The 57,671-nt window shown below is 36.8% G+C and carries 47 protein-coding genes, 6 tRNA genes and 1 pseudogene (1 of these 54 running past the window's edge); 35 read left to right on the top strand and 19 right to left on the bottom strand.

The window, feature by feature from the left end:
* Positions 1-239: 239 nt before the first annotated feature.
* The 13 genes from VJJ03_RS08610 to VJJ03_RS08670 all read left to right on the top strand — a co-directional run bounded on the left by VJJ03_RS08610 (position 240) and on the right by VJJ03_RS08670 (position 13,080).
* Positions 240-665 (top strand): hypothetical protein, encoded by a 426-nt coding sequence (locus VJJ03_RS08610; RefSeq protein ID WP_323975028.1) that lies wholly within the window; start codon positions 240-242, stop codon positions 663-665.
* 69 nt (positions 666-734) lie between these two features.
* Positions 735-1,424 carry an SMI1/KNR4 family protein gene (locus tag VJJ03_RS08615; protein WP_323975030.1) on the top strand — a complete coding sequence of 230 codons (690 nt, stop codon included), beginning with the start codon at positions 735-737 and terminating at the stop codon, positions 1,422-1,424.
* Positions 1,425-1,445: 21 nt separating this feature from the next.
* Positions 1,446-2,378: a hypothetical protein gene (locus VJJ03_RS08620; protein WP_323975032.1), complete on the top strand. Its 933-nt coding sequence runs from the start codon at positions 1,446-1,448 to the stop codon at positions 2,376-2,378.
* 11 nt (positions 2,379-2,389) lie between these two features.
* Positions 2,390-3,832 (top strand): lipopolysaccharide biosynthesis protein, encoded by a 1,443-nt coding sequence (locus VJJ03_RS08625; RefSeq protein ID WP_323975034.1) that lies wholly within the window; start codon positions 2,390-2,392, stop codon positions 3,830-3,832.
* A gap of 2 nt (positions 3,833-3,834) precedes the next feature.
* Positions 3,835-4,278, top strand: a complete 444-nt coding sequence (locus VJJ03_RS08630) for a hypothetical protein (protein WP_323975036.1) — start codon at positions 3,835-3,837, stop codon at positions 4,276-4,278.
* On the top strand, positions 4,275-4,796 hold the full coding sequence (locus tag VJJ03_RS08635) for a hypothetical protein (protein ID WP_323975038.1): 522 nt from the start codon (positions 4,275-4,277) through the stop codon (positions 4,794-4,796). The genes VJJ03_RS08630 and VJJ03_RS08635 overlap by 4 nt, the downstream gene beginning before the upstream one ends.
* 33 nt (positions 4,797-4,829) lie before the next feature.
* The gene (locus tag VJJ03_RS08640) at positions 4,830-5,303 is read left to right on the top strand and encodes a hypothetical protein (protein WP_009746129.1); all 474 of its coding nucleotides are present in this window, start codon (positions 4,830-4,832) and stop codon (positions 5,301-5,303) included.
* Between the two features lie 7 nt (positions 5,304-5,310).
* Entirely contained in the window at positions 5,311-5,748 is a 438-nt protein-coding gene (locus tag VJJ03_RS08645; protein ID WP_009746128.1) for a hypothetical protein, read from the top strand.
* Between the two features lie 212 nt (positions 5,749-5,960).
* Positions 5,961-6,245, top strand: a complete 285-nt coding sequence (locus VJJ03_RS08650; RefSeq protein WP_323975040.1) for a YciI family protein — start codon at positions 5,961-5,963, stop codon at positions 6,243-6,245.
* 42 nt (positions 6,246-6,287) lie between these two features.
* A complete protein-coding gene (dgt, locus tag VJJ03_RS08655; RefSeq protein ID WP_173301504.1) occupies positions 6,288-7,640 on the top strand; it encodes a dGTP triphosphohydrolase in 1,353 nt (450 codons plus the stop codon).
* A 135-nt stretch (positions 7,641-7,775) separates the two neighbouring features.
* A complete protein-coding gene (gltX, locus tag VJJ03_RS08660; RefSeq protein ID WP_323975042.1) occupies positions 7,776-9,302 on the top strand; it encodes a glutamate--tRNA ligase in 1,527 nt (508 codons plus the stop codon).
* Positions 9,303-9,305: 3 nt separating this feature from the next.
* Positions 9,306-9,872: an aminoacyl-tRNA hydrolase gene (gene pth / locus VJJ03_RS08665; RefSeq protein ID WP_009746124.1), complete on the top strand. Its 567-nt coding sequence runs from the start codon at positions 9,306-9,308 to the stop codon at positions 9,870-9,872.
* Positions 9,873-9,879: 7 nt separating this feature from the next.
* A complete protein-coding gene (locus VJJ03_RS08670) occupies positions 9,880-13,080 on the top strand; it encodes a UvrD-helicase domain-containing protein (RefSeq protein WP_323975044.1) in 3,201 nt (1,066 codons plus the stop codon).
* Between the two features lie 54 nt (positions 13,081-13,134).
* On the opposite strand, the gene VJJ03_RS08675 is transcribed toward VJJ03_RS08670, so the two are convergent.
* Positions 13,135-13,207, bottom strand: a tRNA-Gly gene (locus VJJ03_RS08675).
* Positions 13,208-13,238: 31 nt separating this feature from the next.
* A tRNA-Gly gene (locus VJJ03_RS08680) sits at positions 13,239-13,311 on the bottom strand.
* A gap of 225 nt (positions 13,312-13,536) precedes the next feature.
* Here VJJ03_RS08680 and metK point away from each other — a divergent pair.
* From metK to VJJ03_RS08735, 11 genes and pseudogenes are all read left to right on the top strand, one after another.
* Positions 13,537-14,787, top strand: a complete 1,251-nt coding sequence (gene metK / locus VJJ03_RS08685) for a methionine adenosyltransferase (RefSeq protein ID WP_323975046.1) — start codon at positions 13,537-13,539, stop codon at positions 14,785-14,787.
* A 383-nt stretch (positions 14,788-15,170) separates the two neighbouring features.
* The gene (locus tag VJJ03_RS08690; protein WP_323975048.1) at positions 15,171-15,695 is read left to right on the top strand and encodes a TetR/AcrR family transcriptional regulator; all 525 of its coding nucleotides are present in this window, start codon (positions 15,171-15,173) and stop codon (positions 15,693-15,695) included.
* 12 nt (positions 15,696-15,707) lie between these two features.
* Positions 15,708-16,547 (top strand): type II CAAX prenyl endopeptidase Rce1 family protein, encoded by an 840-nt coding sequence (locus VJJ03_RS08695; RefSeq protein WP_323975050.1) that lies wholly within the window; start codon positions 15,708-15,710, stop codon positions 16,545-16,547.
* A 34-nt stretch (positions 16,548-16,581) separates the two neighbouring features.
* On the top strand, positions 16,582-17,565 hold the full coding sequence (locus tag VJJ03_RS08700) for an alpha/beta hydrolase (protein ID WP_323975051.1): 984 nt from the start codon (positions 16,582-16,584) through the stop codon (positions 17,563-17,565).
* A 129-nt stretch (positions 17,566-17,694) separates the two neighbouring features.
* On the top strand, positions 17,695-18,402 hold the full coding sequence (locus VJJ03_RS08705) for a YARHG domain-containing protein (protein WP_323975053.1): 708 nt from the start codon (positions 17,695-17,697) through the stop codon (positions 18,400-18,402).
* Between the two features lie 100 nt (positions 18,403-18,502).
* The gene (locus VJJ03_RS08710) at positions 18,503-19,279 is read left to right on the top strand and encodes an alpha/beta fold hydrolase (protein WP_009746117.1); all 777 of its coding nucleotides are present in this window, start codon (positions 18,503-18,505) and stop codon (positions 19,277-19,279) included.
* A 64-nt stretch (positions 19,280-19,343) separates the two neighbouring features.
* On the top strand, positions 19,344-20,207 hold the full coding sequence (locus VJJ03_RS08715) for a hypothetical protein (protein ID WP_323975055.1): 864 nt from the start codon (positions 19,344-19,346) through the stop codon (positions 20,205-20,207).
* A gap of 90 nt (positions 20,208-20,297) precedes the next feature.
* Positions 20,298-21,012: pseudogene (locus VJJ03_RS08720) on the top strand (SH3 domain-containing protein).
* Positions 21,013-21,034: 22 nt separating this feature from the next.
* Positions 21,035-21,256 carry a succinylglutamate-semialdehyde dehydrogenase gene (locus VJJ03_RS08725; RefSeq protein ID WP_323975057.1) on the top strand — a complete coding sequence of 74 codons (222 nt, stop codon included), beginning with the start codon at positions 21,035-21,037 and terminating at the stop codon, positions 21,254-21,256.
* The gene (locus VJJ03_RS08730; RefSeq protein ID WP_323975059.1) at positions 21,253-21,474 is read left to right on the top strand and encodes a hypothetical protein; all 222 of its coding nucleotides are present in this window, start codon (positions 21,253-21,255) and stop codon (positions 21,472-21,474) included. The genes VJJ03_RS08725 and VJJ03_RS08730 overlap by 4 nt, the downstream gene beginning before the upstream one ends.
* A gap of 53 nt (positions 21,475-21,527) precedes the next feature.
* Positions 21,528-22,619 carry a DUF3810 domain-containing protein gene (locus VJJ03_RS08735; RefSeq protein WP_323975061.1) on the top strand — a complete coding sequence of 364 codons (1,092 nt, stop codon included), beginning with the start codon at positions 21,528-21,530 and terminating at the stop codon, positions 22,617-22,619.
* Between the two features lie 16 nt (positions 22,620-22,635).
* Here the strand turns inward: VJJ03_RS08735 and VJJ03_RS08740 are convergent, their stop codons facing one another.
* The 5 genes from VJJ03_RS08740 to VJJ03_RS08760 form a co-directional block, all read right to left on the bottom strand.
* Complete coding sequence (locus VJJ03_RS08740; RefSeq protein WP_009746103.1) at positions 22,636-23,250, bottom strand: deoxynucleoside kinase; 615 nt, start codon at positions 23,248-23,250, stop codon at positions 22,636-22,638.
* A 1-nt stretch (position 23,251) separates the two neighbouring features.
* Positions 23,252-23,743: an Lrp/AsnC family transcriptional regulator gene (locus VJJ03_RS08745; RefSeq protein WP_323975063.1), complete on the bottom strand. Its 492-nt coding sequence runs from the start codon at positions 23,741-23,743 to the stop codon at positions 23,252-23,254.
* A gap of 61 nt (positions 23,744-23,804) precedes the next feature.
* Positions 23,805-29,255, bottom strand: coding sequence for an alpha-2-macroglobulin family protein (locus VJJ03_RS08750; protein WP_323975065.1), 5,451 nt, complete (start codon positions 29,253-29,255; stop codon positions 23,805-23,807).
* Positions 29,256-29,528: 273 nt separating this feature from the next.
* Positions 29,529-32,891 carry a preprotein translocase subunit SecA gene (gene secA, locus VJJ03_RS08755; protein ID WP_009746100.1) on the bottom strand — a complete coding sequence of 1,121 codons (3,363 nt, stop codon included), beginning with the start codon at positions 32,889-32,891 and terminating at the stop codon, positions 29,529-29,531.
* A gap of 152 nt (positions 32,892-33,043) precedes the next feature.
* Positions 33,044-34,951, bottom strand: a complete 1,908-nt coding sequence (locus tag VJJ03_RS08760) for a RecQ family ATP-dependent DNA helicase (protein WP_323975067.1) — start codon at positions 34,949-34,951, stop codon at positions 33,044-33,046.
* A gap of 116 nt (positions 34,952-35,067) precedes the next feature.
* Here VJJ03_RS08760 and hemC point away from each other — a divergent pair, with 116 nt between their 5' ends.
* The 7 genes from hemC to VJJ03_RS08795 all read left to right on the top strand — a co-directional run bounded on the left by hemC (position 35,068) and on the right by VJJ03_RS08795 (position 44,179).
* On the top strand, positions 35,068-35,994 hold the full coding sequence (gene hemC / locus VJJ03_RS08765; RefSeq protein ID WP_009746098.1) for a hydroxymethylbilane synthase: 927 nt from the start codon (positions 35,068-35,070) through the stop codon (positions 35,992-35,994).
* The gene (locus VJJ03_RS08770; RefSeq protein WP_323975069.1) at positions 35,994-39,539 is read left to right on the top strand and encodes an efflux RND transporter permease subunit; all 3,546 of its coding nucleotides are present in this window, start codon (positions 35,994-35,996) and stop codon (positions 39,537-39,539) included. Before hemC ends, VJJ03_RS08770 begins: the two co-directional genes overlap by 1 nt.
* A gap of 127 nt (positions 39,540-39,666) precedes the next feature.
* On the top strand, positions 39,667-40,854 hold the full coding sequence (locus VJJ03_RS08775) for a phosphoglycerate kinase (RefSeq protein WP_009746096.1): 1,188 nt from the start codon (positions 39,667-39,669) through the stop codon (positions 40,852-40,854).
* A 228-nt stretch (positions 40,855-41,082) separates the two neighbouring features.
* The gene (locus VJJ03_RS08780; RefSeq protein ID WP_009746095.1) at positions 41,083-41,949 is read left to right on the top strand and encodes a DUF58 domain-containing protein; all 867 of its coding nucleotides are present in this window, start codon (positions 41,083-41,085) and stop codon (positions 41,947-41,949) included.
* A gap of 2 nt (positions 41,950-41,951) precedes the next feature.
* Positions 41,952-43,265, top strand: coding sequence for a BatD family protein (locus tag VJJ03_RS08785; RefSeq protein ID WP_323975071.1), 1,314 nt, complete (start codon positions 41,952-41,954; stop codon positions 43,263-43,265).
* Positions 43,266-43,316: 51 nt separating this feature from the next.
* Positions 43,317-43,580, top strand: coding sequence for a hypothetical protein (locus tag VJJ03_RS08790; protein WP_323975073.1), 264 nt, complete (start codon positions 43,317-43,319; stop codon positions 43,578-43,580).
* A gap of 8 nt (positions 43,581-43,588) precedes the next feature.
* Complete coding sequence (locus VJJ03_RS08795; protein WP_323975075.1) at positions 43,589-44,179, top strand: non-canonical purine NTP diphosphatase; 591 nt, start codon at positions 43,589-43,591, stop codon at positions 44,177-44,179.
* A gap of 6 nt (positions 44,180-44,185) precedes the next feature.
* On the opposite strand, the gene VJJ03_RS08800 is transcribed toward VJJ03_RS08795, so the two are convergent.
* From VJJ03_RS08800 to VJJ03_RS08815, 4 genes are all read right to left on the bottom strand, one after another.
* Positions 44,186-44,260: transfer RNA gene (locus tag VJJ03_RS08800), tRNA-Pro, on the bottom strand.
* 6 nt (positions 44,261-44,266) lie between these two features.
* Positions 44,267-44,340: transfer RNA gene (locus VJJ03_RS08805), tRNA-Arg, on the bottom strand.
* Between the two features lie 35 nt (positions 44,341-44,375).
* Positions 44,376-44,450 (bottom strand) — tRNA-Pro (locus tag VJJ03_RS08810).
* 19 nt (positions 44,451-44,469) lie between these two features.
* A tRNA-Ser gene (locus VJJ03_RS08815) sits at positions 44,470-44,553 on the bottom strand.
* Positions 44,554-44,774: 221 nt separating this feature from the next.
* Here VJJ03_RS08815 and VJJ03_RS08820 point away from each other — a divergent pair.
* Genes VJJ03_RS08820 through VJJ03_RS08830 form a run of 3 tightly spaced genes read left to right on the top strand, consistent with a single transcriptional unit; the run spans position 44,775 to position 47,797 of the window.
* The gene (locus VJJ03_RS08820) at positions 44,775-46,253 is read left to right on the top strand and encodes a YfcC family protein (RefSeq protein ID WP_323975077.1); all 1,479 of its coding nucleotides are present in this window, start codon (positions 44,775-44,777) and stop codon (positions 46,251-46,253) included.
* Positions 46,254-46,257: 4 nt separating this feature from the next.
* On the top strand, positions 46,258-46,485 hold the full coding sequence (locus VJJ03_RS08825) for a hypothetical protein (RefSeq protein WP_323975079.1): 228 nt from the start codon (positions 46,258-46,260) through the stop codon (positions 46,483-46,485).
* A gap of 31 nt (positions 46,486-46,516) precedes the next feature.
* Complete coding sequence (locus VJJ03_RS08830; RefSeq protein ID WP_323975081.1) at positions 46,517-47,797, top strand: DUF5694 domain-containing protein; 1,281 nt, start codon at positions 46,517-46,519, stop codon at positions 47,795-47,797.
* Positions 47,798-47,949: 152 nt separating this feature from the next.
* On the opposite strand, the gene VJJ03_RS08835 is transcribed toward VJJ03_RS08830, so the two are convergent.
* The 3 genes from VJJ03_RS08835 to VJJ03_RS08845 form a co-directional block, all read right to left on the bottom strand.
* A complete protein-coding gene (locus tag VJJ03_RS08835) occupies positions 47,950-48,789 on the bottom strand; it encodes a class I SAM-dependent methyltransferase (RefSeq protein ID WP_323975082.1) in 840 nt (279 codons plus the stop codon).
* 98 nt (positions 48,790-48,887) lie between these two features.
* The gene (locus VJJ03_RS08840; RefSeq protein WP_323975084.1) at positions 48,888-50,117 is read right to left on the bottom strand and encodes a hypothetical protein; all 1,230 of its coding nucleotides are present in this window, start codon (positions 50,115-50,117) and stop codon (positions 48,888-48,890) included.
* A 68-nt stretch (positions 50,118-50,185) separates the two neighbouring features.
* Positions 50,186-52,516 (bottom strand): TonB-dependent receptor, encoded by a 2,331-nt coding sequence (locus tag VJJ03_RS08845; protein ID WP_323975086.1) that lies wholly within the window; start codon positions 52,514-52,516, stop codon positions 50,186-50,188.
* Positions 52,517-52,651: 135 nt separating this feature from the next.
* Between VJJ03_RS08845 and VJJ03_RS08850 the strand changes: the two genes are divergently transcribed.
* Complete coding sequence (locus tag VJJ03_RS08850; RefSeq protein ID WP_323975087.1) at positions 52,652-53,665, top strand: AraC family transcriptional regulator; 1,014 nt, start codon at positions 52,652-52,654, stop codon at positions 53,663-53,665.
* Here the strand turns inward: VJJ03_RS08850 and VJJ03_RS08855 are convergent.
* The 5 genes from VJJ03_RS08855 to mtaB form a co-directional block, all read right to left on the bottom strand.
* Entirely contained in the window at positions 53,637-54,044 is a 408-nt protein-coding gene (locus VJJ03_RS08855; RefSeq protein WP_323975089.1) for a hypothetical protein, read from the bottom strand. The genes VJJ03_RS08850 and VJJ03_RS08855 overlap by 29 nt on opposite strands.
* 13 nt (positions 54,045-54,057) lie before the next feature.
* A complete protein-coding gene (locus VJJ03_RS08860; RefSeq protein WP_009746083.1) occupies positions 54,058-54,294 on the bottom strand; it encodes a hypothetical protein in 237 nt (78 codons plus the stop codon).
* Between the two features lie 143 nt (positions 54,295-54,437).
* The gene (locus VJJ03_RS08865; protein WP_009746082.1) at positions 54,438-55,388 is read right to left on the bottom strand and encodes an acetyl-CoA carboxylase carboxyltransferase subunit alpha; all 951 of its coding nucleotides are present in this window, start codon (positions 55,386-55,388) and stop codon (positions 54,438-54,440) included.
* Positions 55,389-55,528: 140 nt separating this feature from the next.
* Positions 55,529-57,631, bottom strand: a complete 2,103-nt coding sequence (gene recG, locus VJJ03_RS08870) for an ATP-dependent DNA helicase RecG (protein WP_009746080.1) — start codon at positions 57,629-57,631, stop codon at positions 55,529-55,531.
* Positions 57,632-57,638: 7 nt separating this feature from the next.
* Positions 57,639-57,671: the 3' portion of a tRNA (N(6)-L-threonylcarbamoyladenosine(37)-C(2))-methylthiotransferase MtaB gene (gene mtaB, locus VJJ03_RS08875; protein ID WP_009746079.1), read on the bottom strand. Its footprint extends 1,284 nt past the window's final position; the window shows 33 of its 1,317 coding nt (coding positions 1,285-1,317); the start codon falls outside the window, past its right edge; it ends in the stop codon at positions 57,639-57,641.

Below are 57,671 nucleotides of genomic sequence, written 5' to 3' on the forward strand. Positions count from 1 at the left end.
ACTTTTATTTCATCTGTAAAAATAAACAACATAGAAGGACGACAATTTGTTTGTGAAGCAAAGTTAAAGGACAAAGCTTTAGCTAAAGAATAAATTTAGAAAGTGTTCATTCCAAAGTGCAAAATTTGCACTTTGGATTGCACTTTGGAGGACAAACCTCAACTTTTAGAGAGTAGAGTATTGACAAGTTTGTAAGAAATTAGAGAGAATTTATTAAAAACTATTTAAATACAAAGAAAATGACAAAGAATATTACTATTTGGATTTTTAGTATGCTGTTTTTACTGATTACTTGTGCGGGTATCAAAGATTTTTATCAAACAATGACCTACGACGAAGTTTATATTGGTAGCCATTTTGGAGCAGGGGGACTGATTTATTTCAAAGATTATCCTTTATTATTAGCTGTTCTATTTGGTATTACGGTATTCTTGCCGCCTATAAGTGTTGTTATGGTACTATTCTTTCGCAAGAGGATAGCCGTTTCTATAATGGGGTGTGCACTTATAGCCATGGTATTTCTAGAGGTCTATACCTTTTGCTTTCGCAATCGTTGGCAATTATTAGGAGAACAAACCTCTGTATTTGATATAATAATCTTAGGGATTTATCTTTTATACTACTTATATCTTTTGTTGCTAAAAAGGAAACATATCATTAAGTAATACAAATTTACACTTGGGATTACACTTTGGAAGAAACAAACCATTAAGTAAAAAAAAATAACTATCATTATGACGACAATCTTTAATTTTGAACTTTTTAAAAAACGTTTAAACCTCTATTTAACCAAAATAAAAGCCCTTGGTGGCGAAACTGATCCTTTTACTATAGCAAAACCCGCTACAGAAGCTGAAGTGAAAGCCGTAGAGGAGCAATTAGGCTATACTTTGCCCTCGCATTTTCGAGAAGTAATCTTGGAAAATACTGCTCATTTGGATTTTTATTGGAGTATTTACGAATTTTTAGAAAAAAACGAAGATTTTTTACCTGAAGGATTAGTTGAAATCTTTCGCGGACAGTTGCTTTTTGGATTGGATTTGCTTTTGGATTATGAGGACGATCGTAAAGGTTGGGTAAAAGAGGTATATCCCGATTACAATAATGAATACGACCGTGTTTGGCATAATAAAATGTCCTTTCACCAAGTAGGCAACGGCGATTATATTGCTATTGAGTTAGAACCTGAGAACTATGGAAAAATAGTGTATCTCAGCCACGATGGGAGTGAGAATCACGGGCTTTATATAGCTGATAATTTTAAGGAATTCCTGATGAACTACGCTACTATTGGCTGCACAGGGGGTGAGGATTGGCAATGGGAGCCCTTTTATACAGAAGGCAAAGGTATAGATCCCACCTGTAAGAACGCCCAAGCGTGGTGTAAGGTATTGGGGATAGACCTAAAAGAGTTGGAGGGGTAAAACAATTAAAACATTACAGTTATGTCAATGGAGCAAAAGGACAAAGAGCAATTGGAACAGTTGATTGCTTCTGAAAAGTATCAGCAAATATTGGATAGGCTTTGCTCTATGATAGATATGGTATTCGAGGAAGAGATGCCGAACTTTACCGTACTGAATTATACGCATAAAGCGCTAAAAGATGTAGGTGTTACCTTGGAGGAAATCGTCCCAGTAGCATTGACGGATGATCATTTCTTGAACTTTACCATTCTCAAGATGGATCATATTAAGAGTGGGAAAACAATGTATTTCAACAAGGATTTCCTCATTCGTAATATGATAGAATTTTATTTTCTAAAAACCAATGTCAAAGCACTACCTGATTATTTGAAGAAAGTAGGACTAAAAGGCAAGTATGTTACCTCACTAAAAAAATGGTTTACAGAGTCTACTAACACGGAGCTTGTTGCCGCAGTTTCTACTCATCTTAAAGAACTCAAAGAGAAAAGAGAAAGAGCAGAGGATATGCCCACACAAACCGCTACTCTAAAAGATTGGGAGCGACTTTCATCTATATATCCCAAGCTCACCAAGCAGGTGCTGAAGGATTTTGATGAATATAATGTTATTACCGCAGGTATTCCTTTGGAGGAGATTACCCAAAAGAGTCAAGACTTGGGTGTTGTCTTCTCTGAGGAACTTACTTTGTTCTTCCAGCATATAGGCGAACTCAGATTGGAGGGAGTAGAAATTCGCTTTACCGACTTATATACCGATGAGTTCAATGGCAAAGACTATTTAGTGCTTGGAGAGTTTTGGAAATACGCCGACGGCGATAAGTTGCTTTATGATCTCGACACTCAGCAGATACTTTGCTTTGCCCACGAGTACGCCAAACCCAAGGTTATCAAACAAGCTGATACGATGACCGATTTTGTAGAAAAGAAATTAGTAACATATTTAAAATCATAGTAAGAGAGATTATGGGCATCGTACTCCGACAATCATTTAAGAATGTAGTGGCTACCTATTTGGGGTTTGCCATAGGGGCGTTGAACACCCTTTTCTTATTTACCTATTTCCTTTCCAAAGCGCAATATGGCTTGGTAAGCTATGTTACTTCCACTGCCACCATTCTGTCCCCTCTTGTCGCCTTTGGGGTGAACAATACCTTAGTGCGTTATTATACTGCTTATCGAGATAAGAAAGAGCAAGTGCAATTCAACCTGATGCTTTGCTTTTTGCCTTTGCTCATCATTGTGCCTGCCACCTTTGTCGGGGTAATTGGGTACGAACAGATTGCACAATGGCTTTCGGCTAAAAACGAAGAAGTGCGCGATTACGTTTTTCTCATCTTCCTCACTTCCGTAGCGATGGCTTACTTTGAAATTGCTTATGCGTGGGCGCGTGTACAGCTAAAAACTGTCTTTGGCAATTTCCTAAAAGAGGTATTCCATAGGGTAGGGGTGATGTTCCTGCTGTTAGCCATTTATTTGCAGCTCATCGACTTTCACCAACTGATAAGGGGCGTATTTTGGGTCTATGCCTTGCGTATGCTCTTGATGTTTGTTTTCGCTTTCTATGTACGTCGACCGCAATTTGCTTGGGGGTTGCCTAAGAACAAGAAAGAAGTCTTTTTGTACAGCCTTTTTGTGATTTTATCGGGGTCGATAGCTTCTGTATTGATGGATATTGATAAGTTTATGCTCAACCAATACTTGCCTATCGGCGAAATAGCGGTGTACAATGTAGCCATTTTTACAGCTACGGTGATTGTCATTCCGTATAGGAGTATGTACCAGATTGTGAGTCCTCTGACGGCACAATTTATGAATCAAAGCAAGTCAAAAGAGCTATCCGACCTGTATAAGCGTAGCACCGTGAATACTTATTTTGTGAGTATGGTGATTTGTGTGCTTATCATCGTCAACGCCCAGCAGTGTTATGCTCTTCTACCTGATAAGGATTACAGCACAGGACTCACGGTGCTTATCATCATATCGATAGTAAAGCTATCGGACGCCTTAGTAGGTTTCAGCAATGCGGTATTACTCAATTCACCTTACTATCGCACCGTATTGTTTTTGGGTGTTTTTTTGGTCATAGGCACCATTTTAATGAATATGTGGCTCATACCACTTTATGGCATCAATGGGGCGGGATTAGCAACCCTAATCGCTTTTAGTTCGTATAACCTACTCAAGTCGGTTTTTGTTTATCGCAAATACAACTTGCAGCCTTTTTATAAAGAAACGTTACAGACCACCCTCTTTGGTATTATAGCCATAGGAGGTTCCTTCTTTTGGGACTTTCCGTTTCACCCGCTTTTTAATATTGTACTCAAGTCATTACTTATTGTAGCTTTTTGGGTATTGGTACTTATCAAATATCGTTTATCAGAGGATTTAATAAAAAAACTAAGATAGATATGCATCCACGTATAAAAAACATTCTTGAAAATTACACTTATCCTATTATCAAATCTATTACTTACCCTAATGGTGATATGCTTGTTTTGGAAGGACAATGGATTAAAGAGAAGTATCACCTAAGAATTTTGTGCAAATCGTCCTTAGATAGTTATTTTTCTTATAACGAAGAGGATTATGTCTCTAATCTCTATCCGAAAATTATGGTAGAGAATGCCCAATATAAAATTTATGGAGGCGAATGTAGTTGGGAAGGAGATGGTTTTATTTATATTATCCATAAAGAGAGTAGCGAACTCTTATGGTTTTTGTTTTTGGATAATAGCGAGTATTTTAAGGAAGCCTATTTTGAGGATACAAAACATATAATCGCTCGTTCTGAACTTGGCTTACAACTAAGAATTCCTATTAATGAACCTGAAAAACTAAGTGTAATAAAATGACTTTAGAAGAGATAAAAGCAATTGTCTATTACATTCAAGACTTACAAGCCCTTTGGAAAGAAGGCTATAATGCTAAAAAAGTAGGAGATTATACTTCCAATTTTATATGCAAAGACTTCAGAGACTATAATACCACAAATGAGCTGTGGGAGGTTATCAATGAGTTACAGTTTATGAGAGAAGGAGAAGAATGGGAAAAAACTAAAGAAGAAGTAGAGACTCTCATTCAAGAGAAATTAGGAATTAGAATTTGCGACCCTATCAGTATACTTTCTTATACAACTAAGTTGTTTATAGAGCGCCTTACCTATGATTTCTCAACTGATTCACTAGTTTTATCATTTATTGAACAGATAAAAGAGCTTATTACTTATCAAGAATATACTTTGGCATTGGAAAACTTACTGAAAAGCCTTTTGGAAAAATGTATTTTTATTCCAAGAGATACTTTGGCTATTTTGGATAACATAGAAGATACTCAAATTCAGCGATTACAACAAGCATTATGGGGAGTGTAGAGAATGTTTAGGGTAGATTAAAGATTTTGGAAAATGAATGAGAATCTCCAAAATAATTTGTATTTTTTTCTTTTACTATGGTTGTTATTTGTCTGTACCTATGAGGCTTTAGCAGCTTATTCAATTGATGATATAGTCTCTATTATACAGAGGTTTGATAATGCGATATGGGATTCTCTTGTTTATTTATTTAGTATTGGCGTAGAAAATGATCCATTTTTGTTAGTATTGAGTAAAATAGCCTTTTTCTTTCCTTTGATTTTTCTTTTTGTAGTTCCTTATTTTTTAGGGCGAAAGAAAGAGGGGGAAAGCTATTTTTATCATTATAACATTCATCGTGAGAGCTATTATCTTTTAGTAGATGTGATTACTTTGGTCGTTTATGCGATACTCATAATACTAGCTTTTCTCTTTTCTTTTGGGGTGCTCACCTCTTTGCCTTTATTTTTGTTTGTCATTGCCTTTAGGGTCTATCAGTATAGAAAGAAACTTATTTTCAAAGAGTGAAATAATTATGAAAAATAAAATCAAATATTGTATCATATTCTTTGTTGTAGCAAGTGTTCTAAATGCTCTATTAACATTAGGGGGAGGTTGTGCTACTTTTTGTTTTTTCAGGACGAATTGTTATAATGCAACCTATCCTTATCACCTGATAGGGTTATTTACTATAGCCTTAGGGCTGAGTATGTATCTTTTGGATGCTGTAAAGAAAAGTAGCATTGCTTTCTATATAAAGTTCTATTTGCTTTGGTTAGAAATGTCAGTTTTATTCTCTGTCTTTTTTTGGGCTTATGTCGGTTATTCTTCTATGACTGATGTCATAGATAGGTTACTCCATAATTTTTTTGAGATGTTTATAATCGCCAATATGGTGATGCTCTTTTCGTTTCCGTACAATGTATGTATGTTAGTACTGTCTTTCCTCTTAATAAGGAGATATATTAAGTAGACATAAGTTTTAAACTATTGGAAAGGTGCTACAAGTAACCAAATACCACTGCTTGAAAAAGCAAACAATGAATACCATCTTTAGAATAAAAAATTGAGGGGTCAAAATTATTTCTTATCTTTGCCTTTCCTTTAAAAGTGAATAAGGAACAGTGAAAAGTATCTCAAAAACTGAAAAACAAAGACTAATTATTAATAACTAATAATTAATATATGTATCTTATTATTTTAACCTATCAAAAAAACCTTACAGAGGTTGAAAAACACTTAGAAGCACATCGCGCTTACTTAGATAAGCATTACGTCTCAGGACATTTTATTGCTTCAGGAGCACAAGTGCCCCGTCAAGGAGGGGTGATTTTGTGTAAGGCAGACAGTAGAGGAGAAGTAGAGGCGATCATTACTCAAGATCCTTTTTATAAGCATCAAATAGCTTCTTACCAGATTATTGAATTTATCCCTACAAAATATGCAGAGAGCTTTGGTAAATTATTGTAAATAAGCGAAAACTTAATTTGAAACTCAAACTTAGAACAAATGATGGACTGGCAACACTTGCTTTCCTTGCGCAAACAAGGAGATAAGAACACTCGCTTGCGGAGTAAGGAAGACCCTACTCGGCTAAGCTATGATGTGGATTATGATCGTATTGTCTTCTCTGGAGCTTTCCGTAGCCTACAGGACAAGACACAAGTAATTCCACTTTCAGGATCTGGCTTTGTACATACACGCCTTACCCATAGTATGGAGGTTTCTGTCGTGGGGCGCTCTCTGGGCCGTGCTATAGGGGCAAAAGTACTTCAGAAATATCCTTATCTTAAGGAATTAGGTTATCAGATGAATGATTTTGGTACCATTGTGGCTTCTGCAGCTTTGGCACATGACATAGGTAACCCACCCTTTGGACATAGTGGAGAGAAGGCTATAGGCGACTTCTTTCGTTATCATGAGGGCAGTATCCTTAAGGGACAAATCTCTGAGCGAGAGTATGCTGACTTGTGTAATTTTGAAGGTAATGCTAATGGCTTTAAAATCCTTACCGAAAGCCGTGCTGGCGTACAGGGTGGTTTACGTCTTACCTATGCTACCTTGGGGACTTTTATCAAATATCCTAAGGAATCGTTACCTGTGAAACCTACTAAAGCAGTTTTTGATAAAAAATATAATATTTTTCAATCCAATAAGGAGTTCTTTTATGAACTTGCTCAAGAACTTTCCTTACTTCCCATGGGAGAAGGGGATGAGTTGCGTTATGTACGGCATCCTTTAGCCTTTTTAGTAGAGGCAGCGGATGATATTTGTTATACTCTCATTGACTTTGAAGATGGCATTAACTTAGGATGGATTCCCGAAGATAACGCTCTAGAGTATCTTATACAGCTTATTCGAGGTAGTAAAATTGCCCCAGAGAATATTACTCATAAATACTATCAACTTGCCCATAAGCAGGATAGAATAGCCTATTTGCGTGCTCTTTCTATTGGTACTCTTATTACCGAAGTAACAACTCTTTTTGAGGAAAATGAAGAGTCCCTTCTTAGGGGGGATTTTACCACCGCTCTCTTGGACAAAAGTAAATATAAGAATCAAATAAATGATATCATTGATCTTAGTATTAATAATATATATCAATCATCACAAGTAGTAGAGAAGGAGTTGGCAGGTTATGCTATCCTACAACATCTGCTAAGAGTTTATTTTACAGCAGTATATCATAATTGGCAAGGGAGTACCTCCTCTTATGACCATATTATTCTCAAAACGATTCCTTCACGATATCTCTCCAAACAAGAGAGCCTATATGAGTGTGTGCTTTCTATTACCTGCTATATAGCTAGCCTTACAGATACTCAAACTACTAAGTTACATTCTAAACTTATTGGAATTCTTTAGTCATATATTTTAAGTGAAAAATTATTAAAAGGATATTCAGTGATATGATGGATAAATATTTCTAATAGAGTCTGTTTTTATTTGTCAAGTTCTCTAAAAATCACTATTTTTGCAGTCCAATAAACATATAAATTTATGGCTAAGAAAGTACGGGTGCGCTTTGCACCCAGTCCTACAGGACCGTTACATATAGGAGGGCTGCGTACCGCCCTCTTTAACTATTTATTTGCTAAAAAACATGGTGGGGATTTCCTCTTGCGTATTGAGGATACTGACCAAGTGCGCTATGTGGAAGGGGCAGAAGACTATATTATGGAAGCACTTGCTTGGTGTGGTATTACTTATGATGAAGGTGTAGGTAAAGGAGGAGAACATGCCCCTTATCGCCAAAGCGAGCGTAAGGCTATCTATGCCGAGTATGCCCAAATGCTCTTGGACAAAGGCGATGCTTACTATGCCTTTGATACTGCGGAAGAGTTAGATGCCCAGCGAAAGAACTACGAACAGCATGGAGAGACATTTATCTATAATTGGCATAATCGTCAGAACTTGACCAATTCTTTTTCTCTTTCTCCAGAGGAAGTAAAAGAAAGATTGCAGCGTGGAGATGCTTATGTAGTACGCTTTAAAATGCCACAAGAAACCCTTACCCTGCATGACCTTATTCGTGGTGAGGTAGTAGTGGATACCAAGCTCTTGGACGACAAGGTACTCTTCAAGTCCGACGGTATGCCTACCTATCACTTAGCTAATATTGTGGATGACCACCTGATGGAGATTACCCATGTCATTCGTGGGGAGGAGTGGTTACCTTCTATGGCACTGCATGTGCTTATGTATAGAGCTTTTGGCTGGGATGCTCCACAATTTGCCCACTTACCACTGATCCTTAAACCTGCAGGTATGGGAAATGGTAAGCTTAGTAAGCGCGATGGGGACAAAATGGGCTTCCCTGTATTTCCTTTGGAATGGGTGGATCCCGTAACCAAGAATATATCTAAAGGTTATCGTGAGGATGGTTATTTGCCTGAAGCCTTAGTGAATTTTCTTGCACTATTAGGTTGGAATCCAGGAGTAGATCAGGAACTATTTTCAGTGGCAGAACTTATTGCCCTCTTTGATTTAGAAAAAGTTAATAAAGCGGGAGCTCACTTTGATATAGAAAAAATAAAGTGGTTCAATCACCAATACCTAAAGAAGATGCCTTTAATTACCCTTGTGGAGAATTTCTCTTCTGTATTAGCTGGGAAAGAAATAAGTGCTTCTAAGGAATCCCTTACACAAATTGTTACTCTTATACGGGAACGTGCTACTTTTCTTACAGATTTTTGGGAACTATCACATTTTTTCTTTGTAGCACCTCATAGTTATGAAGCCAAAGCTTTTAAAAAGCAATGGAAGGAAAATTCAGCCGAGATTGTAAACTCCCTGATAGGTGTGGTGGATAGCCTGACGGGCCTGACTCCTGCTCATATAGAGTCACAAATTAAGGACTTTATCACTAAGCATAACTTAGGCTTAGGTCAGGTGATGCCACTTATTCGCTTGGCTCTGGTGGGAGAGATGAAAGGACCTGATGTATTCTCAATTATTTCCATTTTGGGTAAAGAACAAACAATTCTTCGGTTGCAAAATCTTATTCAATATGCTAAGGAACAATAACTTATGAAAAAATATCTCATTGCAGGGCTGGGGAATATAGGAGAGGAATATCGTTATACACGTCACAACATAGGTTTTCTTGCTGTGGAACACTTAGCTCAAGAGAAAGAAGCTCCTTTTGCTACTGCTCGCTTAGGGGATGTGGCTACTTTTTCTCACAAAGGACGAACTTTTGTCCTACTAAAGCCTTCTACTTTTATGAACTTGAGCGGGAAGGCAATAAAATATTGGTTAGAAAAAGAAAAAATTCCTATAGAGAATCTCTTAGTGATAGCGGATGATCTTAATTTACCTTTTGGAAGTATCCGTATCAAAAAAAAAGGTTCTGATGGGGGACATAATGGCTTCAAGAATATCCAAGAAGAGCTTAGAACAACCGTCTATGCCCGTTTGCGCTTCGGTATCAGTGCTAATTATGACAAGGGTACCCAAATAGACTATGTTTTGGGACGATGGAGTGAGGAAGAAGTAGCCCAACTGCCTGAACGATTAGAAAAAATTAGTGAGGCAATCCTCTCCTTTGGTTTAGCAGGGGCAGATACTACGATGAACCTATATAACAATAAGTAGAGATTTGATGGAGGAAGTTAGTTTTCAAATTTATAATGCATCAGCAGGTAGTGGTAAGACTTTTACCTTAGTGAAATCCTTCCTTAGACTTATCTTGGCTACCAAAAATGTGGAAGCATATAAGTCGCTCTTGGCGATTACCTTTACCAATAAGGCAGTTAATGAGATGAAAGAGCGGGTCATCAATAAGTTACTTTTGTTCTCTACTTCTGATCAGGAAATACAAGAGGAAGATAAGAAACCGTCTAAAGACCCTATGTTTAGACAATTAGCTAGGGAAATAGGACTTACTTTTGAACAACTTAGAGAGCGTTCTAAGAAGGTACTAAATTATATTCTTCATAATTATGCAGGTTTTACCATTGTTACTATTGATGGTTTCAATCAACGGCTAATACGTTCTTTTGCTTTTGACCTAAAACTCAATCCAAATTTTGAGGTTTTTTTGGAAACTGATGATCTACTTCGTCTGGCTATAGAGAATCTCCTTAAAAAAACAGAAGAAAACAAGAAGCTAACTAAATTTCTTTTGGAATTCTCCAAAGATAAAATAGAAGAGGATAAGAGTTGGGATATAGAAGAAGAACTCTTTGAGATTGCCAGATTACTTACAAATGAAAATCATTATCCTTATGTGCAGGAACTTAAAGATAAAGAATTAGAGGATTTTGAAAATCTAAAAAAGACACTTAAACAACTCTCCAAGCAGTTATTCAAGTTAGTAGAAGAGGTAACAGCACAATTTTTTTCCTTCTCACAAGAACATCATCTTTCCTCAAAATATTTTATTAGAGGATCTTTATATAATTTCTTTGAAAAAATTAGAAATGAAGGGTTCTTTGCAATTAAAAAGGATTCTTTTGATAGAAATTGGTTTACAGATATTGCAGAAAAACCTTTATACTCCAAAGATATACAGAAAAAGGAACCTGTTGTGGCTCAATTATTAGATGAAAACCAAGCTTGGATAGCGGATTTATTGCAATCTGTAAAAAAAAGTTATTGGTTAGAACAGTTTTATAAACGTCTAACAAGAAATGTGACGCTTTTGGCAGTATTAAAGAATTTGCAGGAGGAGATTCTTGCTATAAAAGAGCAGGAGAATATTCTGCCTATATCAGAATTTAACAGTATTATCCATCAGACTATTATTAATGAACCATTTCCTTTTATCTATGAAAAGATAGGAATACGTTATCAACATTATTTTATAGATGAATTTCAGGACACCTCTATTTTGCAATGGGAAAATATGCTGCCCTTAATAGCTGATGCAGTACATAGTGAAAATCTCAACAAACAACATGGGTCATTACTTTTAGTAGGTGATGCTAAGCAGTCCATTTATCGTTGGCGTGGTGGACGTGCAGAGCAATTTATTGACCTATATAATAAGGATAGGATTCCTTTTTATATAGAACAACAAGTTGTTAATCTGGAATATAATTATCGTAGCGGGAAGGAAGTGATTGCTTTTAACAATGATTTGTTTGCTTATGTAGCTTTAGAATCTTCACTTTTCCAGAGTGAAAGGTACAAAAAGCTCTATGAGGAATCTGTACAAAAAATTCCTGAAAAGGGAGCTAAAGGAGGTTTTGTTAGTATTGAATTTGTAGAAAAACAGACTTCGACCGATATCTCATTGGAGGAAGAAGCAGAAGAATCAGAAGAGGAAGAGAATATCTATATAGAAACAATAGAGAAATATATAAAAGAAGTAAAAAATGAAGGATATTCAGATAAGGATATTTGTATTCTCTCTCGTAGAAATAAAGAATGCACTGAGATTGCTGAAAAATTAGCTTCAAAGGGTTATAATGTGATTTCTTCAGAAGCTTTGCTTCTCAAAAATGTTCCTGAAATACAGTTTTTAATTCATCTGATTGCCATTTCTCTATATCAGAATAATGAAAAAGAAAAAATAGAGTTACTATTCTCCTATGCTAAAGTGAAAAATCTCACAGATATTCATATGTTTATGAGTAAATATGCACATGAGCCAGTGGAAGTATTCTTTTTAGCTAAGGGTTTTTCTTTATCATATTTTCATTTATATTCTTTCTATGAAGGTATAGGATATGCTATTCAAGTATTTGGTTTAGCAAAGCCTTCAGATGCATATCTTTCTCAATTTCTCAATGTAATTTATGAATATAAGAGTATACGAAATGGTAATATAGCTGATTTTCCCGCCTTTTGGGAGGAAAAGGCAGATAAGTTAGCCATTACTGCTCCTGAAGGAGTAGATGCTATTACTATTATGACAATTCATAAAAGTAAAGGGTTGGAGTTTCCGGTGGTAATTTATACTCATGTGAATGACAAATTGCGTTCTGCTAAAGATACTTTATGGATTGAAGTTGCTCCTGAAAAATATAATGGGTTTAAGCATTTGCTCATAGATGATTATGAAGGACTTGAAGAGGTAGATGCTAATATAGTGCTACAACAAAGTGAAATGGAACTTCTAGATACCATCAATACAATGTATGTAGCTATGACACGTCCTAAGGATGTTTTATACGTTATTAGCGATTTGCCTAAGAAGAACAAAAAAGAGAGGATTACTAATCTCTCTGAATTACTAAAATTATATTTAGAAAGTAAAGGGGTTTGGCAAGAAGGACAAGCACGTTATACTTTTGGTAAACTCTTTCCTTTAGAGGAAAATGAACGGGAATCCATTACTTATATTCCTTTCAAGCAACGTTCTACCATGACTCCTTCATATACTATAGTAACAAATGCAGGAACTATGTGGAATACAGAAAATGGAAAAGCTATAGAAAGAGGAAACCTTCTACATGAAATGTTAGGAAAGATAATCACTGAAGCTGATATTCCAGAAGTATTACAGCAATTTTTTATAGAAGGACGAATCACAGAAGCGCAAATAAATCCTCTTACTTCACAATTGAAGGAGGTAGTTACGAATCCCTTGATAAGAGATTATTATACAAGTAATTATATTATTTATAACGAGCGAGAATGGCTTGACCAGGCAGGAGAATATTTACGTCCTGATCGTGTTGCCTATCAAGAGCAAAAGAGAGAGGCTATAATTATAGATTATAAGACAGGAGATGACCACCCACAATATCAAACACAGCTAAAGCGATATGTTCAGGTTCTAGAGCAAATGGGATGGAGAGTAGGAAAATCATTCTTAGTATTTATTAATGAAGAGATTACTGTGAAAATACTATAATAAGAAGAGAAAATAAAAAAATCCTCATCTTATGGGACAAGGATTCTCTTACAGAGCGGAAGACGAGGTTCGAACTCGCGACATTCAGCTTGGAAGGCTGACGCTCTACCAACTGAGCTACTTCCGCAAAAGATAGAATATTAATCAATATGAAACAGAGCGGGAAACGAGGTTCGAACTCGCGACATTCAGCTTGGAAGGCTGACGCTCTACCAACTGAGCTATTCCCGCCTTTTTTGACGGTGCAAAGGTAAGATATTTTTTTTAACCCACAAAACAAAAATATACTTTTTTGCAAAAAAAATCTTGTGAAATTTGTGCTCTTATTTGTTTCTTTTCTAAAAGAAAAACTGTAACTTTGCGCCGTATTAACCGAGGACAGATTTGACTGATTGCCACCTCATCGTAAAAACGATAAATGATGCTAAACCAGTAATCTCCTCATAATTATTATTTATGGGATATTTATTTACTTCCGAATCGGTGTCTGAAGGACATCCAGACAAAATCGCTGACCAGATTAGCGATGCTCTTATTGACCACTTTCTCGCTTTTGATCCTTCGTCTAAAGTAGCTTGCGAAACCTTAGTTACCACCGGTCAGGTAATTCTCGCAGGAGAAGTGAAATCCAAGACTTACCTTGATGTACAGCAGATTGCTCGTGATGTAATTAAGCGTATAGGTTATACTAAGAGTGATTATATGTTTGAAGCAAACTCCTGTGGGGTACTTTCTGCCATACATGAACAATCACCCGATATCAATCAAGGAGTAGTACGTAAGGCTCCTGAAGAACAAGGGGCGGGTGACCAAGGAATGATGTTCGGTTATGCTACGCGTGAGACGGATACTTATATACCTCTTTCTTTGTCACTTTCTCATGCTATTGTACGAGAGTTGGCAAATTTGCGTCGTGAGAATAAACAAATTACTTATCTACGTCCTGATGCCAAGAGCCAAGTAACTCTTGAGTATAGTGATGATAATAAGCCTATACGCATTGATAGTATTGTAATTTCTACCCAACATGATCCTTTCGATACTGAAACCAAGATGTTGGAGAAGATAAAGGATGATATGCTCCACATTCTCATTCCACGTATCAAACAGCAATACCCAAAATATGCCCATCTTTTCAATGAAAATATTAAGTACCATATCAACCCTACGGGAGTTTTTGTTATAGGAGGACCTCATGGTGATACAGGGCTTACAGGGCGCAAGATTATTGTAGATACCTATGGTGGAAAAGGTGCTCATGGTGGGGGAGCTTTCTCAGGGAAAGACCCCAGTAAGGTGGATAGAAGTGCCGCTTATGCTACCCGCCATATTGCTAAGAATATGGTAGCCGCGGGAATAGCCGATGAGATGCTCGTACAGGTAAGCTATGCCATTGGGGTAGCTGAACCAACAGGTGTCTATGTCAATACCTATGGCACCTCCAAAGTACCCCTTACTGATGGCCAAATTGCTCAAAAGGTTCGGGAAATCTTCTCTCTACGCCCTTATGATATAGAACAACGACTGAAGTTGCGTTATCCTATTTATAGCGAAACCGCCGCCTACGGACACATGGGAAGAAACCCTGAAGTGGTAAAGAAAGTATTTGCTTCTCCTTATCATAATACTAAAACCATAGAAGTAGAACTCTTTACATGGGAGAAATTGGACTATGTAGAGCCGATCCGAAAGGCTTTTAGAATTTAATATAAGGTTATGATAATACTTTAATAAACTTTACTTCTTGCCATAAGAGGTAAAGTTTTTTTGTAACTTGAGAATGATTTTTCACAAATAGCTACTGTTCAAAAGTAAAAGGAGTATTCTAACCAATGGATTGAAGTTATTACAGGAGTAAAATATGATGGATATAAGAGAGATAATGAATAATAATAAGCCGATATCTCTTTTTTTTCATAAAAACAATCCCCAATAAATCTCATATTAACACAGAAAAACAAACAGAAATTGAAAATACTTTTAAAATTTTTATCTCTTTTTTTTGATTAAAAATTTGCAGGTTTGAAAATTTGTACTACTTTTGCAAAAAAATAACAGGTGTTATATTACAGATGTTATAACAAAGTTTTATGCCGAAATCAACAACAATAACGCAAGAAGTAATTATAGGAACCGCCTTTGAAATGGTGCGAAAAGAGGGTTTTGCAGTGCTTTCAGCCCGAAATATTGCTAAGCAAATAGGTTGCTCCACTCAGCCCATCTATTGGTGCTATAAAAATATGGATGACCTTAAAGCCGAAATCTGCAAAAAGGCACTGCCCTTCCTGCAAAGTGTAGTGCTCAGTTACTCAAAAACAGGCAATACTCTTTTGGATTTAGGACTTGGATACGTGTGGATGGCATACACCGAGCCTGCCCTATTCAAGGCTTTTTATATGGATAATGTTACCAATGTAAAACTTACTGACATTTTTCCGGAAAGTGAGCGAGTGGTAGAAATAATGAAAAATAGCGAAGAATGCAAAAATCTATCTGATGAAGAGCTGAAGAATGACATTGCTAAAGGTTGGATGTTAGCACACGGTATCGCTTCATTGGTCGCAGTGGGTATGCTTGTTTACGACGAAGATAAAATTTTAGAAATATTAAAATAAATCTGCCTTAATATGAGAACCAATAAAAAAACACTTCGGAATGTAATCCTATTTAGCTTAGTAGCCATCTCTTGCGGATGGATAGGCGTTGGGGTAAACCAGTTGCTTGGCGAATCTTCTAATTTAGAGTCTCTAGGATCAGGGATTTTTATTGCTTCTCCTATTGTGTGTATGATTTTGCTCCGCCTTTTGGGTGGCGATGGTTGGAAAGATTTCCCTTTAAAACCTCGTTTCAAGCAAAACTCTCGCTGGTATATCTTTGCTATTGCAATTTATCCCGTGGTTATTGGTATAACGCTGTTTGTTGGAAAGCTATTAGGTTGGGTAGATGTGAGTAAGTTTAGTGTTGCTGCCTATCTCCCTGTTTTTGCTACTGCTTTCTTACCCATTTTTATCAAAAATATCTTAGAAGAGACGGCTTTTCGAGGTTATCTCACTGTAAAAATGGAACAACTCACCAAAAACGAATGGGTGATTTATGTAGTGGTGGCATTCGTCTGTCAAATATGGCACCTGCCATACAATCTCATATTCTTAGACGATGCTTATCAGGCAACCTTTTTCCCTTATAGCAAAGAGTTATTTGTTTTGGTGAGCTTTGTGGTTATTGCTGTTTGGACAATAATGTACACCGAAATTTTCTTTCTCTCGCGTTCACTCTTATTGCTAGTTTTGATGCATTCAATGAAAGACGCTCTTAATCCTCTCATTTCAGAAGAATTTACTGTTATTTCACCCGATAAAACACTTTTAGTATCCCCTCTTTTTGGTCTAATTCCAACATTGATATACTTGGCTATAGGCTTATATTTGAGAAAAATACGCAAAAGTAAAGGGTATCTTCATTCATAATGAATAAAATTGTATAAACCAAAATATTAGCAATATGAACAAAAATAATGAAAACCCTGTAAATGCTGGCTGCTGGGATAAGATTTTCGCTAAAAGCGATAAAGTTGAACACAAAAAAGTATCGTTCAAAAATCGCTATGGTATCACCCTTATTGGTGATTTGTATTTCCCGAAAAACAGCGAAGATAAAAAACTTGCTGCCCTTGCTGTTTGCGGCGGATTTGGAGCTGTAAAAGAACAAACCTCAGGATTTTACGCCCAAACAATGGCTGAAAGAGGCTTTGTAACCTTAGCCTTTGACCCCTCCTATACGGGAGAGAGTGGTGGAGAACCTCGTAATGTAGCATCTCCCGACATCAATACCGAAGATTTTTCGGCAGCAGTAGATTGCTTAGGAATTCAACCCTTTGTAGGTAGAGAAAAAATAGGAATTATCGGCATCTGCGGCTGGGGTGGCTTTGCGCTCAATGCTACGGCTATTGATACACGTATCAAGGCAGTAGCTACCATGGTAATGTACGACATGTCCCGTGTTTTCAGTAAAGGATATTTTGATGCCAATACGCCTGAAATGCGTCTGGAAATGAAGCGTTCGCTCAATGCTATTCGTTGGACAGATGCCGAGGCAGTAACCCCTACTCCAGGTTACCCTATGCCCGACACCCCATCGGATAAAGTACCTGAATTCTTGAATGATTATATTGAGTTTTACAAAACGCCACGAGGTTTCCACGAGCGTTCAGTTTCCAATCACGTTTGGACAGCTACTACCCTGCTTTCATTTATGAATTTTCCACTACTGTCGTATGCCAACGAAATTGAGGTACCAACCCTTATGATTGCAGGAGAAAAAGCCCATTCTCGCTATATGAGTGAAGATGCCTACAAGTTGATTGGAACTGAGAAAAAAGAACTGCTAATTGTCCCTAATGCACGTCACACCGATTTTTACGACAATCAAGCTGGAGTAATTCCGTTTGATAAGTTGGAGGCGTTTTTTAGTGAGCATCTTCAATAAAATGTATAAAAAACAAGTCTCAAGCTAATGTCTTTGATATATAGCCTTCAACTCATTTCTCGCAACTCATCTTTAAAACTTTAGCTAAGTTGAAAAAAAATCAGTATATTTGCGAAAAATTACTTTACAATGAAACACTTATACTTATTATCAATAGTGTTGTTCTCACTAAACGCTACGGCACAGCTAAAAGATTGCGTCACTTGTGCCACCCAAGTGATTAAGGAACAACAAATCAGCAAATTGAGCATAGATGAATTGCGCTTCCTCACCAACGACCTCTACGCTCGCAAAGGTTATAAGTTTAAAGACTACGAAATAAGCAATTACTTTAATGAAAAACCGTGGTATAAGCCTGTGAGTGACAATAGTAAGGTGAAACTCAACGCAGTGGAAGAACAAAATGTGAAGCTATTTCAAGAACGCACGGCAATACTAAAAGCTGATAGAGAAAAACTCATAGAAGCATTGCGAAGTTTAAAAGCAGAAGTACAGAGAGGGCATAGTCTTATTCCCAAAGGTAACTCTAATGAGTATTTTAGTAAAACCATTGCTAAAATAGATATAGATGATATTCATTGGATTAAAAATCAAGGGTATTATAGCGTAGAGGTAGATAACTTTAAGGGGAGTAACAAATATTATATATCTATAGACGGTAGTGAAGTAGAGATTGGGTGGTTTGAAGATGGCCATTCTAAAAAAGTACAAGATGATGATAAGATTAAGGGAGTCTATGATACGGAGGTATTTGAGGTTATGGAAAGCGTTACTTATTGGAGATTCAAATGGAAAAATCAAAAATTGGTATTTATAGAGTCTGGAGTAGCAGGATAAAGAGAAAAAGGGATATTCTTTTTCTTTTGACAATACTGATGTTATGAATAAAATATTTCAAGTAGAAAAGCTTTTAATTATTTGACAAAAATATAAGTGTATGCAAGTATATCAAACAAACTTTGGACAGCTGCGTTATCACGATTTGTCAGGCAGTCTTATCCCTATTCTCTTTATACATGGCTTAGGTTGCTGTGGTTCTATGGATTATCCCACTGTTGCTTCAGGGAGTATTCAGGCACATCGCAGGATTATTCCAGACCTATTAGGTTCAGGATTTAGTGATTATAGTGATGATTTCCCTTATACTATAGAAAGCCATGCCTCCTTGCTAAAAAGCTTTGTAGAAGACCTACAGTTAGAGGAATTGGTTATCTACGGACATAGTATGGGAGGAGCAATAGCTATAAAATTAGCTGAAAAATTGGATAAAAAAGTAAAGTTATTGCTCCTAAGTGAAGCCAATTTGGACAATGGAGGAGGATTTTTTTCCAAAAAGATAGCAAACTATTCCTACGAGGATTTTATAAAATTTGGATATGAAGAGCTCATTAGGGAGAATATTCAAAACAATAACAGATTGTGGGCAAAAAGTCTTTCTCTAACAAACTCAACAGCTATTTTCAAGGAGTCTCTTTCCTTAGTAGAGGGGCAATTCCCTACTTGGAGGAAGATACTTTATAAGCTTCCTACTACTAAAGTCTTCATTTTTGGAGAACAATCTTTGCCTGACCCCGATTGGGAAAGACTACAAACAGAACATATTCAGGTAAAGATAATTCCTAATGCAGGTCATTCTATGGCTTGGGAAAATCCTCAAGGTCTTAGTGATGTTATTTATCAGTCAATTGAGGGAAGAAAAATATTTTTGCCATAAAATACCTTTATTTTAGCAGGATAAAGAAAAAAACAGCGTGCGCTATTCGCACAATTCAACATATATGAATATAGAAGAAATCAAAAAGAAAATACAAATCATCTTAGAGGTTCCTCAGCTAAAACGATTTGGCAGTATATATATGAATCCCGTATTGGAAGAAGCAAAAGTAGCCAAAATAGAGAAAGAAAATCGTATCACTTTCCCTGCAGATTATCGTACTTTCATTACCCAAATCGCCAATGGCTGTGTGGGTCCCGATTACGGACTGCGTTCCCTTAAAGAAGCAACGGAAGATTTGATGTGGAAAGACCGGACTATAGACCTCTCTACGCCTTTCCCTTACACCGAGCATTGGAATGAAGAGGAATGGCTTAATAGTATTGATTGGGACGGTGGTGAGCGCCCTACGCCAGAGGAGGTGGAATCCTATATGGATACAAAGCGCATCAGTGGTTGCTTGCAAATATGCCATATAGGGCACGGAGCTTCCTATCTTTTGGTGGTGAATGGTAAAGAAAAAGGCTATATATGGCTCGATAGTCGTCAGGATTATAGCGGACTATCGCCTGAGCTTAACGAGAAGGGAGAAAAACTCACCTTTGAAATGTGGTATACCGACTGGCTGAATAAGGTAGTAGCCCCTGAAAAAGTGTGGTTTGAGAAATCACTTCAGCTTATCAAAAAGGCTTTCCCTAAGATAGAGGAAACAGATTTTAGGCTAATGATTTATGTGCTTCACGAGTATTACTCTAATATGAATTTAGCGACTCTCATCGCTCAACTTTATGGACTGAACCCAATGGATATTTATTTTGAAAAGGAAAAGTTTATCCAAAGAGAAAAGTACGATGAGAAAACTATTCAGCAGTATGAAGCCCAATTGCGAGAAAGCGGTTTTTATGATTGGGCTACAGAGGAAGAGTAGAGAGTATTTATATAAATTTCCCAATATAACTCATCTTTAAAACTTTAGCTAAGTTAAAAAAATCAGTATATCTGCGAAAAAATACTTTATATGAAACACTTACTTATTTTATTCCTGCTCCTTACGACCAACGTCTTTGCGCAAGGTCCTTTCGGAGATTATGCCGTAGTAAAAGACAAAGACGGCTATGTAAACATTCGCACTAAAGAAAACGTAAAAAGCAAAATTGTAGGTACTTTGCCTAATAATACACTTGTATACACCCTCTTCGATACTACATCTGATGAAAGTGGTGAAGAGATATCTTTTAATTGGTTGTATGTAGATAAAGGGTATGTACATAAGGGTTGTCTTAAAAAAGTACAAGACTTTCCTTCGGCAGGGCTAAAGAACAAGATAATAGCCTTACCATTACAGGGAAAGGTATTAGCGTGCCCCTTACCAAACAGCCATTTGATAAAACCAAGCACAAGATTACCAAGAAAAGGCACAAAGAGTATAATGAACTTATCATTGACGGAAAGCGGGTGCAAGGACGGGATAATGATGAGTTTCTACCGCTTGATCACTACAAAAGTATCACGGTCATTATTGATAGTAAAGATGTTCCTATCCCTAAAAATGCCTATGATGATTTGTATGAGATAGGGCTTTATATGGATAATAATTTTGTGTATTATGATAGGGAAGACGATATTCTCTATATCATTTCCTACAATGGAGATGGTGCCAATGCCTATCAGGTTATGTTGGCAAATAGTAAAAGGCGAATATAAAAACTCGTATAGTGAGAGAGCCGTTTTAATCTATGTTTCTATCTTTTTATAATGAAAATAACTTTACCTCCCTATGCTACAACAGAAGACCTTCGAAAATGTATGGTTGTTGTTCGGAAAATATTAGATAGCAAAGCTATTAATATTAATGATAAGCAGTGCCAAGCCATAGCTTTAGAAGTTATGGGAATTTCTTATGCCAAAGGAGGGGACTATTCCTCTGAAACTATTAAGAGTTTTGCTGAAAGTTATTTGAAAATAATTCGAATATGAAATTGCAAGCAACCCTATACATTCCTGAAGACAAGGAAGATTTTCATATAGATATTTATGATGAGCAAGCCTCTGATTATCAAATAGCTGAAATATTCAGAAAAGGTGATAAAACAATAATTGATATATACAACAATCCTAATGATACCCATAAAGAATTGGATTTGGAAGAGTTTATTAGAATACTTTTGAAATCGTATAATGAATTGAAAATCTGATTATTACAAAGTTTTGATACAAAAGCAAATAACTTTACTTCTTTATGTTGCAAATGAAAAAGAAATATACAACTTATGGAAAACTCCTTTATATAGTGTTATTTATAGCATTATATGGGCTTTTCCGTTCCCAGCCAGCACTTACTGAGCAGTGGTATAGCACAGGGCTTTATCCCTATATAGGACGAGTAGTGCGATTTTTGTTAGGCTGGATTCCTTTCTCTGTAGGGGATATCCTCTATACGGGGCTTGCTTTAGGGGTGGTGTACTGTGTCATTAGGTATTTTAGGCGAATACGTAGGGCACCGCTTCACTTTTTTAAAAAAGTAGGGAAGGGAGTCATTATCTTTGTGAGCTTGTTTTATTTTCTTTGGGGGTTCAACTATTATAGGCATCCGCTATCGGTACAGTTGGGCTGGAATTTTTCTTATACTGAAACTGAGGTGGAGCAGGTTACCACAAGGCTTGTTGCTGAGGCAAATGCCTTACACCAGCGCCTTGCTTTGTCTAAGGAGCAAGCGGTGAAGATGCCTTTTACTCCAAAGGAGGTTTATGAGAAAATGCCTCAGGGATATAACAGACTTTCTCAAAGATTTCCTCAGTTTGTCCTATATACACCCAGTGTTAAGTCCTCCCTATATAATAAAATACTTACTTATATGGGGTATAGTGGTTATTTAAATCCTTTTACGGGAGAAGCACAGGTGAATGCTTTGGCAACTCAATATAGCTTTCCTGTGACAGTAGCCCATGAAATGGCACATCAATTAGGATATGCTTCGGAGAAGGAGGCTAATTTTATAGGATTTTTGGTTACTTATGACCATGAAGAGCCCTATTTCAGATATAGTGCTACTCTATTTGCTTTGCGTTACTGTTTAAAAGAAATAAGAAAAATATCAGTGGAGAAACATAAAGAGTATATGGACAGAATACGACCAGGAGTTTTACAAAATTATACAGAAGCCTATGAATTTTGGAGCCAATATGAAAATCCTATGGAAGAAGTTTTTAAAAATAGTTATGATACCTTCCTTAAAGCAAATGCTCAAGAAGGGGGTATACAGAATTATGATTATGTAACAGGAATGCTTATTTACTATCTTGTGCATAAGATAAATAGAGATTATCTACAAAATGAATAACCTCTATTTATTATTTTTAGAAAAGCCCATGTATAGAAGTATCTATACGTTGGATAATATCTCCTAAATCTTCTTCGTTTTGAACAAAATCTAACTTGTCAACATCAATGATAAGGAGTTTTCCTTTATCATAAGTATCAATCCAATCTTCATAACATTGGTTAAGTCTGTTCAAGTACTCAATGGAAATACTATTTTCATACTCACGTCCTCTTTTTTGAATCTGATTGACTAAGTTTGCAATAGAACTCCTAAGGTAAATGAGTAAGTCAGGAGGCTGAATAAAACTTTCCATGAGCTCAAAGAGTGAGCGATAATTAGAAAAATCCCTTGAGGACATCAGCCCCATAGCATGCAAATTAGGAGCAAAGATATAAGCATCCTCATAAATAGTTCTGTCTTGGATAAAATCCTTTTTACTTTGTCGAATATCCAATACTTGCCTAAAGCGACTATTTAAGAAGAATACTTGCAAGTTAAAACTCCAACGCTCCATATTGGCATAGAAATCATCCAAATAAGGGTTATCTGAAGCATCCTCATAATGAGCTTCCCACTTGTAGTGTTTTGACAATAGCTCAGTTAGCGTTGTTTTACCAGCGCCTATATTTCCAGCAATAGCAAAGTGCATCTTATTCTTCTTCGTCTCTATTTTCGTCCAATATACACTTAATCATTGAGGTGTTTTTAATGCTTTGTATAGTGAAAGCACTTCGAATATTAGATATGATATCTAATTTTGAAATTTTATGGACAACAAAGTTTTGATAATCTTTCATATCCTTAAGAATAAGTTTGAGTAGAAAATCATAGGGACCTGCCATATAATAAGCCTCTTGTACTTCATCAAGATCACGAACATATTGCTCAAATTCTTCAAATAAACCCTCTTGATGGCGAACAAGTTTTACTTGGCAATAAGCTACTAAAGTTTTTCCCAAGGCATTAGGATTCACTACAGCCACATAATTTTGTATGACATTGAGAGCTTCTAACTTTTTGATACGCTCATGTACAGGAGTGATAGAAAGGTTAACTTTTTTAGCTAACTCCTTGACAGATTGCTTGCTGTCTCGTTGTAGTTCGTCTAATAGAATTAGATCGATTTTGTCAAATGATACCATATTCTGTGTATTTAAATTACAAAAATATATTTTTTTTATAAAAATATTTTTAAATAGAGTTCTATTCTACTTTTATCCATTGTCCGGCATTGTGTGTATTATATTTGATATCATACATCGCTTCAGCGAAAGTACCAGGCAAGTAATATTGCCCTTTGTAAGAGGCATTCAGTTTAAGAGTAAATCTTTTAGTTTCCCCTGCTTTAAGCCCAAAATAGATATTGGCTCTATCATCACGGATATCTGCATAATCCCATTTGCTATTATCGGAATCGTAGTCTGTAAAACGTGTATTAATAATTTCCCAACCTGAAGGAATAAACTGTGTAAGAGCCACATTGGAGACTGCACTCTGTGTAGTATTGGTAGCTGAGATAGTACAGGTAAAGCTAGTCCCTTGAGGTAAGGACTCTATAGAGATATTCCCATTTCTATCACTATAACGGGTGGTTATGGAAAGGCCATTCTGTTGGGTTAATTCCTTTCCAACAGGAAGAATTCCACTACTAACTACACGTACATAGAGTGTTACTGCAGATTTATTCTGCACACTTACTTGATGGTTCCCGATGTTATTAGAAAGATTTTTTGAAGCAAATCCTGTAGAACTACTTGTAAGTGTTCCTGTTTCTTTCCCTTCTTTGTAGGAGGCAGACCAGGACTTACCAGTTTTATTTTTAGTCACGTAAAGAGCCATTGCATAGAGTCCATACGCAGTAGTTTGTGTACTTAACCATTCATTAGAGGAAAGTTTATCAGAAATTTTTAGTGCCAATTCTGCTGCAATTTGTGATTTTCCTAATAATAATGCTGTTTCAAGCGACATAGCTTGATTGCGCATTGGTGATCCATACCCATAATAGCTGTCTTCAGAGGAATTATCAAACGTTACTTTTCGGAATAATGATTCGGCTACATTCTTTTGTCCTGCAATGGCATAAGCTGCTGCTAAGCGAGAGAGTGCTTCGTTGGAAAGATTAGAGGATTCTCTTAATCGGTTCATAGAAGCCATATCTGGGCTTTTTGCTAGAGCCAAAACATAGAGACGATAAGCTTGATTGAATGTAGAATAGGAACCATTATATACCCAATTACGAGCCATCGTTTTTTGATAATTAATCCATTTGGATTTACTTCCTATAGGGAGAGAGAATCCTTTCTTTTCTGCTTCAATATAGAATTGTCCAATGTAGGAAGTTACCCATTCATCAGCATAATCAGAACCTTGCCAATAGGAGAAACCTCCATTTGGTAATTGATTTTCAGAGAGTTTCTTTATAGTAGCACTTACATTATACTGTACTTCTGATTGTTGCTTAGTAGAGAGATTTTCAAAATCAGACAAATACAATTGAGGGAATCCTCCAGAGGTGAGTTGTTCTCCACAACCATGAGGGTATTCTATCAAGTATTTCAAACGTTGGGATAGGTTCACGCCTGGAAAAGAAGATACCTCTAACACACTAGCATTGGTACCTCTTTCTCCAAACACTTCAAAATTAACGCTCTGTGAGGAGTTGGGTTGTATAATTACATTTTTTACTTGGTATATTTTTGGATTAGGATTATATACATCCATCTCTACTTCATAAGTAGATTTTTCTCCTCCAGAGACTGCCTCAACGGTAATCTTACCTACCCCTATTTCCTTAACTTTTAAATTGAAATAAACCATTTTCTCAGAAGGTTCAGTGAAAGAAATATGCTGTTGTGTATCTCCATTTATACCAAACTTCTCATTAGTTTTTACTCGTATAGTAGCATTTTTTATTTGCTTTTCATTTGCAAAAACGGTAACAGGGAGGGTGATATTTTCTCCAGGAACAGCTTTTCTTGGAAGCGATGCCAAGACCATGATAGGACTTTTAATTGTGGTTGTTTTTTCAGCACTACCAAAAGCATTGTTTTTCACATCAGAAGCTACGACCATTACACGAGCAGAACCAATATAGTTAGGTAATGTAATCTGGTGTGATTTTGTTCCTCCGTTAAGAGTGAAAGGACCTTGTACAATAGTCAGAGGTTTGAAGCGATTGGCTTTTTTAGCCTTACCACCTCCTAAATCTTCATCACCTCCGATACTGAATATTTGATTAATAGTTCCTCCAAAAGCACCAATAACGTCATTATAAATGTCCCACGTTTTTACTCCCAAGGCTGTTTTAGCGAAGAAAGTATTCCAAGCATTAGGGGTTTTGAACCGAGTAAGGTCAAGCAACCCATCTTCAACAATGGCTAATGAATAGGTCATTGGCTTACCTGTTTTCTCACTTACCTTAATGGTAACTTGTTTTTCAGGACGAAGTACTCCAGGCATTTCTATCACGGGTTCTAACTTGGTTTTGGGATTATATACAGAAATAGGAGCTATTCCATATAGGCGAATAGGAGCATCATTCTTAGTTTGTGCATGTGGCTGTAGGAGTGTTACATATAGGTATACATTTGGAGCCATATCCTCAGTGATAGGCACTTGATAAGTTGTTTTTCCTTTTTGGGTATTTACCCAATAGGTTTTTAGAATTTTACTTCCGTTTTCCACAGAGATAAGAGCACGTCCACCAGCATCAGAAGGGAAAGAGAGTGTAGCTTTTTCTCCTACTTTGTAATCTTTCTTATCACTTGCAATCATAAGCATAGTAGCTTCAGTACCAGTGTTCTCTGAAGGTTCTCCCCAAGAATAGAAACGAGCATCAATACCTGCTTCGTGTTCACTTTCAATATCTTCTACTAAGAAGAAATACCTTCCAGCTTCAGATTTTTTAATTTGTATATTAAAAGAGGCTTTTCCATCATGTCCTGTAGTTACTTCTGTTGTAAAAGCAGGTGTTCTAGAATCAGAGGAGTTATAACTAGAAATATTATATTCAGAAACATCCCACCACCAGTTTTTGTCTATTTTGTAGGCATAGAGCTTAATTCTATGATTGGCAAGAGGCTTTCCATTCTGAGAGAGTATTACGGTTTGAAACTTAGTTACCTTATCTGTTTCATAATAATAATTATCATTAGGAGCCTTTATCCCTACATAACTTGAAAAAGGTGAATAGGTGGCTGAGGTAACATCAGTACTAAAATCACCTCCCTGTTCGTTAGCTTTGGTAAGGAAATTCACCTTGAGCATTTGAGTTGCATTTTCTAGCCTTTTAGGTTGAAAAAAGAAAGAGGCAGCTCCCTTTTCATCAGTTCTTCCATCAAATACAGATATTTCCTCAGAGGAAGAAGAAAAAGAGGTATTATTGAAAGTATAGCTTTCATATCCTTTAAAAGGATTAGGTTTAGGATATAATTTCCCTGTAATTTCTACTTTTACATTATTGGCAGGGGTTCCTTGTAGCCAATTCACTTGTAGGGATGCATTTTGTCCATCATTGGAAATAAACTTATCGGACAGACTATTGCTAATTTTAAGTCGGTTAGGCTTAATTGTTTCTATCTTAATGGTTTTGCTATAGGTTGTTGTACCTACTTTAATTTGGCAAGACCAGTTGCCGGTTATCGCTTCTGGACTTGTTTTTAAGGTAAATAGATAGTGATTATCAGGAGTTGAAGTTTTCACTAACTGTTGTACAACTTTTCCATTTGGATCTGAGAAAGTTAGCTTAATAGGTAAATTTTCAGGGAGCTTATTAGCGAAATCATTAAATATAAAGCCTACAGAGATATTATCACCAGGGCGCCATACACCACGTTCGGTATAGATGTATCCATTACGTCCTTTCTCTAATTCCATACCGCCCACTTCATAGTTACTTACAGATTGAGAAGAACCATCATCCACCTTAGCATAGGTAGTGTTATTATCCTTGCGAGCAACTACAAAATAGGCACGTTTTGAGGTAGTTACCGTAGCTTTACCTTCACTGTCAGTAGTAGCCTCTGAAAGTTTTTGTTGTTGGAAATCATAGAACTCTACTTTAACCCCGCTTACTGGAGCTGTAGAGATGATATTGTTAACTATAACAGTATAATCATTGTTTTGCCCTCTTTTGACAATGACTCCTAAATCAGTAGCTAAGATATTTGTTTCTACTGCTTTGTTATAATAGTAGCTATCCTTACAAGGGTCATCTCTTTCTTCCCAATCATAATCGTAATAGTCGTCATCATAATCATAGTAGTCATTGTCTCCATCTTCATCAGCTATCAAAAGATCTTCTTCTTTGATAGTAGTTTTGCTATTATTACAATTAAGGGCATATTCCTTTTTGAAGTCTATCTTTACTCGGTAGATAGCTCCTGGCTCGGGAGTTATAAGTTTGGATAAGTCCAATGCATGAGTGTTCCACTTGGAGAGGGAGTTTTTGGTGATAGAGCGAATAGGGATTACCTTACGGGCGATAGTAGCTCCCACTCTTCTTAAGCGAGAGGCTCCATTGAGGTCATTCTCTTGGAGGAATTGTAATACATTACTTTGATAAATACGTAGAACACTAATTTCTATAGCCTTCAGATTAATAGTTTGAAAATTAACTTTTAAGTTTTGAGAACTAGGGAGGATAATACCATTACGTACTAGGCGCACTTGTGGTTTGATAGGGTCAAAGGTTAGTTTCCCAGAGAAATCATATTTCATTCTTTCTCCATATTGGCTTCTAATACCCTGAAATACATTTATTTTTACTTCATTTTCGAAATTAGTATCAGCATATACTTTTAGGGTATTGCCAGAGGTAGAAAACTTAAAATCTCCTTCATACCCTTCTACAGCAACCAATCCACGAAAATCTTGGTTTTTTTCTAAAGGAGCAGAGAAGTCAATGTTAAAAGAATTATTTTCTCCTTCATTTAGCAAAAGTTGTACTACTCCAAAAGCATTATTAGGAGGAATATTAAGGGAACTTTCTCCACTGCTTTCTATATCATAAGAACTTCCATCCCATTGTACTTTAAGAGTTTGGGTCTCTGTACTGGGAGTGGGAATACTATCAATAATAATAGGAATTTGGGTGGATTTATCTTTAGCTAAAGCTTTAATCGTTAATTTTTTCCCATCAATAGAAGCGCTTATTATATTAGGAATTATATCAGGAGATAGATTATCACTTGCTTCTATATTTGCATTGAGAAAATAGTAATTTTGATCATAGGATTGTAAATCCTGAATATTTACCTCAAATTGTAGGCTCTGAGTACGTACATGAAAGAAAAACTTTTCTAAGTTCTTTTTTACTTTGAAAAGTTCTTTTAGGTGGAAGGTAACAAAATATTCTTGATTGTGAGGTAAAGCTTCATTAGGTTTGAATTTTATAAGATTTCCATCAATAATTACTTTACCTTCTACTTTAGGAGAAAGTTCGAAAAGCTTATCTATGTCTATATTTTGAATTTTCTCTTCACTTAAAGATTCTGTGAGGACAATTTCAATAGGGCTATCAGCAGAAATAATTCCAGAACTGAAGCCAGTAATATATTCTCTGAAAAGAGAAGGATCACTATCTTTTTGGCTCGCATTCTTTCCACAAGAAGCCAACAGTAATAGAAAGATAAAGAGGAAGGAGAGTTTCTTCATAATTTTTTATGTTTATTTAAGTAAATAAGAATTGTACTTGACCTAATAATACAGGAGTCCAATTACAGCGCAAATTTATATATAAAAATTTAATTATCCAAATATTTTTCCAAAATAATTATAGAAATATTTTCTTATTATAATTCCCTTTTGGAGTCAATTTAGAAAGAATGACTTTAAATACTGTATAAATTATTGATTATGAATAATATTAATAACAAAGAAGTAATCCTTTTTAGGATTACTTCTTTGTTATGAAAAAACTGTGTTAAACTATCGTTTGATTACCCATTCTCCTTTCTCTAAGAGAGGAAGAGCTTGTTTGTATTTCATTTCTTTAGTTTCTCCATTTAGGATATTTTGAATAGTAACCTTATCATTTCGTCCTATTTTAGGTTGGCTACGGATGATAGGTTCAGTTACTTGTGGGGCAGGAGAAGCATGTTCTCCGGCTTCTCTATTTCTTTGTGCCAGTTCATCAGAATTAAGGATCTCTTCCTTAGAGGTTTGCAGATGTTCAGGAGCACGTCTTACTTCATGAGCTTCCTGTACGGAGTTCTCAGGGGTAGGTAGTTGTGCATGGAATAGGAAGGCTACAATCTCCTTATTTACTTTATCTACCATACTTTTGAACAAGTTATATGCTTCAAATTTGAAGATAAGTAAAGGATCTTTTTGCTCATGAGTAGCCAACTGGACAGATTGTTTGAGTTCATCCATCTGTCTGAGGTGAGTTTTCCATGCATCATCTATGATAGCAAGGGAGATATTCTTCTCAAAGTCCACAATAATTTGTTTGCCTTCTGTCTCATAAGCTTCTTTGAGGTCGGTGGTAATATTAAGACCTTTTTGTCCATCAGAGAAAGGAATGACAATACGTTCAAACTGATTACTTTTGTCCTCATATACGTTCTTAATAACAGGGTATGCAATAGCGGCATTGCGCTCGCTACGTTCTTTGTATAGAGAGAGCAACTGTGGGTAGAGTATTTTGATAAGATCCTTGAGAGACTTTCTGTGGAAATCATCCTCAGAAATACTTGGTTCAGTTCCAAAGTATTTAAAATATTCATACTCAAAGTTCTTATAATCATTACCTGGTTTGTTACTTTCTATTATAGTTTCGCAAGTATCATAGATAATATTGGCAATATCCACCTGTAAGCGTTCCCCATAAAGGGCGTGACGACGGCGCTTGTAGATCACCTCACGCTGCGCATTCATTACATCATCGTACTCAAGCAAACGCTTACGTATTCCAAAGTTATTTTCCTCTACTTTCTTTTGTGCTCTTTCTACATTTCGTGTAATAACGGGATGTTCTAGTACTTCTCCTTCTTTAAGTCCTTGTCCTAAGCGGTCAAGAAATTTGATAGCACGTTCCATTCCGTAGAGGCGCATAAGATTATCCTCGAAGGAAACAAAGAACTTGGAGCTACCTGGGTCTCCTTGACGACCAGAACGACCACGAAGCTGCCTATCCACACGTCGAGAATCATGCCTTTCAGTACCAATAATAGCTAATCCTCCGGCTTCTTTTACCTCATCGGTAAGCTTAATATCCGTACCACGACCTGCCATGTTGGTGGCGATAGTTACTACTCCCTTCTTACCGGCTTCTGCAATAATCTCAGCTTCTTTTTTATGGAGCTTGGCATTCAATACATTATGTGGAATGTTACGTAGCTTAAGCATACGGCTTAAGAGTTCAGATACCTCCACTGAGGTAGTCCCAATTAGTACAGGACGTCCTGCCTGAGAGAGGCTTACAACCTCCTCAATGACAGCGTTGTATTTTTCACGTTTGGTTCTATAGATTTGATCATTTTGGTCATTACGGGCAATGGGGCGGTTAGTAGGAATCTCCATCACGTCTAACTTATAGATTTCCCAGAACTCACCTGCCTCTGTCGTCGCCGTACCTGTCATCCCAGCTAACTTACGATACATACGGAAATAGTTCTGTAGAGTGATGGTTGCATAAGTTTGTGTAGCTGCTTCTACTTGTACATTTTCCTTAGCTTCAATGGCTTGGTGTAAACCATCAGAGTAACGACGTCCATCCATAATACGTCCTGTTTGCTCATCTACGATAAGGACTTTATTATCAATAACTACATATTCAATGTCTTTTTCAAACAAAGTGTAAGCTTTGAGTAGCTGATTTACTGTATGTATACGCTCACTTTTTTCTCCAAACTCTTGGTAGAGTTTGTCTTTCAATGCATTTTCTTCTTCCTTGGGCAGATGTTGTTTTTCAATATTAGCAATTTCAGCACCGATATCGGGCATTACGAAGAAGTTTTTATCTTCCCCTTGCGACATTTCATTGATTCCCTTATCAGTAAGTTCTATTTGGTTATTTTTTTCATTGATAACAAAGAGAAGGTCCTGGTCTATTTTAGGCATTTCTCGGTTATTATCTTGCATGTAGTAGTTTTCCGTTTTTTGGAGGAGCTGTTTCATTCCTTCTTCACTAAGGAATTTGATAAGAGCCTTATTCTTAGGGAGTCCACGATGTACACGGAGCAAGAGTACTCCTCCTTCTTTGGTATTACCTTCAGCAATAAGCTTTTTAGCTTCTGCTAATACGTTAGTTAGGTGCTTGCGTTGTTTTTCCACTAAGGCTTCTACAGCAGGCTTAAACACATCAAATTCATGAAACTCGCCACGAGGCATAGGACCTGATATGATAAGTGGAGTACGAGCATCATCAATAAGGACAGAGTCCACCTCATCCACAATAGCATAGTTATGAGGGCGTTGTACTAACTCATCAGGAGTATGTGCCATATTGTCACGAAGGTAATCAAAACCAAATTCGTTATTAGTACCGTAGGTAATATCAGCAGCGTAAGCCATTCTACGTCCTAAAGAGTTAGGTTGATAATTATCAATACATTCTACTTTAAGTCCATGAAACTGAAATAAAGGAGCCATCCAAGCGCTATCACGGCGAGCCAAGTAATCATTTACGGTTACTAAATGCACTCCATTTCCTGTAAGAGCATTAAGATAAAGAGGCAAAGTAGCCACGAGGGTCTTACCCTCCCCTGTTTGCATTTCAGCGATTTTTCCTTGGTGCAAGGCAATCCCACCGATAAGTTGCACATCATAGTGTACCATATCCCAAGTGATAGGTTTTCCAGCAGCATCCCAAGAATTCTTCCACAGAGCTTTTTCTCCCTCAATAGTCACGTAATCCTTCATAGAAGCCAACTCCCTATCATAAGGAGAAGCTGTTACTTCAAGGGTGGGGTTGTCCACGAAGCGCTGAGCTGTTTCTTTCATGACAGCAAAAGCCTCTGGGAGAATGTCATTAAGGACTTTCTCTCCAGCTTTGTATGCCTCATCATTTAATTTATCTATTTCAGTATAAAAATCTTCTTTTTGGTCAATATCTTCAGTGCTATCAGCTTGTTCTTTAAGAGATTGTATTTTCTCTTCATATTCTTTTCGAGCATTAGCAATGCGTTCTTTGAACTCTGTGGTTTTAGCCCGTAACTGATCATTACTTAATGATTTGTATTGTGCTTGATGGGCATTGATTTGTTCCACCAATGGCGCAATCTCTTTCATATCTTTCTTGGCTTTATCACCGACAAAGATTTTTATTAATGAACTTATAAAACTCATAAAATGTATTTATTAATTTAGAAAACAAACAATTTAATCAAAAAATATACCACAGTTATTTTGGCTGACAAAAGTACAAAAATTCTTTTTCAAATAAAGTTAAAGACTGACATTTTTTCAGTTACTACTTTGTTTGAAGAATGTAATGTTCTCTATTCTTTTGTAATATACTGATTGGTAGGTAGAACACTTATTTTTTCTTCATTTAATAAAAGAGTTAATACATGTAAAATCTCCCATTCATGATAAGGAGAGATAAGGCAGATTTCCTGAGAGGACATAGGGTGATGGGCAATGAGTTTTAGAATTTCTTCAGAGATGGTTCTTATATGCTCTTTGGTAAGTTTTTCTTGTTTGTTTTCTATGCAATGAGAGCAGATGCCACAATTTTCTTTTGTTTGTTCTCCAAAATATTCCAAAAGGAAGCGTTGATTACATTTTTCGTCTTGCCCAATATATTTTAATACGTCATTACATTGATCTATTTTGTGCTGATTATACCATTTGATTTGAGGGGAGATATAGTTAATGGTTCTGTCATCATCACGTGGCATAAGGAAAGTGATTTCGGCATCAGTATTTTCACTTTTGTAGGCTATTACACTGTCATTTTTAAGTTTCTCTAACTTCTTCTGTATCTGCAAGGCGGTTGTATGTAAGTTGATAGCGATTTTCTCTACTCTAAAAGAGATGGTTTGCTCATGAATACCTGAATATTTTCGCATAAGGAAGAATAGGAGTTCTTTTTCTTGAGGATTTCTCTCTAAATAGTTGATGACTTCTCGGCTTGAGAGGAGAATTTGTACAGTTGCTTTTCTGAAAAAAGCTTGACTTAAGGAGAGTACACTATTACGGTCTAATACTTCTAATCCTTGATAGATTTTTAGGGCATCTAATTGTGTTTTTATTGCAAAATCGGCTAAGTTGAAGATATGTGTAGTTCCTTCTCCTTCTCCCAAGACTATTTGAAAGTAACTACAAAGTTTTGGGTATAGTTCTTTGAGAAAAGGAACAGATACCTGACTTCTTTGTGTATCTACTAAAAGCTTTCTAACATCACTATCATTGTATAGGATAATTGCAAAAGCCTTTTGATGATCTCTACCAGCCCGTCCTGCTTCTTGGAAATAATCTTCTAAAGAATTGGGTAAATCCCAGTGAATGACAGTGCGTACATTGGGCTTATCAATTCCCATACCAAAGGCATTGGTAGCTACCATAACCTGTACATCATCTAACCTCCACATACCTAATCGTTTGCTTTTTTCTTCTGATGGAAGTCCTCCGTGGAAGCTAGTGGCAGAGAATCCTTCTTCACAGAGGTGCTGTGCTAATTCCTCGCTTAGTCTTCGGTTCCTTACATAGATGATACTACTTTCTTTGTTTTTCAGTAGGATACGTTCTAATCGGCTCCATTTATTATCTATTTTGTAAATCATATAGGCTAAATTGGTACGGATAAGGCTACTTTTCAGTACAGTTGCTTTAGGAATTTGTAAGTTTTCTAAAATATCCATTTGTACCTTTTCAGTAGCTGTAGCGGTAAGGGCTATGATAGGTAAGGAAGGAAACCAGTCTTTTAGTTTTCTACACTTTAAGTAAGCAGGGCGAAAGTCCTTCCCCCAGTGAGAGATACAATGAGCTTCATCAATCACTATATAATTGATAGGAGAGGCTTTTAATTGGAATTCTACTTCTTCATTATCAAGACGCTCAGGAGCCATATAGAGAAACTTATAAACTTTGTTCTGTACATTGTTCATCAGTCGTTCCATTTCATAGTAAGGAATACTTCCTGTAAGGGCTAAAGCCGGAATACCTCTATCTGTAAGGCTTCTTACTTGATCTTCCATCAGAGAAATAAGGGGAGAAATCACTAAGCATACCCCTTCTTTCATCATTGCAGGCACTTGAAAACAGAGTGATTTTCCCCCTCCTGTAGGGAGCATAGCTAAGATATCTTTTCCTTCAAGAATAGACATTACTATGGGCTCCTGTGTAGTACGAAACTGCTCATATCCCCAGTATTTCTTAAGAATTTCCAAGGCGAATAGATGCATAGTTTAAAGTATTAGAAATGGCAAAGATACAAAATTAATGATTAATTTGTTAATGATTAACGGTTTATTTGTATAAGTCAATAAAAAGTAATACCTTTGGCGATTATTAAGAAAAAATGAAAAAGACGCTCCGCATAGGTACTCGTGATAGTGAGCTTGCTCTCTGGCAGGCAAGAAAAGTACAATCTCTTTTAGAAGCATTGGGCTATCCCACTACATTGGTTCCGGTGAAATCTCAAGGAGACCTTACTTTGGACATTCCCTTATATACAATGGGGATTACAGGAGTATTTACCAAGGTTCTTGATGTGGCTATGCTACAAGGTGTTATAGATATAGCAGTACACAGCATGAAAGATGTACCTACCACTCTTCCTAAAGGAATTATAAAAGGAGCAATACTTAAGCGTGCCAATGTACAAGATGTACTGGTGTACAAGGAGAATCTGGACTTTCTCTCCCATACTCATGCTACCATAGCTACAGGAAGTTTGCGCCGAAAAGCCCAATGGTTACGTCGTTTTCCTACTCACTTAGTAGAGAATCTCAGGGGTAATATCAATACACGATTGGAGAAGTTACATAAAAGTCCTTGGCAAGGGGCTATCTTTGCCGCTGCTGCTTTGGAACGTTTGGATAAGAAGGAGGTGAATGCTTTCCCTCTGGACTGGATGACTCCAGCTCCTGCACAGGGAGCTATTATGGTTGTCTCAAAAGCTGAAGATACTTATACTAAAGAAGCACTTGCCCTTATTAATGATCAGCCAACAGATATAGAAACCAATATAGAGCGTCGCTTTCTGAAAAGATTGGAAGGAGGTTGTACGGCTCCTATTGGAGCAAAGGCAACCCTTGACGGAAAAACGATTTCTTTCGTGGGGAATCTTTTTTCCCTAGATGGAAAGCATGCTATAGAAGTTAAAAAAACGATTTCTTTAGATGATATAGAAAATTTCCCTGAGGCTTGTGCTGATGAAATATTATTGAAAGGAGGAGCTGACCTCATGCAAGAAATACGAAAAGTAATGAATATTCAAAAGTAATGCTTGTAAAAATATTTAATCTTGTTTCCAGACATAAGTTTTTCTCCATTTTATTGCTCTTACTTTGGGCGGGGATTGCTTTGTGCGGAGTTGTACACTTGCGTTTTGAAGAAGATATCACTAAGGTTCTCCCACAGAATGAGAAAACCTCTCTCACAGCTAAAGTACTTAAGCAACTGAATTTTGCGGATAAGATTTCGGTGATTGTAAGTGAAGAAACAGAAGGCTCCTTTGCTGACATTCAGGAACTTACTGATACTCTTTGTGATAATCTCAGACGAAAATTTCCTCAGTACTTTACGGATATTCAGGGTATTATCTCTGAAGAAGAGATAGATCAAACTTGGGCATTTGTCAATGAGCATTTACCCTTATTTCTGGAAGAAACGGATTATCAAGTTCTGGAGCAGAAAATGCAACCTGATAGCTTAGAAGCCTTAGTACAAGCTCACTACCGTATGATGCTTACTCCAGCAGGAATGGTTACTCAAAAGTTTATCCGAAAAGATCCTTTTTCACTTACATTCAAAGGTTTAGGGAAACTTCAATATCTTAATATAGGTACTGACCTTACCCTTTTTGATGGCTATCTTACTACCGCTGACCATAAGAATATTCTTTTCTTTCTTAATCCTGTATATGAAGGGAATGATACTGAGCATAATACTGCTTTTGTGCAGGAATTGGAGAGACTCCAAGCACAACTTAACCAGCAATATATAGGGAAGGCTTCTTGTGAATTCTTTGGGGCTCCTTTTATTTCAGTGAGCAACGCTTCCCAGATTAAGACTGATATTCTTACCACTGTACTTGTCTCTCTTTTTGCTTTGTATGTGCTGTTGGCTTTCTTTTATCGGAGTATTACAATCCCTTTAATAGCTTTTGTTCCTTCGCTCTTTGGAGTACTTTCTGCTTTAGCTTTTCTCTATATGCTAAAGGGACATATCTCAGCCATTTCCATTAGTTTAGGAGCAGTGCTTTTAGGAGTTACGATAGACTATTCCTTACATATTCTTACTCACTATAAGGCGACACAGGATACTCAAGAGCTCTATCGTTCGGTTACTGTTCCCATTCTTTTAAGTAGTATTACTACGGCAATCTCCTTTTTGTGTTTGCTTTTTGTTCATTCAGAGGTAATGCGTGATTTAGGTTTTTTTGCCTGTATAGGGATTATGGTCTCGGCATTACTTTCCTTATTGATGATTCCTCATTTTTATAGAAAAAACCGAGATATAGAAATACGAAAAACTTTTCTTGATAGGGTAGGAGCTTATCCTTTTCATCAGAATAAATGGATAGTAGGAAGTTGCTTATTCCTTATTATAGTGAGTTTTTTTGCTTTTAAACAAGTACGCTTCAATGGTGATATAGCTTCTATTAACTATCTTAATGAGCGTTATGCCAAGACTCAACATAAGATAGAAACCCTTACGGATAACAAATACAAATCCCTTTATACGGCTGCTTATGGTAACTCCTTGAATGAAGTTCTTGAACAGAATTTCCGCCTTTACCACTCTTTAGAACAATTACAAAGAGAAGGTAAACTTAAGCAATTTTCTTCCTTAGGAAATATTGTCCTTCCAGAGAGTGAACAAAAAAAGCGTCTGGTATATTGGAAAACCTTTTGGAATAACCGAAGAATCACTCAAGTGAAACAAGCACTGATGATTTCTGCTCAGAAAGTAGGTTTTAAACCTTCTATGTATGCACCTTTCTTTGCTTATTTGGAACAACCTAAAGAACTTATTACCCATCTTACAACATACGAAGATCTTACCTCCATCCCTATTAAAGATTTTATTACTGAGAAGAATGGATTCTATACAATTGCTAATTTGGTTAAACTTACTCAAGGACAACGAGAAGCTTTTATCCAGCAAATAGAGAAGAAGACTCCTGCAATAGTGATAGATCGTAAGAATATTAGTGAAACTTTCTTAGGTAAACTTAAGGATGATATATTAGCATTGGCTTCCTATGCTTCTTTTGCAATTTTCTTTATTCTGTTACTTTTTTTCCGCCGGATAGAGCTTGTTCTGCTCACCCTTATTCCTATTGCTCTTACAGGAGTAGTTACTACTGCCCTGATGAATCTCTTTGGAATGGAGTTCAATGTATTTAGTATGATTGTCTGTACTTTAGTACTGGGACATTCAGTGGATTTTAGTATTTTTATGACTTGTGCCTTGCAGAAAGACTATTCCACAGGTAAGGATGAGCTTCCTGTATATAAGGTCTCTGTGCTACTTGCTTCCATTACTACCTTCTTGGCTATTGGTACGCTAATTTTTGCTAAGCATCCAGCTTTGAAATCTATTGCATCAGTATCACTCATTGGGATATTTTCTGCTTTAATGATTACTTTTGTCTTTTACCCTTCTCTTTTTAAGTTTTTTATTTTTAGGCGACCCCAGCGAGGATTATCTCCTATCTCTTTACGTATATTCTTGAATAGTTTCATATCCATACTTTACTATGTGGTATTTTCGGTACTTTTTTCTAATTTGGGTTGGCTTTTATTGAAACTTTTACCCAAAGGGAAAACCCTATGGCTTCGCTACTTAGCAGCGAAATTTACTACTTCTGTACTGTACTCCAATCCTTTTGTACGAAAGAGAGTGGAGAATCCTTTGTCTATTGATTTTTCTTATCCTTCTGTATTGATAGCCAATCATAGTTCATGGCTTGATACGCTTGCTATAGGAATGCTTACTCCACGTGTGAGTTATATGGTTAATGATTGGGTATATCATTCTGCAGTATTTGGAAGATATGTACAAGCAATGAATTTCTATCCTGCTTCTAAGGGGATAGAAAAAGGGGTAGATATTTTCAGAAAGAACTTTGAAGATGGTTATTCTGCCATGATATTCCCAGAAGGCAAACGCTCGGAGAGTAATGTTATCCACCGTTTCCATAAAGGAGCTTTTCTGTTGGCTGAGGAATTTCAAAAGCCCCTAACTCTAATATATATACATGGTAATTCAGAAGTACAGCCTAAGGGAGACTTTGCTATTTACGACGGGAGTATCACTGTACTGGCTGCCGAGCAGATAGCTCCTAATGACCCACGTTTTGGAATAACCCACCGGGAGCGTGCCAAGCTTATAGGTAAATACTTCCGTGAGCAGTTCGCCCTGATGCGCCAACGTATAGAAGGGGAGGACTACCTTAAGAAAAAACTTCTTCTAAGTTACTTGTATAAGGAACCTTACATAGTGCATGCTGTTCGTACTGACTTCCAAAAGCGTAAAAAGCAGTACCATGCTCTTTCCCTTTCTTTACCTGAAAAAGCCACTGTCCTTCATTGGGCAGATGACTACGGTCAAGCAGATTTCTTACTCCTTTTAACCTATCCTGAACGTACTTTTATTACTCTTATAACCGATGATCATAAGCGTGCTATTGCCCAACAGTCCTATCTTACCCATATCCGTAAAATAAGGTACTATAAGGAACTTCCTGAAGGGATTATGTATGAATGGATGGTGGATACAAGGGAAGGGAAAGTGCAAGCAAGAAAAAGGGCGACTGACTAATGCAAACTATATGCATACTATATACAAATTAAGAAAAAGTTTTTGTGAAAACCGCTATATATTACAAGAAAAAAACCTATATTTGCACGAATTTAAAATATAAATTAGGATTAAATTATTACCATATATGAAGACCATTAATGATATTTCTTGCAAAGGCAAGAGAGTATTGGTACGTGTGGATTTCAATGTTCCTGTGAATGAGCAATATGAAATCACAGATACCACACGTATTGAGGCAGCTAAGCCTACTATCTTAAAAATTGTGAACGATGGGGGAAGTGCTATTCTTCTTTCACACTTTGGACGTCCTAAAGGGAAGGATGATAAGTATTCTTTTGCTCATTTGGTAAAACAAATAGGTGAAGTACTTGGTGTACCTACCCATTTTTGCCCGGATTGTATAGGTGAAGTAGCGGAGAATACGGCTAAAAACTTACCTGCAGGTCAGGTACTCCTCCTTGAGAATGTACGTTTTCATCCCGAAGAAGAAAAAGGAGATGAGGCATTTGCTGCTAAGCTTGCTAAGCTTGGTGATGTGTACGTGAATGATGCTTTTGGCACCGCACACCGTGCCCATGCTTCTACTACTGTTTTGGCAAAATTTTTTCCTAAGGATAAGTATTTTGGGTATCTCCTTGCTAAGGAAATTGAAAGTATAGAAAAGGTAATGAAAACAGGCGAGAGACCTGTAACAGCTATTTTGGGAGGTTCTAAAGTATCCTCAAAAATTACTATCATAGAGAATATTTTGGACAAGATAGACCATCTTATTATTGGAGGTGGAATGGCTTTTACCTTTATCAAAGCGCAAGGTGGTCAGATAGGAAACTCTATTTGTGAAGATGATAAGTTGGATTTGGCTTTGGATATTCTTAAGAAAGCTAAGGAAAAAGGAGTACAAGTGCACTTACCTGTAGATGTGGTTGCTGCTAATGATTTTAATAATAATGCCTCTACACAAGTGGTAGCTATTGACCAGATTCCTAATGGTTGGCAAGGCTTGGATGCAGGAGAAAAATCTTTAGAGAATTTTAAGAAAGTAATCCTTGCTTCTAGAACTATTCTATGGAATGGACCTGTAGGAGTATTTGAGATGCCTCGTTTTGCCAAAGGGACTATTGCTGTGGGAGAATATGTAGCAGAAGCTACTGCTAAAGGAGCTTTCTCCTTAGTAGGTGGAGGGGACTCAGTGGCTGCTGTAAAGCAGTTTGGTTTTGAAAATAAAGTAAGCTATGTATCCACTGGAGGAGGAGCTATGCTTGAGAGTTTGGAAGGAAAAATACTTCCAGGGATCAGGGCTATTAATGAGTAAAAAAATATGAAATTTAAAAGAGGCTGTCTGAAAAAGATAGCCTCTTATTTTTATATAAAAAAATTATAAAAAAAAAGTAAAATTCTTAATTGAATGATAATTTTTCGTTTTTCATAAAAAAAGATTTCGTTTTAGAAAAACTTTTAGAAAAAGTATTGTAGTTTTGCATGATATTTGAAACAATAATAATGGGCAGTTACTGTTCACTATTCACTATTCATTAAATTGATGGATACAAAAGAGATATTAAAAAAAGTAAGGAAAATAGAGATTAAGACCAAAAAATTAAGTGATAATATTTTTGGTGGAGAGTATCATTCTGCTTTTAAAGGACGTGGAATGACCTTCAGTGAGGTGCGTCCATACCAATATGGAGATGATATTCGTAATATTGATTGGAATGTAACGGCTCGCTATAATGAGACCTTTGTAAAAGTATTTGAAGAGGAGCGTGAACTGACCTTGATGCTCTTAGTAGATGTTAGTGGGAGTGAATTTTTTGGTTCTTTGCAGCAGTTCAAAAATGAGATTATTACGGAAATTGCAGCTACTCTGGCTTTTGCCGCTTTGCAAAACAATGATAAAACGGGACTTATACTCTTCTCCGATCAGATAGAACTTTATATTCCTCCTAAAAAAGGCAAATCACATATCTTGCGCATTATACGTGAACTTATTGAATTCCAACCTCAAAGTAAACGTACTAATATCGCCCATGCTTTAGAATTTCTTAATAAGGTGATGAAGAAAAAAACAATTGCTTTTTTGCTCTCAGATTTTATAGGCGAAGATTACCAAAAACCTTTGCAAATAGCAGCTCGTAAGCATGACCTTACAGGAATACGCCTCTATGATCAGCGGGAAACAAGCTTACCTAATGTAGGAGTTATTTTAGTTAAGGATGCCGAAAGTGAACAGCTCTCATATATAGATACTACTTCAAAAGCTGTGCGTGACAGGTATACAAAGGATTATCAGCAGAAAGTCTCTTATTTTGAAACTACTTTCCGTCATTTAGGGGCTGGAGTACTTCAGTGTCGTACAGATGAGAGTTATACCAAAAAATTATTAGGATATTTCAAATATAGAGCCTGATTATGAACATGAAGTTTAGTTTATTATTTTGTTTTATTTTTCCTATTTGTCTTTATGGACAACAAGTGAATATTTCAGCTACACCAGATCGTAATGAGATAAAAATAGGGGAACAGATTCACTATAAAATTAGTGTAGAAACAGATTCTACTGCACGAGTATCTTTTCCTGATGCTAATCAGTTTGCTCCTTTTGAGGTGGTAACGGAAGCTCCTATAGATACTTTTAAGGAGAGAGAAAAATTTCGCTTGATAAAGGAATATGCCCTTACCCAGTTTGATTCAGGACATTATACCCTTCCTCCCTTACATATAGATATTAATAAACAGGTATATCAAACAGATTCTTTGCATTTTATAGTACAAAATGTTGCTGTAGATACCCTCAAACAACCCCTTTATGATATAAAACCAGCTATTGAAATAAAGAAAGGGAAGAAAGCATCTTTATTTTGGTATTGGTTGATGGGAGTTGTAGTCATTTCAGGAATCATTTTTAGTATTTATTGGTTTTTTCTTAGAAAAAGGCGAAAGGAAGAAAAAGATGAGATAGCCTTATTACCTCCCTTTGATAGGGCTTTGTTGAAATTAAAGAATCTAAAGGACTCTCGCTATCTCATAGAATCCAATCATAAGGAATATTATTCTGTCCTTACAGATATTGTCCGAAAGTATTTGGAAGAAGAAATACATATCTCAGCAACAGAGAGCACTACTGACGAACTTCTTACCAAATTACAAGTATTCTTGGATGCTGGAAAGTTACATCTTTCCTCTGATGTAATCAATGAACTTAGAACAGTATTACATAAGGCGGATTTGGTGAAGTTTGCTAAGTCCCAACCTGAAGATTTTGAGGCAGAGAAGGATAGAGAATCTATAGAAACAATAGTTGTAAAGACCAATGAAGGACTCCCTGATACTCCTCAAGAGGAAGATTTGCAGGATATCTATCAAAAGCAATTGTCCGAGGATCAACGTAATAAAAGACGTAAAAGATATCTTTTAATTGCTTCTGTAGCCAGTGTTCTACTTCTTGTCTTAATTGCCTGTACATGGTATGCCTTCACTGTAGGAAAAAATAAAGAAATTAGTATGGAGAATTGGTATACAAGTTCCTATGGTTATCCAGCAATAACTATTACCACTCCCCAGGTACTCAAGCGTGAGAAAAGTACTAATCAAGCAGATAAATTTGTCTATATTAATCCTAAGGATGAACTTTCTATAATGCTTATTAGCAATAGCTTAAAGGATTATATAAAAGAACTTGCCATTGAAAGGGCACAACAAGAGACACAAGCCGATGAACAATAGAAATCACAGAGTGAGAATTCTTTAGAAGAGATGGTGCTTAAGATGATAGAGGTGGAACTAGAGAAACATTTTAATGGAGAGAATATTCTCATCAAAGAGGAACCTTACACGGCTACACAAGGAGTAGCAGGGCATAAAGTATTTGGATCTTTTACAGAAAAGAAAGCGCAAAAGACAAGAAAAATGCGCTATCAAAGTTTCTTTTTTATCACAGGAGAAAACCTGCAGATGATACTTTTTACCTATCCAGAGGATGAAAAAGCGTTAGGAGCTTCGTTAGTGGAAAAGATAATGACAACTGTAGGTATTCAGTAAGTTATATAATGAAATTAGTTTTTGCCACCCATAATAGAAATAAATTAAAGGAAGTACAAAGTATGCTTCCTCGAGAGATAGAGTTACTCACATTGGATGAGATAGGATGCTTAGAGGATATTCCTGAGACGGCACCTACTATAGAAGGGAATGCTATCCAAAAGGCACAATATGTGAAAGAAAGATACGGTTATGATGTTTTTTCTGATGATACAGGCTTGGAAGTAGGTATTCTTGAGGGTGCACCAGGAGTATATTCTGCTCGGTATGCAGGGGATATGAAGGATGACCAGGCTAATATAGACCTATTGCTCAAGAATATGAGAGATAAGGAGAATAGGGAAGCCCAGTTCAAGACTATATTTGCTCTCTGTATAAATGATGAGATGCATACTTTTGAAGGAATTATTAAGGGTGAAATTACCCACTTGCGCAAGGGAGAAGGAGGGTTTGGTTATGATGCTGTTTTTATGCCAGAAGGATATGAGAAAACTTTTGCTCAGATGACTCGGCAGGAAAAGAATAATATAAGTCACAGGGGGAGGGCTCTGCAGAAGTTAGTACAATTTCTTAAGATAAGAATAGGAACCCTTGAGTAGAAATTGTCGGGGTGGCAGGATTCGAACCTACGACCTCCTGGTCCCAAACCAGGCGCGATAACCGGACTACGCTACACCCCGCAGAGGTGATCACGACAGGATTCGAACCTGTGACCGTCTGCTTAGAAGGCAGATGCTCTATCCAACTGAGCTACGTGACCTTAATTTAAAAATTAACTATGCCACAAAAATAAAGTCGGGGTGGCAGGATTCGAACCTACGACCTCCTGGTCCCAAACCAGGCGCGATAACCGGACTACGCTACACCCCGAAAAAAATAAGATAAAAAGCGGAGAGACTGGGACTCGAACCCAGGCGACAGTTACCCGCCGACAGATTAGCAATCTGCTCCGTTACCACTCCGGCACCTCTCCTAAATCATAATAAAATCACTATACGATGAACTGTAATTAACTCACAGTTGCGGGTGCAAAATTACAATTTTTTTTTATATCTACAAACTTTTAGACCTCTTTTTTTGAAAAAAATGTAAAGGAAATAATTTGCTGAAAATCAATTGTCTTAAAAAAATGTAGTAATAATTTTGTAAATTGTATTTTTTTAACTACTTTTGCAGGAATTAAAAATCATGAAGATGAAGAAAATGAAATTCCCCACTCCCTACACTATCCTTGTTATAGTAATGTGTTTGGCAGCAGCACTCACTTATTTGTTACCTGCTGGAGGTTATGATACACTCCAATATGATAAGGATAAGAATGTTTTTGTTATTCAAAGTGCGGATACTCTTTATCAAGTACCTGCTACACAGCAGGCTCTTTCTGAGCGTAGTATTTCTATAGAACTTAGCAAATTCACTGACCAGAAGATAAAAAATCCTATTTCTATTCCCAATACGTACAAGCAGAGAAAGGCAACTCCTCAAGGCTTTGTAGAAATTCTTTTTGCTCCTATTAAGGGAATATACGAAGCGGTAAGTCTTATTCTTTTCGTACTTTTTATAGGAGGATTTATAGGGGTATTCAATAGTTCCGGAGCTCTTAATGAAGGAGTTGGCTATTTAGCTCATCGCTTTAAGGGGAAAGAAGGAATTCTGATAATTGTTTTAGCAACACTTATGGCTTTAGGAGGTACTTCCTTTGGTTTGGCAGAGGAAACTTTAGCATTCTACCCTATGTTAGTTCCTATTTTCTTAGCTGCAGGTTATGACCTCTTGGTACCGTTAGCGGTGATTTTCATAGGAGCTAATGTAGGAACATTGGCTTCTACTTCCAATCCATTTGCCGTAATCATTGCCTCCGATGCAGCTGGGGTGGACTGGACTTCGGGGCTTACCATACGGGCTATTGCACTGGTATTATGCCTTACTATTAGTATTATTTATATCACTTATTATGCTGAAAAGGTAAAAAAGCATCCTGAAAAATCCTTAGTATATGGTGTAGAACTTCCTGAAATCTATACTTCTAATATTGCAAAAGGAACTACTGAATTGAAACTCTCCACTAAGATACAGTTATTGGTATTTGCTCTTACTTTTGTGGTAATGATTATAGGGGTATCCCAATGGAAATGGTGGTTTCAGGAGATGACAGGTCTGTTCTTGGCATCCGCTGTTATAATTGCTATTTTACAACGCTCGGGAGAAAAGAAGTTTGTAGAACAATTTCTTGCAGGAGCGAGAGACTTATTAGGGGTAGCTTTTATTATTGGAATTGCTCGAGGAGTATCTTTTATATTGAATGAGGGACAAATATCAGGAACAATATTATATTATGCTACTGAACTTGTAAAAGGAATGTCTCCTATGGTATTCTTACCTATAGTCATGCTAATTTTAGGAGTATTGAGTTTGTTCATTGCCTCTTCTTCAGGAATGGCAGTGCTTACCATGCCTATTATGGGAGCTTTAGCTACAGCAGTAGGTATAGGAGGAGACAAGGTGGTGAGTGCTTACCTTTTTGGTATAGGAATTATGTCACTTATCACTCCTACAGGAGTAACATTACCATCGCTTGCTATGGTAAATGTTAACTATAATCAGTGGTTAAAGTTCTGCTGGCCTCTGATTGCTATTTTTACGGTGGTACTGACAGTTTTACTATGGGTTTAAATAAGTGAAGAAAAAAGAGGCAGAAAGAAAAGACTTCAATGGCTTTGGAGTAATACCTAACTGCAACCAACTCTCGGCTTATTTTGCAAAAGACAACGGAATTAAAAAAGATATTATTAAAAAGCATCCATTCTCAGACTATTTTATAGATACATTAAACTGTCAAATTAGAAATGGCATTGGGCATTTAAAGACAGTTTTGTGTTCCGAAATCCGCCACTGTGCCAAGTGACAAAACGTTAGGCAACATTAAAAGCAACGATATGAGACAGTACCAATTTTTGAAGATTTTTCTATTTATGGTAATGGGATTCTGTTTTCTTGCAGAAACGAAAGCTCAAACAAAAACGGAAGTGCTTGTAATCGGCACAATTCATAGTGGGCACAGTAATAATCCGAATTATTCATATCAAGATATTCTGAATATTTTAGGCACTTACAATCCTGATGTAATTTGTGTAGAAATACCACCATCTTATTTTAGAAAGCAATCCTACCTCAAAGAAATGATGATAGCTTCAATATATGGTTTTGATAATAATAAGAAAGTTTATCCGATTGATTGGTGGGAAACTCTATCGGATGCTCGTGCTGAAAGGAGTAAATATATCAAAACCGATGATTATAAAACAAAAAGTCAACAAGCCGATTCGTTAGTAAAGAACAATCGCATAATGCAGGCATTCGTAGAGAAATATGGCACTATGGATAGCATCTGGAAAAATAATAAAATGGGATATGAGTTTTTCAACGGCAAAGATTACAACAACTACATCCGAGAGATGTATACTATATCAATCCGTGTGTATGGGGACGGATGCATGAATTTATATTCGGAGTTGCGGAATGCCAAAATGATGGAATTAATCAACACTGCTATCGCCGAAAACAAAGGGAAACGCATTATGATACTTACAGGAGCTGAACATAAGTACTATTTTGATATTGCTTTGTCAAAACAAGAAGATGTGCAATTAGTTAACTTTGAGAAGTTATTACCTTTAAAAACAATAGTTCCAACCTCAAACATAATAGGATTTATTAAAAATGATTTGGCAAAAGGTTATTATGATATGTCAGATACTTCTTCCATAGATGTCTTGTATCAAAATGCATTAGTTCCTCTGATTCATGGAATAGGAATGGATGATAACCCCAATATTATACCTGTTGAAAATATAAGAAAAGCTATATCCGTTGTAGCTGAATGGGAATCTCAACGCTCAAGATCAGCAGTATTGCAGTTTGAGAAAGCGTGGATTAGATTTTTAGAAAAAGATTATTTCGGTGCGATTAAAATATCGAAAAGCATTACCAAAAAATTAAATGAATTACCAAAAGAAAAGCATTGGTTTTTTGTAGTATATTATTGGCGTAATTTAGGTTTTTGTTATGACATGACCAACCAAAGAGATAAGGCTATAAAAGCTTATCAAGAATGTAAAAAAGCATGTAAAACATTGGGCGTTAATATGAATGTTGCAGAAAAATATATTTACAAAAACTTTGAGAATGAGCCTTACATAAGAGAACAGAACAAATAACATTGCCTGATAGAGGCTTTATGTTAGGCGGGGTTACATGCAAATTTGAAGTTTTTGTACTTCGCATCTGCGTTAGAACGAGTTGAGGCTGTCCGAAAAGGGCAGCCTCTTTCTTAAAGGTTTTTCTCCCTTTCAAGGGGAGAGAGGATTTTTTACTCTTCATTTTCTACTATTTTCACTTTTATCACTCTCTGATTAAATCTTCTGTAGAAATAGGGAATTTTGTATAGCATTCTGAAGATGAAGGGATAGCGTCCTTTATTAAAATCACTCATAAAGTATTCCTTCTCTATATGAATCTTAGGATTCCACGCCTCCAAGGTGTGACTATTGAGTTCACTCCATTTAAATTCAGGGCGCTGATTTTCTTCCATAGTCCCTAAGGAATCATGTACCTTAGCATGTCCTACTAAGGCATAAGCCAACATATCAAAAAGAAAAACAGCCTCATTTAATTCATGGCAAAGAGTCTCAAAAAAGGCTTTTATATCCTTTCTTTCAAAATACATAAGAACACCTTCTACAATGATAAGGATGGGTTTTTGGGGAGCCTTTATAAGAGTTATCCATTGAGAGTCAAATAAGGAGAGGGATAGGAATGTCCTTCGTTCACTTTCTTGGAAGAATTTTTTACGCAATTCAATCACCTCAGGGAGGTCAAGCTCATACCAATGGGTTACATTAGGGCATCCTATACGCTCATAACGAGCATCCAAGCCGGATCCTAGCTGGATAACCACTGCATCGGGATGGTCTGATATAAAGGCTTGAACTTCCTTATCTATAAGGCTTGCCCTGAGACAAACCCCCGCTTGACTGAACTTGGATTTTTTGAATTTAGAAAAATCATAATCTATCTGAGAAATCATTTCTTGAGCTTTCTCATCTACCAAAAAAGGTTGCTTATAGTGACACTCTTCAGCTTTAGCCCATAAAGTAATGAGCATAGTTTCAGGTATTTTTCCTAAAGATTGTAGGTTCTCTGTATTCATTTTCTTGCTAAAAATTATTCTATCTTGAGAAAATAGTAAATAGATGTGAGATAATGTACCAATGAGAGATTTACAGACATTGGCACATTAAGATTTAATTAAAATGCATGGAAAAAGGATGCATTTCCTATAGTAGAAAGCAATTTTTCAGTAGTATTAGTGGTAGGATTATAGCTAAAGAGTCCTATTTTATCTGTACCAAAGGCAGCAAATACTACTAAATCTTTATATTTACCTATGTAAATACTATGCCCATCAGTAAGAGGAATGCCGTCTATTTTTTTAATGGTTTTTGCATTAAGGTCTATGAGTACTGCCATTGAATTTTTTGCAGTATAAGCATTATCACCATTGAGTTCTGTAATACCTACATAGGCAGCAACCTTTCCGTTTCCTATGTACTGACAGTTATAAACAGCAGCAGGTTTATAGGAAGTGCCTTCAATAGTAGTCGTAGAGATATCCCATGATTTAGCAGTATCAAACTCATTGCTTCCCTTGTTAAGAGCAATAAATCCACACTTGGTATTATTAAGGTTATATCCAAAATATCCTGCTGTAGCCATATATAGATCACCTACTTCATTGGTGAAGATCATGCCACTACATTGAGACATAGGACGTGTAGGGAAAGTAAGACCCGTAACTTTTTCGGAAGCTATTTTCTCCACCTTATCGGTTTGGATATCAATAATAGCCACATCACATTGCTGATAGTCAGCATAAGGCTGCCAGCTTTTTGCAGGGTCTATTTGGTTAAGGCATAGGTAGTATTTGCCGTCTCGAATAAGTCCCATAGCAGGCTCCGGACTAGCGTCCCCATGAGCATAGGAATTAAGCGCAATTTCCCCTGTTCTCTGCATAGTTTTAGGATTGATGATCCATACTACGCCTTGGGTATAGAGCGGTAGATAGGCTTTGGTATCACTTACCTTTTCAAGATGTCCTATCATAGAACCTGCAGGAGTATCAAGATGAGCTCTTTTGGTAAGTCGTTGGTCAGTAGGATTATATGTCCAAAGAGTAACCCCTCCGACCCCTTTCATGGTATCGAAGATATAGACTTCATTACCAATTACTTGTACCGAAGAACCAAATTCTGTTTGTTCGGCTTTTGAATTATCTATTTCTCCTGATAAGTTATTGAAAAGCTGTAAATAGGAACTGCCACTCATACCGTCACCATTCTTAGTGGATGTCTCTAAGAGATACTTACCTGAACTTTTGGAGATAATAGTAGGGTTTGTAGGATTGTTATTGTCATCTTTTTTACAAGAGACACTAAGTAGTGCTAAAGAGCATACTGTTAAGAAAAATTTTGAGTACATAATATATTAACTTTTATTTATTTGTATAAGTGAGTTAAAATCTCATTTTTATATTGATATAATTTTATTTAAAATATGACTCTAAGTTTTATTCCTCCATTAATACCCATGAGAGGTTTGTTGAACTCAGAGAGTGTTTTCTCATTGGTGAGATTACGTATTTTGCCAGAGATAAAGAGTTTGCGATTGAAAAAGCTATGTTCTATACCTATATCAAAGGTAGTGCTACGGGGAATACGACGCTTGTCAAGTTGCGTCATTTCAAAATCATAGAAATATTCCTCTATGAAAGTACCATCTATGAAAATACGTGTATTTTGTCCAGTGCCCCCAAAGAGATTTTCTTGGTGGAACTCTATTCCAGCATTTGCCATTAAGTAAGGAATATTAGGCATTCGCTTGTTTTTGGTAGGATTAGGAACAGTACTTGTAGTTTCATAGTCACGTATATCTCTTAAATCCTGATAAGTAGTATTCACATAAGCATAGAGGAAAGGGAGTACATCTGCTTTAGCTTCGAATTCTACCCCTATAGTACGCATTTCGCCAAAGTTTTGGTACTGTGCCCCGATGAGTCCGGCGGTATAGCGTATCATATCCTTCAGGTGCATATAGAAAAAATTCATTTCTACCTGTGCATTTGTTGGGTGTTTTCCTACAAGGTCAAAAAGTAACCCTAAGTTAGCACTGGTATTGCGCTCAGGGAGAAGTTCCCCACTGGGAATAATACCGATACCATCCCCCAAGAGTTCACTTTCTGAAGGGATACGCACATCATATCCTATAGAAAATTTTCCCATAAGAGAGGGAAGAAAACGATAACGCATAGCATTATTGAGACCGAAATTGCTTTTGTTGAGATTTACCTCATACTGGTTCCCTACAAAGAGAGGAGTCATTTGAGTGTGCATGGTATAGAGATAGTAACGACCTGTAAGTGAGTTAAGAAACTTATCATCAGAGGTACGGAAATCGTAGGTAAGACCACTTACCCAACTGAGCATTTGTGAATCAAAATTCACCTGCTTGCCTAAACTTAATTTCTTAAGGTCATCCTTGGGCTTACCATGTGCTATAGAAAGTACAGAATTGAAATTGAGAGAATGCCGTTCATTAAGGATATACTCTAAGTTGGTTTTGTTAATAAAAGAAAGTTTCTTGTCATCGGAATCTGATGGATAATTATAACCTACTTCACCACCATAACGGGAGGTAGTGGGAAAGGAAGAACCATCCCATTCATAACGGCGAGTAGCTTTATCAATGAAATTCATTCGAGTGAATACCACCCCATTGAACATATCAAAATTAAGTCCTTCAGTAAGGAAATTGTCTTTTTCTAATTTGTTAGAGAGTCCTGCCATTAAGGATTTGCTATGAGCCTCACGTATATCATATTCTATTCCTTGTATTTCTTTATAGGTTTTTACGATAACAGGTTCTAATTCTACTTCATCAAACCACCATTTTTTTGCTTTAAGGCTACCACCGATGATAATCTTTTGAAACTTATCGTGGTTACGAGTGATGCGTAAGCCTTTTCTGTAAGGGGAATCAAAAGTATAATTATTATCAGAAGAAGTATATCCTCCTCCTATACCAAAAATGAGTCCACGTTCTTTAAGGTTCCGCTTGAGAACAGCTTGTAGTTTGTGAGTGTTATAGGATTCAATACTATAGCTTAAGTCAGCATATTTGTCAGGATATTCACGAATAACAATATTCACAGCCCCACCGAGGGAAGAACCTCCAAAGCGTGCAGGGACTACTCCTTTATATATCTCAATACGGTCAATCATATCAATGGGGATATCATTGATATCGATATAATCCGTTTGTTCTGCTAAAGGGAGTTCATCTATAAAAAAGCCGATACGCTTACCTTCCAGTCCTCTGACAGAGATACGGGAGCTACTGCCCACTCCTCCTGAGGAGCGCAAGGTAACTCCTACTGTTTTTACTAAAATATCCTGTACACTGCTTACGGTACCTCGCATATTGGATATATCAATCACAGTAACGGGCATAGCTTCTTCTTTTTTCTGATGAGCAATGGTTTTGGCAGTGAATACCATTTCTCCAATTTCTTTTTTTTCTTCTTTAAGAGAAACATTCATGCGTGTTTGCCCACTAATAGTAATTTTTTTATTTACAGTCTGATAACCAAGATAATAAAAGGATACAATATAAGTGCCCAAAGGAAGATTATGGATTTGATAGTTTCCTTTCTCGTCGGCACTTGTGCCTAAGTTTAGTTCTTTAATGATAATATCAGCCTTAATTAAAGGTTCTCCAGTGGTTTTGTCGATGACTTTTCCTGAAAGGGTACCTTTGTTCTGACTATAAAAAGGAATAGAAAAAAGAAAAAATAATATGAAAAGGATTCTTTTTGGCAACATGTAAATAAAATTTTGATATTCCAGAATTTTTATTTAATTTTGTTCTAAATACTAAGAACGCGCAAAATTACAATAAATCAAAAGGAAAGAGTTTCATTTCCTTAGCAAAAGTTTTAATTTCCATAGCAAATCAAGATGAAAGTTATAAAAGAACAGGTACCACAAGGGGGAAATACTAAGATAGAAATACCTATAATGCGTACAGAAGCAGATATAGATAAGTATTATGGATATATGAAGAATAAGGCAGGTGAGTTTGTTATAGATGCTAAGCTCATAGGAGAGTATAATTATTATTCGTGGCGAGCACAAGTGAAGGATGATTATACTTTTGAAGGGAAAATGGCTATTCCTTCAGTGCGGTTCTATTTTTTAATTAGAAGTAGAAGAGGGGTTTATGTAGAGGTAGGGAAAGCAATGAATAACTATGCGAGAGCGGGAGCTCATAATGTATTCTTTTGCAAAGAAGAATGTTTGGGGAAGGATAGGTTCTTCAAGGAAGATAATGTAGAGGTAATCAGTATAGCAATAAGCGAGGCGCAGTTTGCAGAAATGGCATGCAAATATCCAGAAACTTTTATTAATATATATCAAAAATTCCAGAAAGAAGGTAATTTCTTTCTTAGGAGTGAGCAATGCTTTGTAACTTCTTTTCAGATGATGAATGTATTGCAACAACTCAAGAATAGCCATTTATTAGGGAAAGGGGCTAAGGTTTATGCCGATTTAAAAATGTTAGAACTCTTTCTATTACAATTTCAAGAAGAAATAGCGGATCATTCCTATCAATATTGTAAAACTCATTCAGATATAGATAAGATACATGAGGTAAGTGACAGAATCATTAGTGATTTGCAACATACTCCCTCTATAAGTGAATTGGCACGGGAAGTTGGACTCAATGAGAAGAAATTGTGTTACGGATTCAAGGAAGTATTTGGTAATACTATTTTTGGCTATTTATATGATTATAAAATGCATCTTGCCCAACAACTTTTGTTATATACAGAAAAGTCCATCAGTGAGGTAGCTTTGCAGTGTGGGTATGAATATCTTTCACATTTCTCTACTGCTTTTAAGCGCAAATATGGGATTACTCCGCAGGGGATGAGAGAAACTATTACCAATAAGTCCCTGTTAAGAAAGTAAGGCGAATGAAGGTGAGTGTACTTTGCTCAGTCAAATGGATGGGAGTGTCCAGGTCTTGAATTTCTTCCTCGTTAATAAATACAGCAAAAAGTCCATCGGTAAAGGCGAGCATTGCTGTATCAATGGCTTTGTTTAGGTCGGCAAGTTGTCGGTTCTCTTTCTCACCAAAGGTAATTTTCCCCGCTTGGGCTTGTTCTCCTATTTCTTTAGCACTGAGGAAGGGCAGGAGAGAAGTATCCTCACGAGAATCATTGAAGCGCCTGACCTCGCTCTTCACACATTCAGTAATTAGCTCCCGTAAAGTTTTGGGGTGTTTTTCCAAACTGATGTCAATGATTTTTATCTTCTTCTTTCCTAATTTTTTCAATTGGATTTGCATGATATTACCCTAATTATAGTTCTCGTATATTCTTAAGGAAAATCCATTTCATGAGAATGACTTCCTTACCTTCCTCTTTTTTAAAGGCAGCAAATCGAGGGGCTAATATGATGGATAGAATTCCTGTAATAAGGAAAGCAATCATGTAGGTGAGATTAGGAAAAAAATAGAGCACTCCCCATCGGATAAGGATAAAAAGAACTCCAAAACAGAGAAAATTTAATAGAAAAGCACGACCTTTAGCTGACATTCGTTAAGTATTTAAGTTAGCACCTTCTACTATGTGGGCAGGCATGTCCCTGAAAAGCACCACAACTGCTTGCCAATGTTCCTAAAGAGAGGATTATACAAATAATTTTAAACCATTTCATATTCTTATAATTGTTTGTGTTTCTATTTATAAACACCATAGCTGGTGTATTTTTCCATTCTTTTTTCCACAAGTTTCTCCACAGTGAGTTTGGAGAGTTTTTTATAGGTATCCTCAATAGCTTTTTTAACGCTTTCAAAGATAGCCGGTTTGTCTCGATGAGCCCCTCCAAGAGGTTCTTTGATAATATCGTCAATGAGTCCATTAGCCTTCATGTCCTTAGCAGTAAGTTTAAGGGCATCTGCAGCACGCTCTTTATACTCCCAACTACGCCAAAGGATAGAGGAACAGGATTCAGGAGAGATTACGGAATACCAAGTATTTTCAAGCATGAATACTTTATCTCCTACTCCTATACCGAGGGCTCCTCCAGAGGCTCCTTCTCCTATGATAAAGACGATAATGGGTACTTGTAATCGAGACATTTCCAACAGGTTACGAGCGATAGCCTCTCCTTGTCCTCTTTCTTCAGCCTCTATACCAGGATAAGCACCAGGTGTATCAATAAAGGTAACCACGGGAATATTGAATTTCTCAGCGGATTTCATTAGGCGCAATGCCTTTCGGTACCCTTCAGGGTTAGGCATCCCAAAGTTGCGATATTGGCGACTCTTGGTATTATTCCCTTTTTGTTGTCCGATGAACATATAGGATTGATTGCCAATCTTTCCTAAGCCTCCCACCATTGCTTTATCATCTCCTACAGTACGATCTCCATGAAGTTCTATGAAGGTATTACCACAGAGTGCGTGAATATAATCAAGGGCATAAGGGCGGTCAATATGCCGAGATACTTGTACACGCTGCCAAGGAGTAAGATTTTCATAGATATCTTTTTTTACTTGGTCTAATCGTTTAGTGAGTTTTTTACAAGTATCAGAAACATCTACATTACTTTCATTTCCGAGGGCAATACATTTATCTAACTGTTCTTCAAGTTCCTTAATAGGAAGCTCAAAATCTAAATATTCCATATTCTTTAAGTTTGATTATAGAGATGTGGTCAAAAAATCTACCATATTCAGCGGTGCAAAAGTACGCATTTTTTTTCTAAAAAAGCAAAAATTTAACGTAGGTTCGTCAATTGCCATAAGAAAGCCTTTTTTATGTTCTATTAGCTGATGTAATTCCAAATACCTCTGTTTCTTTTAAGTAAGGAAAGGGTATTGGCAACATTTACATGAGAGGGGTCGGTCAGTTCAGGGTCTATGTGGATCAGGTCAGTGGCATAATCACGAGCGACTTTCAAGAGTGCTCCATCCTTGACCAAGTCGGCAATTTTTAGGGCAAGAACGCCACTTTGTTGTTTGCCCATAAGGTCACCAGGTCCTCTGAGTTTTAGATCTACTTCAGCGATTTGAAAGCCATCATTGGTGGCGACCATAGTTTCCATACGGGTACGAGAATCATGACTGAGTTTTACATCCGTCATCAGGATGCAATAGCTTTGTTCAGCCCCACGTCCTACGCGTCCACGGAGTTGGTGGAGTTGTGAGAGCCCGAAGCGTTCAGCACTTTCTATAAGCATGACCGAAGCATTAGGCACATTGACTCCTACTTCTATGACGGTAGTAGCTACCATGATTTGGGCTTTTCCTTCTTGGAAGAGTTGCATTTGGGCTTCTTTCTCTTCAGGTTTGAGCTGTCCGTGTACCATAGCAATGGTATATTCAGGAGCAGGAAAGGCGCTACAGAGTTGCTGGTAGCCTTCGGTAAGGTTCTTGAAAGAAAGAGCCTCGGATTCTTCTATAAGGGGATAGACTACGTATATTTGCCGTCCCTTGGTGATTTCATCATGAAGAAATTGATATATTTTCCCCCGATGGGTATCATATTGATGAATGGTTTTGATTGGTTTCCTTCCAGGAGGAAGTTCATCAATAACAGAAATATCCAAATCACCATATAAGCTCATGGCTAAGGTACGGGGGATAGGTGTGGCGGACATGATTAGCACATGAGGCGGAAGCTCATTTTTGTGCCAGAGTTTAGAGCGTTGTTCTACTCCAAACCTATGTTGTTCATCTATAATTGCTAAGCCTAAGTTATGAAACCTTACCTTATCCTCCAGTAGGGCGTGTGTACCTATCACTATTTGTAGTTGACCATTTTCCAGTGACTGATGAATGAGGTGTCTTTCTTTAGTTTTTGTACTTCCTGTAAGGAGGGCAATGTGTACATTTGTATGAGCTAATAAGGAGGATATACCTTGAAAATGTTGTTGTGCAAGGATTTCTGTAGGTGCCATAAGACAAGCTTGGTAATGATTATCCAAGGCTAAAAGCATAGCAAAAAGTGCTACGATGGTTTTTCCAGCTCCTACATCTCCTTGTAAGAGGCGGTTCATTTGTGCTCCTGTTGCCATATCATTACGGATTTCCTTAATTACTCGCTTTTGTGCTTCGGTTAGTGGAAAGGGAAGATATTGATAATAGAAAGTATTAAAATAATCTCCTACTTTTGGGAATAGAAACCCTTTCAATTTCTTATTTAGATAATTTTTCTGTATCAGTTGTAATTGTATATAAAAGAGTTCTTCTAACTTAAGCCTGAACTGTGCTTTGGCTAAAAGGTCTTGTGACTGAGGAAAATGAATCTGAAAGAGGGCTTCTCCCTTTGGAAGCAATCGTAATGGTTGGAGCATTTCATTAGGTAGGGTTTCTTGGAAGTCCTTACCTACTTCATGAAAGAGAGTCTCGAAGAGCCTGCGCATTACTCGCTGGGTAATACCTCTTTTAGTAAGTTTTTCAGTAGAAGGGTATACCGCTTGTATATTTCCTTGCAGCGTGTTTTGATGTTCCTCAAGAGTTTCCATTTCAGGATGTACCATGGAAAAAGTTCCTGCGAAGAGGGAACATCTGCCAAAGATCACATAAGGCACATTTAGTAATAGATGATCTTTAAGCCATTGAGAAGGGTGAAACCAAATAAGTTCCATACTTGCAGTACCATCGGTAAAGGTAGCCACAAGTCTCTGCTGTCTTTTATTTTTTCCAGTTACTGTTTTAAGGTGAATAATACGTCCAATAATCTGTACTTCAGCAGAGGAGTCTCTTAAATCCTGTATTTTATAGTATTGTGTTCTATCAATATATCGCGTAGGAAACAGGTGTAGCAAATCCTGATAATTAGCTACTTGAAGTTCATTCTTGAGTAGGGTAGCGCGCTGGGTGCCCACTCCTCTTAGGTGTTCAATGGGTGTTTCCAGTATAACCATATAGGGTTTAAGTATTTAAGAATTCCACAGTAACTATGCC

It is taken from the genome of Capnocytophaga sp. G2 (assembly GCF_035282625.1).
Lineage (GTDB): Bacteria > Bacteroidota > Bacteroidia > Flavobacteriales > Flavobacteriaceae > Capnocytophaga.

Excerpts from the sequence above, each read along its gene's own strand:
- VJJ03_RS08610 (WP_323975028.1), top strand. The coding sequence starts at position 240 with ATGACAAAGAATATTACTATTTGGATTTTTAGTATGCTGTTTTTACTG.
- VJJ03_RS08615 (WP_323975030.1), top strand. The coding sequence starts at position 735 with ATGACGACAATCTTTAATTTTGAACTTTTTAAAAAACGTTTAAACCTC.
- VJJ03_RS08620 (WP_323975032.1), top strand. The coding sequence starts at position 1,446 with ATGTCAATGGAGCAAAAGGACAAAGAGCAATTGGAACAGTTGATTGCT.
- VJJ03_RS08625 (WP_323975034.1), top strand. The coding sequence starts at position 2,390 with ATGGGCATCGTACTCCGACAATCATTTAAGAATGTAGTGGCTACCTAT.
- VJJ03_RS08630 (WP_323975036.1), top strand. The coding sequence starts at position 3,835 with ATGCATCCACGTATAAAAAACATTCTTGAAAATTACACTTATCCTATT.
- VJJ03_RS08635 (WP_323975038.1), top strand. The coding sequence starts at position 4,275 with ATGACTTTAGAAGAGATAAAAGCAATTGTCTATTACATTCAAGACTTA.
- VJJ03_RS08640 (WP_009746129.1), top strand. The coding sequence starts at position 4,830 with ATGAATGAGAATCTCCAAAATAATTTGTATTTTTTTCTTTTACTATGG.
- VJJ03_RS08645 (WP_009746128.1), top strand. The coding sequence starts at position 5,311 with ATGAAAAATAAAATCAAATATTGTATCATATTCTTTGTTGTAGCAAGT.
- VJJ03_RS08650 (WP_323975040.1), top strand. The coding sequence starts at position 5,961 with ATGTATCTTATTATTTTAACCTATCAAAAAAACCTTACAGAGGTTGAA.
- dgt (WP_173301504.1), top strand. The coding sequence starts at position 6,288 with ATGGACTGGCAACACTTGCTTTCCTTGCGCAAACAAGGAGATAAGAAC.
- gltX (WP_323975042.1), top strand. The coding sequence starts at position 7,776 with ATGGCTAAGAAAGTACGGGTGCGCTTTGCACCCAGTCCTACAGGACCG.
- pth (WP_009746124.1), top strand. The coding sequence starts at position 9,306 with ATGAAAAAATATCTCATTGCAGGGCTGGGGAATATAGGAGAGGAATAT.
- VJJ03_RS08670 (WP_323975044.1), top strand. The coding sequence starts at position 9,880 with ATGGAGGAAGTTAGTTTTCAAATTTATAATGCATCAGCAGGTAGTGGT.
- metK (WP_323975046.1), top strand. The coding sequence starts at position 13,537 with ATGGGATATTTATTTACTTCCGAATCGGTGTCTGAAGGACATCCAGAC.
- VJJ03_RS08690 (WP_323975048.1), top strand. The coding sequence starts at position 15,171 with ATGCCGAAATCAACAACAATAACGCAAGAAGTAATTATAGGAACCGCC.
- VJJ03_RS08695 (WP_323975050.1), top strand. The coding sequence starts at position 15,708 with ATGAGAACCAATAAAAAAACACTTCGGAATGTAATCCTATTTAGCTTA.
- VJJ03_RS08700 (WP_323975051.1), top strand. The coding sequence starts at position 16,582 with ATGAACAAAAATAATGAAAACCCTGTAAATGCTGGCTGCTGGGATAAG.
- VJJ03_RS08705 (WP_323975053.1), top strand. The coding sequence starts at position 17,695 with ATGAAACACTTATACTTATTATCAATAGTGTTGTTCTCACTAAACGCT.
- VJJ03_RS08710 (WP_009746117.1), top strand. The coding sequence starts at position 18,503 with ATGCAAGTATATCAAACAAACTTTGGACAGCTGCGTTATCACGATTTG.
- VJJ03_RS08715 (WP_323975055.1), top strand. The coding sequence starts at position 19,344 with ATGAATATAGAAGAAATCAAAAAGAAAATACAAATCATCTTAGAGGTT.
- VJJ03_RS08725 (WP_323975057.1), top strand. The coding sequence starts at position 21,035 with ATGAAAATAACTTTACCTCCCTATGCTACAACAGAAGACCTTCGAAAA.
- VJJ03_RS08730 (WP_323975059.1), top strand. The coding sequence starts at position 21,253 with ATGAAATTGCAAGCAACCCTATACATTCCTGAAGACAAGGAAGATTTT.
- VJJ03_RS08735 (WP_323975061.1), top strand. The coding sequence starts at position 21,528 with ATGAAAAAGAAATATACAACTTATGGAAAACTCCTTTATATAGTGTTA.
- VJJ03_RS08740 (WP_009746103.1), bottom strand. The coding sequence starts at position 23,250 with ATGCACTTTGCTATTGCTGGAAATATAGGCGCTGGTAAAACAACGCTA.
- VJJ03_RS08745 (WP_323975063.1), bottom strand. The coding sequence starts at position 23,743 with ATGGTATCATTTGACAAAATCGATCTAATTCTATTAGACGAACTACAA.
- VJJ03_RS08750 (WP_323975065.1), bottom strand. The coding sequence starts at position 29,255 with ATGAAGAAACTCTCCTTCCTCTTTATCTTTCTATTACTGTTGGCTTCT.
- secA (WP_009746100.1), bottom strand. The coding sequence starts at position 32,891 with ATGAGTTTTATAAGTTCATTAATAAAAATCTTTGTCGGTGATAAAGCC.
- VJJ03_RS08760 (WP_323975067.1), bottom strand. The coding sequence starts at position 34,951 with ATGCATCTATTCGCCTTGGAAATTCTTAAGAAATACTGGGGATATGAG.
- hemC (WP_009746098.1), top strand. The coding sequence starts at position 35,068 with ATGAAAAAGACGCTCCGCATAGGTACTCGTGATAGTGAGCTTGCTCTC.
- VJJ03_RS08770 (WP_323975069.1), top strand. The coding sequence starts at position 35,994 with ATGCTTGTAAAAATATTTAATCTTGTTTCCAGACATAAGTTTTTCTCC.
- VJJ03_RS08775 (WP_009746096.1), top strand. The coding sequence starts at position 39,667 with ATGAAGACCATTAATGATATTTCTTGCAAAGGCAAGAGAGTATTGGTA.
- VJJ03_RS08780 (WP_009746095.1), top strand. The coding sequence starts at position 41,083 with ATGGATACAAAAGAGATATTAAAAAAAGTAAGGAAAATAGAGATTAAG.
- VJJ03_RS08785 (WP_323975071.1), top strand. The coding sequence starts at position 41,952 with ATGAACATGAAGTTTAGTTTATTATTTTGTTTTATTTTTCCTATTTGT.
- VJJ03_RS08795 (WP_323975075.1), top strand. The coding sequence starts at position 43,589 with ATGAAATTAGTTTTTGCCACCCATAATAGAAATAAATTAAAGGAAGTA.
- VJJ03_RS08820 (WP_323975077.1), top strand. The coding sequence starts at position 44,775 with ATGAAGAAAATGAAATTCCCCACTCCCTACACTATCCTTGTTATAGTA.
- VJJ03_RS08830 (WP_323975081.1), top strand. The coding sequence starts at position 46,517 with ATGAGACAGTACCAATTTTTGAAGATTTTTCTATTTATGGTAATGGGA.
- VJJ03_RS08835 (WP_323975082.1), bottom strand. The coding sequence starts at position 48,789 with ATGAATACAGAGAACCTACAATCTTTAGGAAAAATACCTGAAACTATG.
- VJJ03_RS08840 (WP_323975084.1), bottom strand. The coding sequence starts at position 50,117 with ATGTACTCAAAATTTTTCTTAACAGTATGCTCTTTAGCACTACTTAGT.
- VJJ03_RS08845 (WP_323975086.1), bottom strand. The coding sequence starts at position 52,516 with ATGTTGCCAAAAAGAATCCTTTTCATATTATTTTTTCTTTTTTCTATT.
- VJJ03_RS08850 (WP_323975087.1), top strand. The coding sequence starts at position 52,652 with ATGAAAGTTATAAAAGAACAGGTACCACAAGGGGGAAATACTAAGATA.
- VJJ03_RS08855 (WP_323975089.1), bottom strand. The coding sequence starts at position 54,044 with ATGCAAATCCAATTGAAAAAATTAGGAAAGAAGAAGATAAAAATCATT.
- VJJ03_RS08860 (WP_009746083.1), bottom strand. The coding sequence starts at position 54,294 with ATGTCAGCTAAAGGTCGTGCTTTTCTATTAAATTTTCTCTGTTTTGGA.
- VJJ03_RS08865 (WP_009746082.1), bottom strand. The coding sequence starts at position 55,388 with ATGGAATATTTAGATTTTGAGCTTCCTATTAAGGAACTTGAAGAACAG.
- recG (WP_009746080.1), bottom strand. The coding sequence starts at position 57,631 with ATGGTTATACTGGAAACACCCATTGAACACCTAAGAGGAGTGGGCACC.